The 56,343-nt window shown below is 58.9% G+C and carries 51 protein-coding genes, 1 other RNA gene, 1 pseudogene and 1 riboswitch (1 of these 54 only partly in view); of the genes and pseudogenes, 34 read left to right on the plus strand and 19 right to left on the minus strand.

Annotation, left to right across the window (positions count from 1 at the left end):
* Positions 1-302: 302 nt before the first annotated feature.
* The 3 genes from AC3ZVB_RS09625 to AC3ZVB_RS09635 all read right to left on the minus strand — a co-directional run bounded on the left by AC3ZVB_RS09625 (position 303) and on the right by AC3ZVB_RS09635 (position 3,149).
* Complete coding sequence (locus tag AC3ZVB_RS09625) at positions 303-887, minus strand: TMEM165/GDT1 family protein (protein WP_162437188.1); 585 nt, start codon at positions 885-887, stop codon at positions 303-305.
* An 89-nt stretch (positions 888-976) separates the two neighbouring features.
* Positions 977-1,101, minus strand: a riboswitch (yybP-ykoY riboswitch).
* A gap of 50 nt (positions 1,102-1,151) precedes the next feature.
* Positions 1,152-2,150 (minus strand): methyltransferase, encoded by a 999-nt coding sequence (locus AC3ZVB_RS09630; protein ID WP_162437189.1) that lies wholly within the window; start codon positions 2,148-2,150, stop codon positions 1,152-1,154.
* Between the two features lie 33 nt (positions 2,151-2,183).
* Positions 2,184-3,149 carry a 2-hydroxyacid dehydrogenase gene (locus tag AC3ZVB_RS09635; RefSeq protein ID WP_162437190.1) on the minus strand — a complete coding sequence of 322 codons (966 nt, stop codon included), beginning with the start codon at positions 3,147-3,149 and terminating at the stop codon, positions 2,184-2,186.
* Positions 3,150-3,431: 282 nt separating this feature from the next.
* On the opposite strand from AC3ZVB_RS09635, the gene AC3ZVB_RS09640 reads away from it, so the two are divergent.
* Entirely contained in the window at positions 3,432-4,061 is a 630-nt protein-coding gene (locus AC3ZVB_RS09640) for a LysE family translocator (protein WP_162437191.1), read from the plus strand.
* Positions 4,062-4,107: 46 nt separating this feature from the next.
* Here the strand turns inward: AC3ZVB_RS09640 and AC3ZVB_RS09645 are convergent, their stop codons facing one another.
* Both AC3ZVB_RS09645 and AC3ZVB_RS09650 read right to left on the minus strand, forming a co-directional pair.
* Entirely contained in the window at positions 4,108-4,746 is a 639-nt protein-coding gene (locus AC3ZVB_RS09645; RefSeq protein WP_490146383.1) for a CatB-related O-acetyltransferase, read from the minus strand.
* 46 nt (positions 4,747-4,792) lie between these two features.
* Complete coding sequence (locus AC3ZVB_RS09650) at positions 4,793-5,686, minus strand: glycosyltransferase family 2 protein (protein WP_194692720.1); 894 nt, start codon at positions 5,684-5,686, stop codon at positions 4,793-4,795.
* 333 nt (positions 5,687-6,019) lie between these two features.
* Here AC3ZVB_RS09650 and AC3ZVB_RS09655 point away from each other — a divergent pair, with 333 nt between their 5' ends.
* From AC3ZVB_RS09655 to AC3ZVB_RS09680, 6 genes and pseudogenes are all read left to right on the plus strand, one after another.
* Positions 6,020-7,702 (plus strand): fatty acid--CoA ligase, encoded by a 1,683-nt coding sequence (locus tag AC3ZVB_RS09655; protein WP_194692719.1) that lies wholly within the window; start codon positions 6,020-6,022, stop codon positions 7,700-7,702.
* 335 nt (positions 7,703-8,037) lie between these two features.
* Complete coding sequence (locus AC3ZVB_RS09660) at positions 8,038-9,927, plus strand: DUF1302 domain-containing protein (protein WP_162437195.1); 1,890 nt, start codon at positions 8,038-8,040, stop codon at positions 9,925-9,927.
* A gap of 28 nt (positions 9,928-9,955) precedes the next feature.
* Positions 9,956-11,319, plus strand: a pseudogene (locus AC3ZVB_RS09665) (DUF1329 domain-containing protein).
* A 399-nt stretch (positions 11,320-11,718) separates the two neighbouring features.
* The gene (locus AC3ZVB_RS09670; RefSeq protein ID WP_490146384.1) at positions 11,719-14,460 is read left to right on the plus strand and encodes a winged helix-turn-helix domain-containing protein; all 2,742 of its coding nucleotides are present in this window, start codon (positions 11,719-11,721) and stop codon (positions 14,458-14,460) included.
* An 80-nt stretch (positions 14,461-14,540) separates the two neighbouring features.
* A complete protein-coding gene (locus AC3ZVB_RS09675) occupies positions 14,541-15,182 on the plus strand; it encodes an MBL fold metallo-hydrolase (protein ID WP_490146385.1) in 642 nt (213 codons plus the stop codon).
* A gap of 118 nt (positions 15,183-15,300) precedes the next feature.
* Positions 15,301-16,029, plus strand: coding sequence for a YiaD family glycine zipper/OmpA-like lipoprotein (locus AC3ZVB_RS09680; protein WP_162437200.1), 729 nt, complete (start codon positions 15,301-15,303; stop codon positions 16,027-16,029).
* A gap of 124 nt (positions 16,030-16,153) precedes the next feature.
* Here AC3ZVB_RS09680 and ehuA read toward each other — a convergent pair whose 3' ends face one another.
* The 4 genes from ehuA to ehuB all read right to left on the minus strand — a co-directional run bounded on the left by ehuA (position 16,154) and on the right by ehuB (position 19,268).
* Positions 16,154-16,948, minus strand: coding sequence for an ectoine/hydroxyectoine ABC transporter ATP-binding protein EhuA (gene ehuA / locus AC3ZVB_RS09685; protein WP_162437268.1), 795 nt, complete (start codon positions 16,946-16,948; stop codon positions 16,154-16,156).
* An 80-nt stretch (positions 16,949-17,028) separates the two neighbouring features.
* Positions 17,029-17,685: an ectoine/hydroxyectoine ABC transporter permease subunit EhuD gene (gene ehuD, locus AC3ZVB_RS09690; RefSeq protein ID WP_162437201.1), complete on the minus strand. Its 657-nt coding sequence runs from the start codon at positions 17,683-17,685 to the stop codon at positions 17,029-17,031.
* Positions 17,682-18,341, minus strand: coding sequence for an ectoine/hydroxyectoine ABC transporter permease subunit EhuC (gene ehuC, locus AC3ZVB_RS09695; RefSeq protein WP_490146386.1), 660 nt, complete (start codon positions 18,339-18,341; stop codon positions 17,682-17,684). Before ehuC ends, ehuD begins: the two co-directional genes overlap by 4 nt.
* 69 nt (positions 18,342-18,410) lie before the next feature.
* Positions 18,411-19,268 carry an ectoine/hydroxyectoine ABC transporter substrate-binding protein EhuB gene (gene ehuB, locus AC3ZVB_RS09700; protein ID WP_162437203.1) on the minus strand — a complete coding sequence of 286 codons (858 nt, stop codon included), beginning with the start codon at positions 19,266-19,268 and terminating at the stop codon, positions 18,411-18,413.
* 281 nt (positions 19,269-19,549) lie between these two features.
* On the opposite strand from ehuB, the gene ehuR reads away from it, so the two are divergent.
* The 8 genes from ehuR to AC3ZVB_RS09740 all read left to right on the plus strand — a co-directional run bounded on the left by ehuR (position 19,550) and on the right by AC3ZVB_RS09740 (position 28,964).
* On the plus strand, positions 19,550-20,944 hold the full coding sequence (ehuR, locus tag AC3ZVB_RS09705; protein ID WP_194692716.1) for a MocR-like ectoine utilization transcription factor EhuR: 1,395 nt from the start codon (positions 19,550-19,552) through the stop codon (positions 20,942-20,944).
* A 107-nt stretch (positions 20,945-21,051) separates the two neighbouring features.
* Positions 21,052-22,023: a hydroxyectoine utilization dehydratase EutB gene (eutB, locus tag AC3ZVB_RS09710; protein ID WP_490146387.1), complete on the plus strand. Its 972-nt coding sequence runs from the start codon at positions 21,052-21,054 to the stop codon at positions 22,021-22,023.
* A gap of 36 nt (positions 22,024-22,059) precedes the next feature.
* Complete coding sequence (locus AC3ZVB_RS09715; protein ID WP_490146388.1) at positions 22,060-23,052, plus strand: cyclodeaminase; 993 nt, start codon at positions 22,060-22,062, stop codon at positions 23,050-23,052.
* A 42-nt stretch (positions 23,053-23,094) separates the two neighbouring features.
* Positions 23,095-24,285 (plus strand): ectoine hydrolase DoeA, encoded by a 1,191-nt coding sequence (gene doeA, locus AC3ZVB_RS09720; protein WP_490146389.1) that lies wholly within the window; start codon positions 23,095-23,097, stop codon positions 24,283-24,285.
* A 3-nt stretch (positions 24,286-24,288) separates the two neighbouring features.
* The gene (gene doeB, locus AC3ZVB_RS09725) at positions 24,289-25,290 is read left to right on the plus strand and encodes a N(2)-acetyl-L-2,4-diaminobutanoate deacetylase DoeB (RefSeq protein ID WP_490146390.1); all 1,002 of its coding nucleotides are present in this window, start codon (positions 24,289-24,291) and stop codon (positions 25,288-25,290) included.
* A 43-nt stretch (positions 25,291-25,333) separates the two neighbouring features.
* Positions 25,334-25,813: an Lrp/AsnC family transcriptional regulator gene (locus AC3ZVB_RS09730; RefSeq protein ID WP_490146391.1), complete on the plus strand. Its 480-nt coding sequence runs from the start codon at positions 25,334-25,336 to the stop codon at positions 25,811-25,813.
* A 269-nt stretch (positions 25,814-26,082) separates the two neighbouring features.
* A complete protein-coding gene (locus AC3ZVB_RS09735; RefSeq protein ID WP_490146392.1) occupies positions 26,083-27,555 on the plus strand; it encodes an NAD-dependent succinate-semialdehyde dehydrogenase in 1,473 nt (490 codons plus the stop codon).
* A 23-nt stretch (positions 27,556-27,578) separates the two neighbouring features.
* The gene (locus AC3ZVB_RS09740; protein ID WP_162437211.1) at positions 27,579-28,964 is read left to right on the plus strand and encodes an aspartate aminotransferase family protein; all 1,386 of its coding nucleotides are present in this window, start codon (positions 27,579-27,581) and stop codon (positions 28,962-28,964) included.
* A gap of 225 nt (positions 28,965-29,189) precedes the next feature.
* Here the strand turns inward: AC3ZVB_RS09740 and AC3ZVB_RS09745 are convergent, their stop codons facing one another.
* Positions 29,190-29,624, minus strand: a complete 435-nt coding sequence (locus AC3ZVB_RS09745) for a Z-ring associated ZapG family protein (RefSeq protein WP_162437212.1) — start codon at positions 29,622-29,624, stop codon at positions 29,190-29,192.
* Positions 29,625-29,768: 144 nt separating this feature from the next.
* Here AC3ZVB_RS09745 and AC3ZVB_RS09750 point away from each other — a divergent pair, with 144 nt between their 5' ends.
* From AC3ZVB_RS09750 to zapE, 3 genes are all read left to right on the plus strand, one after another.
* Positions 29,769-30,398 carry an alpha/beta hydrolase gene (locus AC3ZVB_RS09750; RefSeq protein ID WP_490146393.1) on the plus strand — a complete coding sequence of 210 codons (630 nt, stop codon included), beginning with the start codon at positions 29,769-29,771 and terminating at the stop codon, positions 30,396-30,398.
* 24 nt (positions 30,399-30,422) lie between these two features.
* The gene (locus AC3ZVB_RS09755; protein WP_490146394.1) at positions 30,423-31,778 is read left to right on the plus strand and encodes a tryptophan--tRNA ligase; all 1,356 of its coding nucleotides are present in this window, start codon (positions 30,423-30,425) and stop codon (positions 31,776-31,778) included.
* A gap of 91 nt (positions 31,779-31,869) precedes the next feature.
* Positions 31,870-32,964 (plus strand): cell division protein ZapE, encoded by a 1,095-nt coding sequence (zapE, locus tag AC3ZVB_RS09760; protein ID WP_162437214.1) that lies wholly within the window; start codon positions 31,870-31,872, stop codon positions 32,962-32,964.
* Between the two features lie 73 nt (positions 32,965-33,037).
* Here the strand turns inward: zapE and AC3ZVB_RS09765 are convergent, their stop codons facing one another.
* The 4 genes from AC3ZVB_RS09765 to AC3ZVB_RS09780 form a co-directional block, all read right to left on the minus strand.
* Positions 33,038-34,018, minus strand: a complete 981-nt coding sequence (locus AC3ZVB_RS09765) for an asparaginase (RefSeq protein WP_490146395.1) — start codon at positions 34,016-34,018, stop codon at positions 33,038-33,040.
* A gap of 65 nt (positions 34,019-34,083) precedes the next feature.
* A complete protein-coding gene (locus AC3ZVB_RS09770; RefSeq protein WP_490146446.1) occupies positions 34,084-35,217 on the minus strand; it encodes a hypothetical protein in 1,134 nt (377 codons plus the stop codon).
* 100 nt (positions 35,218-35,317) lie between these two features.
* Complete coding sequence (locus tag AC3ZVB_RS09775; RefSeq protein WP_162437217.1) at positions 35,318-36,205, minus strand: nitrilase family protein; 888 nt, start codon at positions 36,203-36,205, stop codon at positions 35,318-35,320.
* Positions 36,206-36,489: 284 nt separating this feature from the next.
* Positions 36,490-37,410, minus strand: a complete 921-nt coding sequence (locus tag AC3ZVB_RS09780; protein WP_194692764.1) for a GlxA family transcriptional regulator — start codon at positions 37,408-37,410, stop codon at positions 36,490-36,492.
* A gap of 219 nt (positions 37,411-37,629) precedes the next feature.
* Between AC3ZVB_RS09780 and AC3ZVB_RS09785 the strand changes: the two genes are divergently transcribed.
* On the plus strand, positions 37,630-38,766 hold the full coding sequence (locus tag AC3ZVB_RS09785; RefSeq protein WP_194692704.1) for an acyl-CoA dehydrogenase family protein: 1,137 nt from the start codon (positions 37,630-37,632) through the stop codon (positions 38,764-38,766).
* A 106-nt stretch (positions 38,767-38,872) separates the two neighbouring features.
* Here AC3ZVB_RS09785 and AC3ZVB_RS09790 read toward each other — a convergent pair whose 3' ends face one another.
* Complete coding sequence (locus tag AC3ZVB_RS09790; protein ID WP_194692703.1) at positions 38,873-39,913, minus strand: NADP(H)-dependent aldo-keto reductase; 1,041 nt, start codon at positions 39,911-39,913, stop codon at positions 38,873-38,875.
* 245 nt (positions 39,914-40,158) lie between these two features.
* Between AC3ZVB_RS09790 and rplM the strand changes: the two genes are divergently transcribed.
* From rplM to AC3ZVB_RS09825, 7 genes are all read left to right on the plus strand, one after another.
* Entirely contained in the window at positions 40,159-40,587 is a 429-nt protein-coding gene (rplM, locus tag AC3ZVB_RS09795) for a 50S ribosomal protein L13 (protein WP_007905295.1), read from the plus strand.
* Between the two features lie 14 nt (positions 40,588-40,601).
* The gene (gene rpsI / locus AC3ZVB_RS09800; RefSeq protein WP_490146396.1) at positions 40,602-40,994 is read left to right on the plus strand and encodes a 30S ribosomal protein S9; all 393 of its coding nucleotides are present in this window, start codon (positions 40,602-40,604) and stop codon (positions 40,992-40,994) included.
* Positions 40,995-41,262: 268 nt separating this feature from the next.
* Complete coding sequence (gene petA / locus AC3ZVB_RS09805; protein ID WP_007905300.1) at positions 41,263-41,856, plus strand: ubiquinol-cytochrome c reductase iron-sulfur subunit; 594 nt, start codon at positions 41,263-41,265, stop codon at positions 41,854-41,856.
* Positions 41,856-43,067 (plus strand): cytochrome b, encoded by a 1,212-nt coding sequence (locus tag AC3ZVB_RS09810; RefSeq protein WP_162437221.1) that lies wholly within the window; start codon positions 41,856-41,858, stop codon positions 43,065-43,067. Before petA ends, AC3ZVB_RS09810 begins: the two co-directional genes overlap by 1 nt.
* A complete protein-coding gene (locus AC3ZVB_RS09815; RefSeq protein ID WP_162437222.1) occupies positions 43,067-43,849 on the plus strand; it encodes a cytochrome c1 in 783 nt (260 codons plus the stop codon). Before AC3ZVB_RS09810 ends, AC3ZVB_RS09815 begins: the two co-directional genes overlap by 1 nt.
* A 150-nt stretch (positions 43,850-43,999) precedes the next feature.
* Positions 44,000-44,617, plus strand: a complete 618-nt coding sequence (locus tag AC3ZVB_RS09820; RefSeq protein ID WP_162437223.1) for a glutathione S-transferase N-terminal domain-containing protein — start codon at positions 44,000-44,002, stop codon at positions 44,615-44,617.
* 16 nt (positions 44,618-44,633) lie between these two features.
* Positions 44,634-45,047 (plus strand): ClpXP protease specificity-enhancing factor, encoded by a 414-nt coding sequence (locus AC3ZVB_RS09825; RefSeq protein WP_162437224.1) that lies wholly within the window; start codon positions 44,634-44,636, stop codon positions 45,045-45,047.
* A 72-nt stretch (positions 45,048-45,119) separates the two neighbouring features.
* Here the strand turns inward: AC3ZVB_RS09825 and AC3ZVB_RS09830 are convergent, their stop codons facing one another.
* The 4 genes from AC3ZVB_RS09830 to AC3ZVB_RS09845 form a co-directional block, all read right to left on the minus strand.
* Positions 45,120-45,698: a BON domain-containing protein gene (locus AC3ZVB_RS09830; RefSeq protein WP_162437225.1), complete on the minus strand. Its 579-nt coding sequence runs from the start codon at positions 45,696-45,698 to the stop codon at positions 45,120-45,122.
* Complete coding sequence (locus AC3ZVB_RS09835) at positions 45,695-46,288, minus strand: phosphoheptose isomerase (protein WP_162437226.1); 594 nt, start codon at positions 46,286-46,288, stop codon at positions 45,695-45,697. Before AC3ZVB_RS09835 ends, AC3ZVB_RS09830 begins: the two co-directional genes overlap by 4 nt.
* Before the next feature lie 104 nt (positions 46,289-46,392).
* On the minus strand, positions 46,393-46,755 hold the full coding sequence (locus AC3ZVB_RS09840; protein WP_162437227.1) for a YraN family protein: 363 nt from the start codon (positions 46,753-46,755) through the stop codon (positions 46,393-46,395).
* Positions 46,755-48,566: a penicillin-binding protein activator gene (locus tag AC3ZVB_RS09845; protein WP_162437228.1), complete on the minus strand. Its 1,812-nt coding sequence runs from the start codon at positions 48,564-48,566 to the stop codon at positions 46,755-46,757. The genes AC3ZVB_RS09840 and AC3ZVB_RS09845 overlap by 1 nt, the downstream gene beginning before the upstream one ends.
* A gap of 176 nt (positions 48,567-48,742) precedes the next feature.
* Between AC3ZVB_RS09845 and rsmI the strand changes: the two genes are divergently transcribed.
* The 8 genes from rsmI to AC3ZVB_RS09885 form a co-directional block, all read left to right on the plus strand.
* Complete coding sequence (gene rsmI / locus AC3ZVB_RS09850) at positions 48,743-49,648, plus strand: 16S rRNA (cytidine(1402)-2'-O)-methyltransferase (RefSeq protein WP_162437229.1); 906 nt, start codon at positions 48,743-48,745, stop codon at positions 49,646-49,648.
* Between the two features lie 75 nt (positions 49,649-49,723).
* Positions 49,724-50,077: RNase P RNA component class A (gene rnpB / locus AC3ZVB_RS09855), an RNA gene on the plus strand.
* 446 nt (positions 50,078-50,523) lie between these two features.
* Positions 50,524-50,979 carry a division/cell wall cluster transcriptional repressor MraZ gene (mraZ, locus tag AC3ZVB_RS09860; protein ID WP_008147486.1) on the plus strand — a complete coding sequence of 152 codons (456 nt, stop codon included), beginning with the start codon at positions 50,524-50,526 and terminating at the stop codon, positions 50,977-50,979.
* Positions 50,976-51,923, plus strand: coding sequence for a 16S rRNA (cytosine(1402)-N(4))-methyltransferase RsmH (gene rsmH / locus AC3ZVB_RS09865; RefSeq protein ID WP_490146397.1), 948 nt, complete (start codon positions 50,976-50,978; stop codon positions 51,921-51,923). The genes mraZ and rsmH overlap by 4 nt, the downstream gene beginning before the upstream one ends.
* Positions 51,920-52,213 carry a cell division protein FtsL gene (gene ftsL / locus AC3ZVB_RS09870; RefSeq protein WP_110964807.1) on the plus strand — a complete coding sequence of 98 codons (294 nt, stop codon included), beginning with the start codon at positions 51,920-51,922 and terminating at the stop codon, positions 52,211-52,213. Before rsmH ends, ftsL begins: the two co-directional genes overlap by 4 nt.
* A complete protein-coding gene (locus AC3ZVB_RS09875; protein WP_178114290.1) occupies positions 52,213-53,952 on the plus strand; it encodes a peptidoglycan D,D-transpeptidase FtsI family protein in 1,740 nt (579 codons plus the stop codon). Before ftsL ends, AC3ZVB_RS09875 begins: the two co-directional genes overlap by 1 nt.
* On the plus strand, positions 53,952-55,415 hold the full coding sequence (locus tag AC3ZVB_RS09880; protein WP_490146398.1) for a UDP-N-acetylmuramoyl-L-alanyl-D-glutamate--2,6-diaminopimelate ligase: 1,464 nt from the start codon (positions 53,952-53,954) through the stop codon (positions 55,413-55,415). Before AC3ZVB_RS09875 ends, AC3ZVB_RS09880 begins: the two co-directional genes overlap by 1 nt.
* Positions 55,408-56,343, plus strand: partial view of a UDP-N-acetylmuramoyl-tripeptide--D-alanyl-D-alanine ligase gene (locus tag AC3ZVB_RS09885; protein ID WP_162437233.1) — the 5' portion only. 432 nt of this gene lie beyond the right edge of the window; the window shows 936 of its 1,368 coding nt (coding positions 1-936); it begins with the start codon at positions 55,408-55,410; the stop codon falls past the right edge of the window. Before AC3ZVB_RS09880 ends, AC3ZVB_RS09885 begins: the two co-directional genes overlap by 8 nt.

The raw sequence follows: 56,343 nt of genomic DNA on the forward strand, positions 1-56,343 counted from the left end.
TTGTGGGGGCCGGCTTGCTGGCGAATCGTCCATAAGGGCCTCATCGCCAGCAGGCCGGCTCCCACAGGGAAATGCATTCCAATTGTGGGGGCCGGCTTGCTGGCGAATCGTCCATAAGGGCCTCATCGCCAGCAGGCTGGCTCCCACAGGGAAATGCATTCCAATTGTGAGGGCCAGCTTGCTGGCGAATCGTCCATAAGGGCCTCATCGCCAGCAGGCTGGTTCCCACAGGGAAATGCATTCCAATTGTGGGAGCCAGCCTGCTGGCGATGAACGATAACGCGGTCTACCCAACCACCGCGTCAGATCCAGCCACTGCTCTGCATCGCCTTGTACACCGCGACAATCGCCAGGATGAAAAACGCCGACGCCGCCAGGCGACGGATCAGGGTCAACGGCAGTTTGTCCGCCGCAAAGTTACCCGCCAGAACCACCGGTACGTTGGCAATCAACATGCCCAGGGTGGTGCCGATGATCACCAGCCACAATTCCGGGTATTGCGCCGCGAGCATCACGGTAGCGACTTGGGTCTTGTCGCCCATCTCGGCGAGGAAGAACGCGATCAGCGTGGTCAGGAACGGCCCGAATTTACGCGCGGTACTGGCTTCGTCGTCATCCATCTTGTCCGGCACCAGGGTCCACAACGCCGTCGCGGCGAAGCTCACGGCAAGGATCCAGTGCAGCATCGAATTCGAGAAGAAACCACCGACCCAGGCGCCCACCGCGCCGGCCGCCGCATGGTTGGCCAGGGTTGCGGCAACGATGCCGGCGATGATCGGCCAGGGTTTGCGAAAGCGGGCAGCGAGAATGAGCGCGAGCAGTTGCGTCTTGTCGCCGATTTCGGCCAAGGCAACGATTGCGGTCGGAACGAGTAGAGAATCCAGCATCAGGGGTTTTCCTAAGGGGCGGGTCGACACGGCTATGACACGTACAGCCTTCCCGCCCCGGGTAAGGTGTTCGTGTCATAGGTCTTGTCAAACCCTGCGATCCGTCTGATGCGGACGCTTGGGTCGCATACGCCATGGTCTGAGGACCAAGTATGTTGACGTATGCCGGACGAGCATGGCGCTCGTGGGAGACTACTCCCCTAGGACGGAGCGGATTCTGCCTAGGCAAATCCGATTGGGCAAGCCTCTTTTTGAAAAGAAATTTCAGCCACGCTTGGCGCGGTAGATCCTGAAACCCTGTCCCTCAGCCTTGATCGCACAGACACCCAGATGCTCTTCGATCAAGGGTTGATACTTCAGGAAGCTATTGGCAACCAAGCGCAGTTCACCGCCGTTTTTCAGGTGTTTGGCTGCTTTTCGCAGCAAGTTCTCGGTTGCGAAGTAATCGGTGTGCACGCCGACATGGAACGGTGGATTACTCAGAATGGCACTCAGACCCATGGGGGCCGCATCGATACCGTCGCCAGTAATCACATCGGCCTCAAGGCCATTGGCAGCCAGTGTCAGACGGCTGCTCGCGGCAGCGAAGGCGTCCACGTCGAGCAAGGTGACCTGGTTGTGCGGATACCGCCGCTTGACCGCAGCCCCCAATACCCCGGCGCCGCAACCGAAGTCCAGCAAGTGGCCGCTCGGCAATTTGTCCAGATGTTCAAGCAGCAGCGCGCTACCCCGATCAAGCCGACCGTGACTGAACACGCCCGGCAGGCTGATGACTTTCAGCGGGCCTTCGGCCAGCGGCAACTCGTAAGTCTGGGCCAGGCTTTCCAAAGATTTGGCTTGTGGGGCATCGGCAACAGTGACCAGCCAAAGCTGGCAATGACGCGCGCTGTCGAGCTTGCGCGGCTTGCCAAAGGGGTTGAGTTGCTTGGCGGCGCCTTCGATGCCGCTGCGCTTTTCACCCACCAGGTACAGTTCCCGGCCGGCCAGGCGCGAGGCCAGGGCGTTGAGAATGTAGTCAGTCAGGTCCTTGGACTTGGGCAGAAACACCACCGCGGAATCGAACTCACGCTCAGGCGCTGTCACGCCAAAGTGGCTGCGCTCGGCGAAACGGGCATCGAGTGCTGCTTGATCGCCGGCGTGCCAGCACCAGCCATGGGCGCCAGGCAGGCGAGCGAGCAAATCATCGGCGGGCAAACCGGCCAGTAGCACCGAACCCTGGAATAACTCGGCCTGACGAAGCAGTACTTCACTGCGCGGATCCATAATCTGCTCCCTGAAAAAAAGTGCCGCAGTCTATCAACTGACGACCCGCAGTGCTTTACCGCTGAAGTATCCCTGCGCGTTTTCCGTCAGTTGCCCGACGATCCGCTGGCGCGCTTCGCGGCTGCCCCAGGCATTGTGCGGGGTGACAATCAGTCGAGGAATGTCCTGAGCCAGCAACGGGTTGCCGGCGGTGGGTGGCTCGACGCTCAGCACATCGGTGGCCGCGCCTCCAAGGTGACCGCCGCGCAAGGCATCGGCCAGCGCCTGCTCATCGATCAAGCCGCCGCGTGCGGTGTTGACCACGAAAGCGCCAGGTTTCATCGACGCCAGTTCGGCGGCCCCGATGAAATGGCGGGTGTGTTCATTGAGCGGGCAATGCAGCGTCAAGGCATCGATCTGGGGCAGTAGTTCAGCCAGTGGCAGCCGATCCGGCCGGGCAGGGCGCCCCGGAATCTGTCCCAGCAGCACACGCATGCCGAAAGCTTGCGCCAGTCGCGCGACCGCGCCGCCCAGTTCGCCGTGGCCCAGCAAACCGAGGGTTTTCCCTTCCAGTTCGACGATCGGATAGTCCAGCAGGCAGAACTGTTTCGCCTGCTGCCAGCGTCCTTCACTGACCGCTTTCTGATAGTCGGCCAGGCGCGTTGCCAGGTTCAACAGCAGCATGATCGTGTGTTGCGCGACCGAGGGCGTGCCGTAACCCTGGCAATTGCACACCGTGACGCCATGGGCGCGGGCGGCGGCGAGGTCGACATTGTTGGTGCCTGTGGCGGTGATCAGGATCAGCTTCAGTTCGGGACTGGCGGCGATGGCGGCGGCATCGATCAGGATTTTGTTGCTGATCGCGACCGTGGCGCCCTTGAGGCGTTCGATCACCTGGTCCGGTGTGGTCTGGGCGAACAGTTGCAAATCGCTGAAGCAGGCGCGCAACGGGCTCAGATCGAGGTCACCCAGGTCCAGGGAGGGATGGTCGAGGAAAACGGCGCGGTGAGTGTTCGTCATCAACTGTACCTTTTGTGCGGTGAACTGAAGGCGTAATCTGCCGAGCCTACCAGATGAAACAATGAGTTACTTATTAAGTGGGCCGGTGCCAAACCCGTGGCGAGGGAGCTCGCTCGCGCTGGGCTGCGAAGCAGCCCCAACACAGGCAACCGTGTTTTTTTCAGGAATACCGCATCACCTGGTTTATGACTGCTTTGCAGCCGAGCGCGAGCAAGCTCGCTCGCCACAGTTGCGAAGCTACCCTTGAGATTTTTGTTAAGCCTGCCGCCTAAGGATTTTCACATGTACTGGACAGAGTTTTTGACCGTTGCCCTAATCCATTTGCTAGCCGTGGCCAGTCCCGGCCCCGACTTTGCCGTGGTGGTGCGCGAGAGCGTGACCCATGGTCGTCGTGCCGGCACCTGGACGGCGCTGGGGGTCGGTTCGGCGATCTTCCTGCACGTGGGGTACTCGTTGCTCGGCATCGGACTGATCGTGTCGCAGTCGATTGTGCTGTTCAACGCCTTGAAGTGGGCCGCCGCCGCTTACCTGCTGTACATCGGCTTCAAGGCACTGCGTGCGCAGCCCGCCAAACCGGTTGCGGACGATCTGCACAAGGAAGTCGGCGAGCGCACTGCGCGTGGAGCGTTTACGTCGGGGTTCGTAACCAACGGCCTGAACCCGAAAGCCACGCTGTTCTTTCTGTCCCTGTTCACCGTGGTGATCAACCCGCACACGCCATTGGCGGTGCAGGCCGGTTACGGGATCTATCTCGCGGTGGCGACGGCGGTCTGGTTTTGCCTGGTGGCGATGCTGTTCAGCCAGCAACGTGTGCGCGCCGGCTTCGCTCGCATGGGCCACTGGTTTGATCGCACGATGGGGGCGGTACTGATTGCCATCGGCGTAAAACTGGCCTTCACCGAAATGCATTAACGCGCGTTCAGCGGCCGCGGCATGATCAGCTGCGGCCGTATCTGCTTTAAGTGGCGTCGACTGCGGGCGCCTGACGCTGGCGGACGTAATCCAGAAAACCTTCCATATCACTGCTGCAGAGCAGGCGAGAGGCGGTTTTGACCTCTTCCATCGGCCAGTCCCACCAGGCGGACGCCAACAGTTCATTGCGCACATCTTCCTCGAACCGCCAGCGAATGTGGCGGCAAGGGTTGCCGCCGACAATGGCATAGGGTTCGACGTCACGCGTGACGACAGCACCCGCCGCGACCACCGCGCCGTGGCCGATCGTCACGCCGGACAGGATCATCACGTTGGCGCAGATCCAGCAATCGCTGCCAATCACCACATCGCCCTTGGTCGGGCTGCAACCTGGAATGTCCCGGGCTTCATCGATCATCAGGGGGAACGGGTAGGTGCTGACCCAGTCGGTACGGTGTCCGCCGCCCAGCAAAATTTGCACACCCTCGGCGATCGATGTGTACGAGCCGACTTTCAGAATCGTATCGTCACCGAACTCCATCACATTCGGAATACCGTAAGTGCCTACGCCGATTTCATACTTGGGATAGCGCAGGCGTATTTTTTCCGGAGCCCTTTGCAGTTTTTCCAGGCGCTTGAGATGTTTTCTGGTTTTTCGTTCTTTGAGTTTTTCGAGAAATTTCATGGGCAATGCCTGGAAAGCGGAAGAAGTTTGGACGCGTGAATATCTGTCAGTGATGCAGCATCAAGCGTTTCAAACGTCTGAAGCTGGTTCGATTCAAATGTCGCCACGGAATGGAACGCAGCAGCTTCCAGGCTTCTTTCTTGTCTTCGATCACGGCGTATTTGAGGGCTTTGTTCACCAACTGCGTACGCCCGCTCTGATAGCCCGGATGGCTCAGGTACGGTGCGATGGCTTCAAGGTCCGCCTGCAGCAATACCTTGTACTTTCTCGACAGGTTGTTTGGGTGGCGGCGATAGCGGGTCACGCACACCGGCAGTTCATGGATCTCGTAACCCAGGCGTGCAATGCGCAAGGTCATCTGGAAGTCCTGTACGCGCAGGTTGGGCGCATAGAAGCCGGCATTGCGCATAGCACTCATGCGGTAGAGCGCAGTCGGGGCGCCGATCACCACGGCGCGACTGAGAATCTGATCGAAGGTGTAAACACGGATCTGATCGCGCTGCTGCTGCTTGAGGGTTTTGCCTTCGCTGTCCATATAGATAATCAGCGCGCCGACGCAACCGACATTCGGGTGCTTGTCGAGGTACTCGGCGCGGACTTTCAAGGACTGCGGCAGCATGATGTCGTCCAGATCTGGCGTCGACACATATTCACCCTTGGCGTAGCGCAAACCATGGTTGAGTGCCGCACTCACACCCTGGTTAGCCTGGGTGTACAGCTGAAAGTCATAGGTGTTCTGCAATTGCTTGAGCATTGCGATGCTGTTGTCGCTGGACCCGTCGTCCACGATGATGACTTCGAAGTTCGGGTATTCCTGGCCGAAGATGCTCTTTATGGCTTCTTCCAGGTATTTTTCCGCGTTGTAACAAGGCGCCACGATGGAAATCAGGGGCGCTTGTATCTTGGAATGGTCCAGAGGGGCGATCACTTCAGTGCTCATTGTTCTATGCAATACCGATGGCAATTGGCAAGGCAGGCGTTATGGCAAGTGCCTGACTGTGAAGAGGGGGCGGTGTTTCGGTCAATAGTTATAAGTCTACCGGTATGCTCGTTACATCGATAATGGTACGTAGGTCTCACGAACGATGCTGCATCCATTACAAGGTTTTACACGGCAAACAGCGAAAATTCCCGGAAACCCGTCTCGATAGTGGCGCAAAGCTAGCATTTTACACGGGCGCCGAATCATTCCTTCGGCTGATTTGGCACTCGTGCAACGGCATTAGAGTGCTTGCTTTCAGCCACGACCGTGCAGTCAGGAAAAGGGATTCTTATGTTGCAGACTCGCGTTATCCCCCCAGCCGAAGGCGCTTACCAATACCCGCTGCTGATCAAACGGCTGCTGATGTCGGGTGCTCGCTACGAGAAGACCCGCGAGATCGTATACCGTGATCAGTTGCGTTACAGCTACCCAACCCTGATCGAAAGAGTTGCGCGGCTCGCCAATGTGCTGACGGAGGCCGGTGTTAAAGCGGGCGATACCGTGGCGGTGATGGACTGGGACAGCCATCGCTATCTGGAGTGCATGTTCGCCATCCCGATGATCGGTGCGGTGATCCACACCATTAACGTGCGCCTGTCACCGGAACAGATTCTATACACCATGAATCACGCCGAGGACCGATTCGTATTGGTCAACAGCGAGTTCGTAGGGCTTTACAACGCGATTGCCGGTCACCTGACCACCGTCGATAAAACCCTGCTGCTGACCGATTTGCCGGAGAAAACCGCTGACCTGCCGAACCTTGTCGGTGAGTACGAGCAGCTATTGGCAGACGCGAGCCCGCAGTACGACTTCCAGGACTTTGACGAAAACTCGGTCGCCACCACGTTCTATACCACCGGTACCACCGGCAACCCCAAAGGCGTGTACTTCACCCACCGGCAACTGGTGCTGCACACCATGGGCGTGTCGACGATCATGGGCGCCATCGACAGCGTGCGTCTCTTGGGCACCAACGATGTGTACATGCCGATTACCCCGATGTTCCACGTTCACGCCTGGGGCTTGCCGTATGTCGCGACCATGCTCGGGCTGAAGCAGGTTTATCCCGGTCGCTATGACCCTGAGTACCTGGTGGAGCTGTGGCGCAAGGAAAAGGTTACCTTTTCCCACTGTGTGCCGACCATTCTGCAAATGGTCCTCAATGCCAAGGCCGCGCAGAACACCGACTTCGGGGGCTGGAAAATCGTCATTGGTGGCAGCGCGCTGAACCGTGCCTTGTACGAAGCGGCCAAAGCCAAGGGCATCCAGCTGACCGCCGCCTATGGCATGTCGGAAACCGGTCCGCTGGTGTCGTGCGCTCACCTCAACGACGAGCTGATGGCGGGCTCGGAAGACGAACGCACCACTTATCGCATCAAGGCCGGTGTCCCAGGGCCCTTGGTGGAAGCGGCGATTGTCGACACTGACGGTAACTTCCTGCCCGCTGATGGCGAGACCCAAGGCGAACTGGTGCTGCGCGCGCCGTGGCTCACCGAGGGCTATTTCAACGAACCGCAAAAGGGCAAAGAGCTGTGGGCCGGTGGCTGGCTGCATACCGGTGACGTCGCGACCCTGGACAGCATGGGCGTGATCGACATTCGCGATCGCATCAAGGACGTGATCAAGACCGGTGGCGAATGGATTTCCTCCCTGGACCTCGAAGACCTGATCAGCCGCCACGTAGCGGTACGCGAAGTAGCAGTGGTCGGCATCGCCGATCCGCAGTGGGGCGAACGTCCTTTTGCGTTGCTGGTGATCCGCGAGGGCCACATTATCGGGGCCAAGGAACTCAAGGAACACCTCAAGCCGTTCGTGGAACTGGGGCACCTGAGCAAGTGGGCCATCCCGAGCCAGATCGCCCTTGTTACTGAAATTCCCAAGACCAGCGTCGGCAAACTCGACAAGAAAAAAATTCGCATCGACATCACCGAGTGGCAAGCCAACAACAGCACCTTCCTCTCGACGCTTTAAGCATTTCTGGCGTGCCCGAAAAGGCACGCCAGCCCCACCAAGCAAGCGCTTGGCTTGTGAAATCTGAATTTTCAGCCATTCTTCCCGTGCCGACAGTTGTCGGACTGGCGAAAGGACTGTTCCAGAGTGGCTGGCAGCTGCAAATCACACTTTAGAGGGATCAAGCTCTACTACCTGCTGGCTATAGTCCGCTCAAGGATTTTTAAGAACGGAGCACACGCACAAACGGGGCGATGCACCTTGGGAATGACTTCGGGACACCTTGGTTTCCGGTCATCCACAGCGTTTTTAAAAGTACTCACTGCCATAACAATAATGCACATGGAGTAGCGTCGATGACATCAGTAAACCAGTTCTGGCGCCGGGCGAAATTGCCGCTGGCGGTCAGTCTTGCTTCTACGCTCGCCGGGCCCGCATTCGGCGTCAGTTTCAACATTGGTGAAATCGAAGGTCAGTTCGACTCTTCTCTCTCCCTGGGTATGAGCGTCTCCACCCAGTCGCCGAACAAGAACCTCATTGGTGTCAACAACGGCGGTCACGGCCTGTCCCAGACCTCCGACGACGGTCACTTGAACTTCAAGAGCGGCCAGGCCTTCTCGAAGATCTTCAAAGGCATCCATGACCTTGAGCTGAAATACGGCGATACCGGTGTTTTCGTACGGGGCAAATACTGGTACGACTTCGCGCTGCAGAACGAAGACCTGGAGTTCAAGAACGTCAGCAACGACAACCGCAAGGAAGGCGCCAAGTCTTCCGGTGGCCAGATTCTCGACGCCTTCATCTACCACAACTACGCCATTGCCGATCAGCCGGGTTCCGTCCGCCTGGGCAAGCAGGTTGTGAGCTGGGGTGAAAGTACGTTCATCGGTGGCGGTATCAACTCGATCAACCCGATCGACGTTTCCGCATTCCGTCGTCCCGGTGCCGAGATCAAGGAAGGCCTGATCCCGGTCAACATGTTCTACGTCTCGCAGAGCCTCACCGAAAACCTTTCGGGCGAAGCGTTCTACCAGCTGGAATGGGACCAGACCGTCGTCGACAACTGCGGCACGTTCTTCTCTCAGCCAGACATCGTTGCTGATGGTTGCGACAACAACTTGCGCGTGCTGAACAAGCGTTCGCAGATTCCAGCCATCGCCCTGGGTCCATTGGCCGGCGCGGGTGTCGATGTCAACGATGAAGGGGTTCTGGTTCGTCGCGGTCCGGATCGCGATGCTCGGGACAGCGGCCAGTGGGGCGCGTCCTTGAAGTACATGTTCGACCCGCTGGACACCGAGTTCGGTGCCTACTTCATGAACTACCACAGCCGTGCGCCGATCTTCAGCGCCACGGGTGCGCCGCAGTCGGTCTACAACACGGCAGCGGGTCTGCCTGGGCCATTCGCCGCACTCGCACCACTGCTGGTGGCCGGCAACTCGCAATACTTCATCGAATACCCGGAAGACATTCGCCTCTACGGCCTGAGCTTCTCCACCACCCTGCCTACCGGTACGGCGTGGAGCGGTGAGATCAGCTACCGTCCGAACGCACCGGTGCAGCTCAACTCCACCGACATCCTGTTCGCCGGTGTTCGTCCTCTGGGCGGTGCGCTGACCAACGCTTCGCTGCTCTCGGCATCACCGGGTTCGGACCTGCACGGTTATCGCCGCAAGGAAGTGACCCAGTTCCAGACCACCCTGACGCACTTCTTCGATCAGGTCATGGGCGCCAGCCGTCTGACCGTGGTCGGTGAAGTCGGCGTGACCCACGTCGGTGGCCTGGAAAGCACCTCCGATGTGCGTTACGGCCGTGATCCGGTCTACGGTCCAGGTGAGCTGCCAGCCACTGGCGGCGTCGATACCTGCGCCAACATCCTCAACGCCAGCACCATCAACGGTGCAGGTCCTGGTTCACCACAGAACAACCGCAGCCGCAATTGCGACAACGAAGGCTTCACCACGGCAACCTCATGGGGCTACCGCGGTCGCGCCATCTGGGAATACAACGACGTGTTTGCCGGTGTGAACCTCAAACCGAACGTGGCCTGGTCCCACGACGTAAGCGGTTACTCCCCTGGCCCTGGCGGCAACTTCGAGGAAGGTCGCAAAGCGGTCAGCCTGGGCGTCGATGCCGAGTACCAGAACACCTACACCGCGAGCCTGGCCTACACCAACTTCTTCGACGGCAAGTACACCACTGTGGACGACCGCGACTTTGTTGCACTCAGCGTCGGCGTGAACTTCTAAGCACTGTATTTTCAGGACGAACACACATATGAAAATAACAAAGAGTCTGTTCCAAGCCGGTGTTCTGGGACTTTCGCTGTTGGCGACCAGTGTGATGGCCGCCGTCCCTGCCGCCGAAGCGGACAAGCTGGGCAAGAGCCTGACGCCAATGGGCGCTGAAATGGCGGGCAATGCCGACGGGTCGATCCCGGCCTGGAAGCCACTGCCGAAAAACGCGGGGACCGTGGACAGCAAAGGCTTCCTGTCCAACCCGTTCGCCAGTGAGAAACCGCTGTTCACCATCACGGCGAAGAACGTCGACCAGTACAAGGACAAGCTTGCTCCGGGCCAATACGCGATGTTCAAGCGTTATCCGGAAACCTTCATCATGCCGGTCTACACCTCCCATCGCGGCTCGACCGTGCCGGATGAAGTGTTCGCGTCCATCAAGAAAAACGCCACCAACACCAAGCTGGTATCCGGCGGCAACGGTCTTGAAAACTTCGAAACCGCCGTGCCATTCCCGATTCCGAAGACCGGCGTCGAAGTCATCTGGAACCACATCACCCGGTATCGCGGCGGTAGCGTGACTCGCCTCGTTACCCAGGCGACGCCTCAGCCGAACGGCTCTTTCAGCCTGGTGTACTTCCAGGATCAGTTCGTGTTCCGCGACAAGATGAAGGATTACGATCCAGCGAACCCGGGCAACATCCTGTTCTACTTCAAGCAGAAAGTGACCGCGCCGGCGCGTCTGGCCGGTGGCGTGCTGCTGGTGCACGAAACCCTCGACCAGGTTAAAGAACCGCGCTCGGCGTGGGTCTACAACGCCGGTCAGCGTCGTGTGCGTCGTGCGCCGCAAGTGTCCTATGACGGGCCGGGTACTGCTGCCGATGGCCTGCGTACCTCCGACAACCTCGACATGTTCAACGGTGCGCCGGATCGTTACGACTGGAAACTTGAAGGCAAGAAGGAGATGTACATCGCCTCCGACAGCTACAAGATCGACTCGCCGACGCTCAAGTACGCCGACATCATCAAGGCTGGCCACATCAATCAGGACCTGACGCGTTACGAGTTGCGCCGGGTCTGGCATGTGGTCGCGACCCTGAAGGAAGGTCAGCGTCATATCTACGCCAAACGTGATTTCTACATCGACGAAGACACCTGGCAAGCAGCGGTCATCGATCACTACGACGGTCGCGGTCAGCTGTGGCGTGTGGCCGAGGCGCATGCCGAGACTACTACGACAAGCAAGTGCCGTGGTACGCCCTGGAAGTGCTGTATGACCTGCAATCGGGCCGTTATCTGGCACTGGGCATGAAGAACGAAGAAAAATCGGCATATGACTTCGGTTTCACCGCCACCACCAGCGACTTCACGCCAGCCGCATTGCGTCAGGACGGTGTTCGCTAAGGACTGAGCAGAGGCTGCACCCTCTAGAAACGCCCCGACTGGTTCGGGGCGTTTTTTTTTGTGTGTTCATTAAGGTAATGCTGCCGATGCCGATGCCGATGCCAATGCCAATGCCAATGCCGATGCCAATGCCAATGCCAATGCCGATGCCAATGCCGGTGTAGCAGCTGCCGAGCCTGCGAGGCTGCGTTCGACTGCGCAGCAGTCGCCGAATCTCAAATCGAACGCAGCCTCGCAGGCTCGGCAGCTGCTACAGGGGCAACGTGACTCCCCCAAAGTCGAAACGCTTTGTAGCCTTTTTGTAGTCATTTGTTGCAATAACCTTCATTCCCTCTGCGTTTACCGCTAGTCTGCGGACATCTGCAATGCCGCCATCAGCAATTCAAACAAGAGCCGGCCATGACTGATCTGTCCCCTATCCCGGGCCCTGCAAGCGTTGCCGTCGCGGCACTGGACGGACGTTTTTTCCGCCCCCCGTTGCCCGATGGCCATGTGCTTCGACCTCGTCTTTGCGAGCGCCTGAGTGCAGGTCTCGGTGGCAGGCTGTTGCTGGTCAGTGCGCCGGCAGGGTTTGGCAAGAGTTCGCTGGCGGTGGAATTCTGCCAGGGGCTACCGGCTCACTGGCAAAGCCTCTGGCTCGGATTGAGCCAGCGTGACAGTGATCCTGGCCGCTTTCTGGAACGACTGCTCGAAGGCCTTCAAGACTATTTCCCGAAACTCGGTAGCCAGTCACTGGGGCTGCTGAAAATGCGTCAGCGGCATCAACCGTTTGCCTTCGAAGAATGGCTGGACGGTTTGCTCGATGAGTTGGCCGTGCACTTGTTACCGACGGCGCCGTTGCTTCTCGTGCTGGACGATTACCATTTGGCCCAAGGGCCGGTGCTTGATCGTTGTCTGCAATTTTTCCTCAATCATCTTCCTGATGGCCTGCTCGTGATGGTCACCAGTCGGCAGCGTCCGGACTGGCATCTGGCGCGCCTCCGGTTGTCGCGGCAACTGCTCGAACTGCACGAACAGGACTTGCGCCTGACCCACGATGAAGCGCTGACGCTCCTCGATCGGCACAGCACGTCCTTGCGTGGCGAAGCGCTGGAGAACCTGATCCAGCGCAGTGAAGGCTGGGTTGCCGGGCTGCGATTCTGGCTGCTGGCCGCTTCGGAAGCGGGTACCGAGGGTGAATTACCCCAGTCCCTGCACGGCGGGGAAGGGTTGATCCGCGACTACTTGCTCGAAGAAGTCATCGATTGCCTGCCCGCCGAAGTGCAGTCATTCCTGTACGACACCGCACCACAAGAACGTTTTTGCAGCGAGCTGTGCGACGCCGTTCGCGAAGCCCATGACAGCGCCGAAATATTGCGTTTTCTGCTGGCCCATCAAGTGTTCCTGGTGCCGCTGGACGAGCACGGCCATTGGTACCGCTACCACCATTTGTTTTCCGATCTCTTGCGTACTCGCCCGACCGCACAGGTGATCGTGCCCGCCGCAAGCCTGCATCTGCGCGCCTGTCGCTGGTTCAACGCACAGGGCTTGCTGGATGAGGCCGTGGAGCAGGCGTTGCGCGCCGGGCATCTGGACGTCGCGGCGAACCTGGTGCAGAACCTTTCTGAAGAACAACTCCTGGCCGAACAGAACGTCGGCATGCTGCTGCGCTGGAAAATGGACTTGCCCGACAGCCTGCTGATCAGCACCCCTCGACTGATCGTGCTGTACAGCTGGGCGCTGGGGCTGGCCTGCCAACTGGACGCCGCCGAGGAGCTGGCCAGTCACCTGAGTCGCTTCCTGCCGGCCCCCTCGGCCACGGCGCAGAAATCCATGTTGGCGCAATGGCTGGCCTTGAGCGGAATCATCGCCCGTGGGCGCGGCAACCGCGAATTGACCCTGCTGTATTGCACCGAAGCGCTGGAGAGCCTTCCATCCAAGCGTTACGGCCAGCGATTGATGTGCCTGTCGACCCTGTCCAATCTGGCCATTGCCGATGGCGACCTGTGGCGCGCGCGCGGGCTGAACCGTGACTCTCTGGAGCTGGCGCAACGGGTCGGCAATCCATTGTTCGAGGCGCTGGCCCATTACGACCGCGCCCGGGTGTTGCAGGCGCGAGGTGAGATTCTTCGTGCGCTGGATGAGGTCCGGCAGGGTTTACGACGTTTGCAGGGCTTATCACCGCAACGGCTTTACGCCGTGCGCGCACGATTAACGTTGTACGAAGGGTTTCTGCTCGCCATGCGTCTGCAGCCACAGGCCGCCCGACTACGCTTGCTGGCCGGGTTGAATGAAGCCCGGGCCTGTCGCGATATCAGCGTGTTGATCGGCCATTGCGTGATTGCCAGGCTTGAAGGCAACAGCGGCGAGTTTGCCAAAGCTTTCGCTGAACTCGCCGAGGCCGAGCGGCTGATGCACATCTGGGACGTGCCGCCGATTTACTACCTGGCGATGATTACCCTGGTCAAATGCGAACTGTGGCTGGCCCAGGGACGCACGGACCTGGCTGAGGCCTGGCTGGCGCGCCTCGGCCAGACCTACAACGGCGAGCAACCCGCAGCACCCCCTGAGTTTCACCCGCAACTGCCGCTGCATATTGAATTGCAGCAGGCCCTGCTGGAAGTCATCCAGGGTCAACCGATGCTGGCCGAGGGGCGATTGAACGCCTTGCTCGAAAATGGTCAGCAGACGGGCCGGCAGATGCTCAGCGTGATGGCGCTGGTTCAGAAGACCGAGATTCTGCTGGCATCCAGCCGAGAGTCTCAGGCCCGGGATTCTTTCGCCCAGTCGCTTGAAGCGGCGAGTGGCGGTGTCCTGCAACCCTTCGAGCGTTTGTTGAGCAAACACCCCGACTGGTTGCGCGAGCAATTGCATCAACACGCAAAAAACGCCGTCACCCTCAGCTTGTCTGAACACTTGCCAGCGGTGGCTGCGCGCATCGTTATCGAGCCTTCGCACTCGTCGTGCGAACAACTCAGTACACGTGAACTCGCCGTACTCAAACTGATTGCCCAAGGCTGTTCCAACCAGGAAATCAGCGACCAGCTGTTCATCTCCCTGCACACAGTCAAAACCCACGCCAGCCATATCAACAGCAAACTCGGCGTTGAGCGCAGGACCCAGGCGGTGGCGCGGGCGAAGGAATTGGGAGTATTGAGCTAGCGCATTTCTGAGACGGCGCTAGCGAATGGCTTGATGCAAATGTGCCAAAATTGCCTATTCATGTTTGTCGAGCACGCCCGATGTCACAGATACCGACCCTGATCCGCGAAACTTTTCCTGTCGGCCCTTTGCAGTGCAACTGCACGATCATCGGCGATCCGATCACCAGAAAGGCCATCGTGGTCGATCCGGGTGGCAACCACGAACTGATCCTGGCACGCCTCGATGCCCTTGGACTGAAGGTGGTCAGCATCATTCACACCCATGCGCACCTCGATCACTTCCTGGCCTCTGGTCAGATGAAGGAGAAAACCGGCGCAACCCTGCACCTGCACAAGGAAGATCAATTTCTTTGGGACAATCTGGAGATGCAATGCCAGATGTTCGGTGTTCCCTACACCCCCGTGCCTTCGCCGGATCGCTGGTTGGCCGATGACGAAGAGCTGGCGTGTGGTTGTGGTGTCGCGCTGCACACGCCCGGCCATACGCCGGGCTCCATGAGCTTTTGGTTTTCAGAGGCCAAGCTGCTGATCGCCGGCGACACGTTGTTCCGTCGTGGGGTAGGGCGCACGGATCTGTGGGGTGGTGATCAGGCGACCATCGTGCGTTCGATCAAACAGCGTTTGTACACCCTCGACGAAGACGCAACCGTCGTTACCGGTCACGGCCCGGACACACGTTTGGGTGATGAAATGCGCGAGAACCCGTTTGTACGGGCATGACGTCCAGGCAACGGAATTTTTATCGCGGGAAATGATCAAACGCCCGCACAGGTCCAGCCCGCACAGTACGAATGCTTAAGTCCGTTGCACCACAGAATTCAAAAAATAGGAGCTCTTCATGTTCACCACGCGTCGTTTGATTATTGTCGCTACTGCCATGGCCATGCTGTCTGGTTGCGCGTCGCCTAACCCGTATGACAACCAGGGTCAGGCTGATGGCGGTTCCACGGGCATGAGCAAAACAGCCAAGTACGGCGGCCTCGGCGCTCTGGCCGGCGCGCTCGCGGGTGCTGCCATTGACCACAACAACCGTGGCAAGGGTGCGCTGATCGGCGCTGCGGTGGTCGGTGCTTCTGCTGCCGGTTACGGTTATTACGCTGATCAGCAAGAGAAGAAACTGCGTGCCAGCATGGCCAACACTGGCGTCGAAGTGCAGCGCCAGGGCGATCAGATCAAGTTGATCATGCCGGGCAACATCACGTTCGCAACCGATTCGGCGAACATCGCTTCGAGCTTCTATCAGCCGTTGAACAACCTGGCGAGCTCATTGAAAGAATTCAGCCAGAACCAGATCGAAATCGTCGGCTACACCGACAGCACCGGCAGCCGTCAGCACAACATGGACCTGTCCCAGCGTCGCGCCCAAAGCGTTGCAACCTACCTGACGTCGCAAGGTGTCAGCGGTGCCAACCTGTCAGCTCGCGGTGCCGGTCCGGATAACCCGATTGCCAGCAACGGCGACGTCAATGGGCGGGCACAGAACCGTCGCGTCGAGGTCAACCTGAAGGCGATTCCGGGTCAGCAATACGGTGGCCAGCAGCAGGGCAACGTTCAGCAATACCCTTAAACACCGCGTAACCCCTGTGGGAGTGAGCCTGCTCGCGATAGCGGTGTATCAGACGAATCCATGTCGCCTGATACACCGCTATCGCGAGCAGGCTCACTCCCACATTAGATTCCCCTCAACATTCCTAATTCGCCTCTTTCACCGCGCTGAGAAACGCGCAGGTACGCTCCTGCTGCGGGTGTTCGAAGACCTGCGTGGGCGTCCCTTGTTCATGAATCTGGCCCTTGTAGAAGAAGCACACCCGATCCGCGAATTCCCGGGCGAACCCCATCTGGTGCGTGACCATCAACATGGTCAGGTTGTGCTCGGTGCCGAGCTTGCGGATCACATTGAGCACTTCTCCGCATAATTCAGGGTCCAGCGCCGATGTCACCTCATCGAACAGCATGACTTTGGGCCGCATCGCCAACGCCCGGGCAATCGCCACGCGCTGTTGCTGGCCGCCGGACAGCTGCGAAGGGTAGTGCCCGAGTTTGCTGCCCAACCCCACCAGTTCCAACAAGTCCGCCGCGCGCTCCCGTGCCTCGGCGGGTTTCATGCCGAGCACCTGGACAGGCGCTTCAATGACGTTTTGCAACGCCGTCATGTGCGGGAACAGGTTGAAACTCTGGAACACCATGCCGATCTTGCCGCGCACCCGGCGTATATGCCGGTCATTGGCCGGCACCAACACACCGTTGCGATTGGGCATATGCGTCAATAGGTCATCGTCGATGCGGATCACTCCGTCGTCGATACCTTCCAGCGTCATCAAGACCCGCAACAGCGTAGATTTTCCCGAGCCACTCGGGCCGATGATCGCGACTTTTTCGCCCGGCGTGACGTCGAGGTTCAGGTGGTCGAGCACCGTGAAGTTACCGTAGCTCTTGGTGACGTCCTGGAAGCTGACGATCGGCTTGACCGATGAGGTTGCCTGCATGGCCGGGGTCTCCTGCGGGTGCAGCGAAGTCGCGTTGCCGTGCCGTGAAAAGTCGCTGGGTGTCGAAAGTGGAGAGGTCATTAGCGTAGCTCCAGGCGCACTTCAAGGCGCCGTACCAGATAAGCCAAAGCGATGCTCAGGGCGAGGAAAAACAGACCGACCATGGTGATCGGCTCCAGATAGCGGAAGTTCTCGGAGCCGATGTTCTTGGCTTGCTGCATTATTTCCACCACGGTAATCGCCGACAGCACCGGCGTGTCCTTGAGCATCGCCACCAGGTAGTTGCCCAACGGCGGCAGGATCGGCCGCAGGGCCTGGGGCAAAATGATGTTGCGATAAGCGCTGTACGGAGCGATGTTCAGCGCCGTTACCGCCTCCCACTGCGCCCGGGGTACGGCGTCGAGACCGCCGCGATATACCTCGGCGATGTAGCAGGCGTAATGCAGGCCGATACCCAGAATCCCGACTTGCATGGCGGTCATGCTGACGCCGTAGTTGGGTAGCACGTAGTAGAGGAAATACACCTGGATCAGCAGCGGCGTGCTGCGGATGAACTCGATCAACCCTGTGGTCGGCCACGACAACCAAACCCTGCGGCTGCGTCGGCCGATGGCCAGGAACAGACCCAGCACGATGGCGATCAGAAAGCCTATCAGGGTGATGCCTACGGTGTTGAGCGACGCGCGCAGCAAGTCCGGGAGGATTTGCCAGGCGTAGGTCCAGTCGAACAATGTCATGACAGACCTCCCCGCATCCGTCCGCGAGCCAGTCGGCGCTCAAGCGCACGCATGCCCAGGTTGATGGCTTGCGCCATGACGAAATACATCACCAGCGCCAGGCTGAAGATTTCCAGCGTCTGGAAGGTGGCCTGATCCAGTTGCCGAGCCCGGAAGCTCAGGTCGGACAACGTGATCAGCGAGACCAGTGACGTGTTTTTCAGCAGCTCGATCAGCAGGTTGGTACCCGGCGGGATAGCCGCCAGCAGCGCCTGGGGCAGGATGATTCGCCGGAAGCGCTTGTAACCACTGAAGTTGAGCGCCGTCGAGGCTTCATATTGGCCCTTGGGCACCGAGCTGATCGCCCCGCGCATCACTTCGGCCCCATAGGCGCCGATGTGCAGTCCGAGGCCGACGATGGCCACGCTGTAGGAGCTCAATTCGATGTTGAACGGCGGCAGCGGCAGTACAAAAAACAGCCAGAACAGCTGCACGAGCAATGACGTGCCGCGAAACACTTCAATGTAGGCAACGGAAAACCAGCTCAGCGGCCGCCATGGCGACATGCGCCCGAGGGCCGCGAGGATGGCCGCGACAATCGCCAGTATCGAACCGAAGAAGGTCACCTGGAGCGTGACCCAGGCGCCTTGAATCAATAGCGGAAGTAATTCACCCATGGTTTAAACCTGGCCATCCGGATTAAGCAGGGAAAAAGGCATCGCGCCGTGGCGCCATGCCTGTTTCGACTATTGAGCGCAGAGCTCGGCAGCCGTTTTGCTTGTCACGTTGGACTTGTCGAACCCGAAAGGGGCAACCGCCTTCAGGTGCTCTTCGGAGCCCAGCCACTTTTTCAGCTCAGCGTTGACCGCATCACGCAGGTCTTTATCTTCCGGGCGGAAGGCGAGGGCGCCGTAGCCGATATGCGAGGGGTCATCCTTGAATTCGGTGACCGCTTCGACTTTCTCGCCCCCCTTGCTGGCCAGACCTTTCATGGTCAACTGAGTGCCCACGGCGGCATCGGCACGCCCGGCGCGCACGGCCTGCAGCTGAGCGGTCGTGTCGGGCACCTGAAGAATCTGCGAGTCTTTCACACCGGAATCCCGGGCATACGCCAGGTTCACCGTGCCGGCCATGATCGCCAGTTTCACGTCAGGGTTTTTGGCGATGTCTTCATAGCTGTGCAGGTTTTTTGGATTGCCTTTAGCCGTCAGCAGAGCGTCCGGCAGCTGATATTGCGGGTCGGTGAACAGCACCTGCTTACATCGTGCGGGCGTGATGTACATGCCTGCCGCAATCACATCGAACCGACCGGCGCGCAGGCCCGGGATCAATGAACCCCACTCGGTCAAAACGCCATCGACTTTTTTGATGCCCATTTTGGCAAAGATTATTTTGGCGATTTCCGGCGACTCACCGGTGACGCTGCCGTCAGTCTCGGTAAAAGCGAACGGGGTTTCGTTGGCATAGCCGACGCGAATGCTGCTGTTCTGTTTGACGGTTTCCAGCGTGCTGGCGGCGTGAGCGCTGGCGGCCAGGCCGAACATCGCGCAAGCCACGAACAGGCGACGCAAAGCGTGAGGGGTACCAAAGGGGAAATTGCTCATCGATAAAATCTCCTGTTTCTTGTGGACCCGTCGTCGACGGCTCTGTGGTAGGAGGCAGTGTTACAAGAGCAAAGCGTACAAGGGCCGATTCCATTGATTGGGACACTGCACCGGTACAGATCGATTGATTTTATTGTGGGGGCTTGAGGACAGCCCGTGCATCGACCTTGAACCGAGCATACAAAAGCCCTGCGCATCATTGCATTGCACTAGGACAATTGCTTTGCATGGATTCTCGCGGGATGCTGTCCCGACGAGCACAGACGCGGGTTTGAACGCTGATGGACAAGTGGAAAGCAGCATTGGAAATGGCCCGCAGTGGCGAGTCCAAATACAAGATCCTGGTGCAGGCGATCGCCGACGACATCGAACAGGGTGTCCTGGCCAACGATCAGCGCCTGCCCCCTCAGCGGCACGTGGCCGATGCCATGGGGATCAGCGTGCAGACAGTCACCAATGCCTATAAAGAACTCGAGCGCCAGGGCCTGGTCCGTTGCGAGGTCGGGCGCGGTAGTTTTGTGTCGCGGCGCATGAGTGATCGGGTGGCCACGTATATTCTCGACAGCCCTGAACGGGCACTGGTGGATTTTTCCATCACGCGGATCATGCACACCCGCGAGCATGATTTGTTCTGGCGCGAGACCTGCCGCGAGCTCAGCACCGAAGAAGATCAGCCGTGGATTCACGCGTTCCGCCCGATCGCCGGTTTCGAATCGCACCGCGAAGCGGCCATGCACTGGATCGGGCGCCAGGGACTGAAAGTCGAGCGCGATGACATCCTGATCACCAACGGCGCGGCACACGGGATTTTTCTCGCTCTGGCCTCGCTGGCCGGCCCTGATGATGTGGTGCTCTGCGAAGGGGTCACCGACCACGGTGTGATCGGCAACTCTCAAGTGCTGGGCTTCACCCTCAAGGGGTTGGAGATGGACCGCTATGGGATCGACCCGGAACATTTCGAAGACATGTGCAGCAACGAACGGATCACCGCGCTGGTGTGCACGCCGAACCTGAACAACCCGACCACCAGCCTGATGCCGGACAGTCGCCGGCGTGAAATCGCCGAGATCGCCCGGCGTTTCGGCGTGCACGTCATCGAAGACGATGTGTACGGCCCTTTGCTGGATGAACAGCGGGCGCCGCCGATCAGTCATTACCTGCCGGAGCTGTCGTTCTACTGCACCAGCATGACCAAGTCGGTGCTGACCGGTTTGCGCATCGGCTACCTCGTGGTGCCCAAGCGCCTGGCGTTGCGCACCGAGAGCATTCTGCGGGTGAACAGCTGGATGGCCACACCGATGGTTTCCGAGATCGCCGCTCGCTGGATTCGTGACGGTCGCGCCGACACGCTGGTGCGCTTGCAACGTAAATTATTGGCCGGGCGCCAGGCGATGATCACTGAATACCTGGAGGACTACGTGCTCGCCCAACACCCCCATGCGTTGAATGCCTGGATCGGCATCCCGCCACATTGGGAGCTCGACAGCCTGGTGCGGGCGCTGCGTCACAAGCACATTGCAGTCACGTCCCCTGACCCGTTCACTGTGCGCGGCACACCTCGTCCACGTGCCGTGCGCGTATGTGTGGGTGCCGAATGCAGCGACGAAGAAATGCGCAATGCGTTGATCGGCATGCGCGAGATTTTTGGTCAGTACCCGCAAATTCACGATTTCTAGACGGAAAAAAGATCGTAAAAAGTTTGTCGGCTAAATTGACCTAGTACATTCATTGCGACAATCCAGCCCTCTTAGACTGCGCCCAACACCTCTGTCGGGATGCGGTCATGTCAGCGCTGCAACTAAACGATATTTACCTCGCTCGCCAGCGAATCGAATCGCTGGTACGGCGTACGCCCATGGAGTATTCCCCGAGCCTTTCGCAGCAGCTGGGCGTAGCGGTGTACCTCAAGCTCGAGTCCCTGCAGATCACCGGCAGTTTCAAATTACGCGGCGCGAGCAATGCCGTGGCGCAACTCAGCGCCGAGCAAAAAGCCTGCGGTGTCGTGGCGGCGTCGACCGGCAATCATGGTCGCGCACTGGCGTATGCCGCTTCCCGGCAAGGCGTGAAGGCGACCATTTGTTTGTCGCATCTCGTGCCGGCGAACAAGGTCCAGGCCATTCGTGATCTCGGGGCGCAGGTGTGCATCGTTGGCCAGTCCCAGAACGATGCCCAGCGCGAAGCCGAACGGATGGCCGGCGCAGAGGGCGCGACGTTGCTGCCGCCTTTTGATCATCCGTCCATCATCGCGGGGCAGGGCACCCTCGGGCTGGAAATCCTCGAACAGCAACCGGACGTGGCGCAGATCCTGGTGCCTTTATCCGGTGGCGGTCTGTTTGCCGGCGTGGCACTGGCCCTTAAAAGCGCCAACCCGCGGATCGTGACCCACGGCATCAGCATGCAGCGCGGCGCGGCCATGCACGCCAGTCTCGCGGCCGGACTCCCGGTGGAAGTTGAAGAGCTGCCGACCCTGGCCGACTCGCTCGGCGGCGGCATCGGTCTGGACAACCGTTACACGTTCGACATGACCCGCGAACGTTGCGATCACCTGCACCTGCTCAGCGAAGCCTCTATCGCCAACGCCATCCGCCATGCCTATCGCGAAGAACGTCTGGTGCTGGAAGGCGCTGCGGCAGTCGGTATCGCCGCGCTGCTCGATGGCCTGATCGAACCGCGTGGACCAATCGTGGTGGTGGTCAGCGGGCGCAACGTCGACATCGATCAGCACCTGCGTGTCCTCGCCGGTGCCGATGCCTGAACCCAAACAATAACAACTGACGGGAGTACTGCGTCGATGACTGACATCACCTTATTGAGCGAAGCGGACTTGCGCGCCTGTGTAGCGCTGGATCTGCCGAGCATCGACGCCATCGAGCAGGCCTTCGTGCTGCTGGCTACGGCAGCGGTGGCGATGCCGCCGATTCTGCGTCTGGACATCCCCGAGCACAACGGTGAAGTGGATGTGAAGACCGCGTACCTGCCCGGTCTGGAACGTTTTGCGATCAAGGTCAGCCCGGGTTTTTTCGACAACCCGAAACTCGGTCTGCCAAGCCTCAACGGCATGATGATGTTGTTGTCGGCACGCACCGGTGTGCTGGAAGCCTTGTTGCTGGACAACGGTTACCTGACCGCCGTGCGCACAGCAGCGGCCGGTGCGGTGGCAGCTCGGGCGTTGTCACGGGACGACAGCCGCAGCGTGGCGCTGATCGGTGCCGGCGAGCAGGCGGCGTTACAACTTCAAGCGTTACGTCTGGTGCGGCCGATCGAACACGTGCGGGTCTGGGCCCGGGACAGCGCCAAGGCCGTCGCCTTCGGTATTGAACTGGCGCGCGACAGCGATCTGATGGTCACCACTTGCGCGAGCATCGACGAGGCGATGGCCGACGTGGATATCGCGATCACCTGTACGCCAAGTCGTGAACCCTTGATCGAGCCCCACCACTTGCGCCCCGGCCTGCACATCACTGCGATGGGCTCGGACGCCGAACACAAAAACGAAATTGCCCCGCAGGTGTTGGCCAGGGTCGATCGCTACGTCGCCGACCGGCTGAGCCAGACACGCCTCCTCGGCGAGTTGCATCACGCTTTGGCGGCTGGTGCCCTTACCGACGAATCAGGTCTGGTGGAACTGGGGCAAGTGCTGTCCGGCCAGCGCCCCGGTCGAACCGAGGCGTCGCAAATCACCTTGTGCGACCTCACCGGCACCGGCGCCCAGGACACGGCCATGGCCAATCTGGCGTTTGAGCGTGCGCGCTCGGCCGGGAAAGGTTTTCAGTTCGCCAGCTAATCGGTTTTTTCATCCGTGCGTCATTTATCAGAGGGCATGTGCATGTCTCAGATAGTCGTCAATCTCCCGTTCGAACGGGAGGAATACGCCCAGCGTCTGGCCAAGGTTCGCGTGGCCATGCAGGCCCAGGGCATCGAGCTGTTGCTGGTCACTGATCCGTCGAACATGGCCTGGCTGACCGGCTATGACGGTTGGTCGTTTTATGTTCATCAATGCGTGCTGTTGGCGCTCGATGGCGAACCGGTGTGGTTTGGTCGTGGGCAAGACGCCAATGGCGCAAAACGCACGGTGTTCATGCAGCACGAGGACATTGTCGGTTACCCGGATATCTATGTGCAGTCCCGGGAGCGCCATCCCATGGATTACCTGTCCCGGGAGGTCATCAGTGCCCGCGGCTGGGATGCGCTGACCATCGGCGTCGAAATGGACAACTATTACTTCAGTGCCGCCGCTTATCTCTCACTGAAGAAAAACTTGCCACAGGCCCACCTGATTGACGCAGTGGGGCTGGTGAATTGGCAGCGAGCGATCAAATCGCCCCAGGAAATCACCTACATGCGCATTGCCGCGCGCATTGTCGAGAACATGCACGGCCGCATTCTCGAGCGGATAGAACCGGGCATGCGCAAAAACGAACTGGTGGCGGAAATCTACAGCAGCGGCATCCTGGGCGCCGACGGCCATGGCGGTGATTACCCGGCCATCGTGCCGTTGTTGCCGACGGGCGCCGATGCCAGTGCGCCGCACCTGACCTGGGACGATTCGCCCTTCGAAAAAGGTGCCGGTACGTTCTTCGAGATCGCCGGTTGCTACAAACGCTATCACTGCCCGCTGTCGCGCACGATCTACCTGGGCAAGCCACCGCAGCACTTCCTCGACGGTGAAAAAGCCGTGGTCGAAGGCATTGCCGCCGGACTCGAAGCCGCCAAGCCCGGCAATACCACCGGTGATATTGCCGTGGCGTTTTTCAAGGTGCTGGAGAAATTCGGCATCCACAAGGACAGCCGTTGCGGCTACCCGATCGGGATCAGCTATCCGCCTGACTGGGGCGAACGCACGATGAGCCTGCGGCCCGGCGACAATAGCGTGTTGCAACCGGGCATGACCTTCCACTTCATGCCGGGCCTGTGGATGGACGATTGGGGGCTGGAAATTACCGAAAGCATTCTGATCACCGAGACCGGCGTCGAAACCCTGTGCAACGTGCCTCGCCAACTGTTCGTGAAGGATTGAGCCATGAGCGAATTGCCTGATAACCCGATCAGCGCCACGGTGGATTTTGCCGGTGAAGGGGTGCAGCACGGTTTTCTCAAACTGCCGTACTCCCGGGACGATTCAGCCTGGGGCGCCGTCATGATTCCCGTCACCGTAATTCAGCGCGGTAAGGGGCCGACCGCGTTGCTCAGTGGCGGCAACCACGGTGACGAATACGAGGGCCCGGTCGCACTGAGCAAGCTCGCGCAAGGCCTGACGGCGGCCGAGGTGACGGGCAGGGTGATCATCGTCCCGTTCATGAACACGCCTGCGTTTCATGCCGGGCGACGGACGTCGCCGATCGACAAGGGCAACTTGAATCGCAGTTTTCCCGGTAAACCGGATGGCTCGGTGACCGAGAAAATCGCTGATTACTTCAACCGCACTTTGTTGCCGCTGGCGGATATCGTGCTGGACATTCATTCGGGTGGCCGCACCCTGGATTTCCTGCCGTTCGCCGCGTGTCATGTGCTGCCGGACAAGCACCAGCAAACTCAATGCGAAGCCGGCATGCATGCATTCAATGCGCCGTACAGCATGCGAATGCTGGAGCTGGATGCGGGGTCGATGTACGACACCGCCGCCGAGAGGCAGGGCAAGGTATTTGTCACGACCGAGTTGGGCGGCGGTGGTTCTTCCAGCGCCCGCAGTGTGGCCATTGCCGAGCGCGGGGTGCGCAATCTGCTGGTGCATGTGGGGATACTTCAAGGTGAAGTACAGGCCCGGGAATCGATCATGCTCGACATGCCCGACGCCGATTGTTTCATAGCCAGCGAGCATGACGGTCTGCTGGAAATGTGCCGCGACCTGGGTGACAACGTGAGCCAAGGTGAACTGATTGCCCGTGTTTACGACGCCACCCGCACAGGTGTGGCGCCGGTGGAATACCGTGCGGCCCGCAGTGGCTTGTTGGCGGCGCGGCATTTTCCGGGGTTGGTGAGGTGCGGCGATACCATTGCCGTCATCGCCGAAGTGCTGAACTGACACACTCCCACAGGCCCCTCATCGCACTGGAGATCTCCGCCCCATGCACAAACTTGATCGCTACGACCTGAAAATCCTGCGGATCCTCGCTGAGGACGGGCGTATCACCAAGTCGAGCCTGGCCGACGCGATCAATCTGTCGGTGACCCCGGCGTGGGAGCGGGTGCGCAAACTCGAAGCGTTGGGCTTGATCAAGGGCTACAGGGCGCAGATCGACTGGAATGCGGTGTTCAAAAGTCAGCAGGTCCTGGTGGAAATCACCCTGGCCCGCCATACCGCCCAGGATATGCGGCGTTTCGAGCAGCGAATGAACGAGGCCGTCGAAGTGGCGTTCTGTTACGCCACCGGCGGCGGTGTCGATTACATGGCGATGATCCAGTCGCCGGATATCGACCATTACCAGCGTTTTATCGACCAGTTACTACTTGATGACCTGGGTATCGAACGCTACTTCACCTACATCGTCACCAAAACCATCAAGACCGCTGGCGCCTTGCCGGCCGAGCTGGCGCAAGAACCCTGAAGCACCCGCGGCTCTACTGTAGGAGCGAGCCTGCTCGCGATAGCGGTGTGTCAGTCATTGTAGATTCGTTTGTCACACCGCTATCGCGAGCAGGCTCACTCCCACAATGAGTACCCGGTGATTCAGTCGATGCAGTTTTTCACCGCAAAAAGCCTCTGTTTGCCCGCGTTCAATCAGAAAAAACCACCTGCCACACCCCGTCAAACGCCAAATCATTCATGCCACCCAGTCCTACCATGGGCTCACGCACACGGTTTGGAGTAACCGCCATGACATTCAAACATCCGCTGCTGTTCAAGGCCCTCTGCTACATCGATGGCCATTGGGTCCACAGTGACAGCGGCCACAGCATTGCCGTGAACAATCCTGCCGATGGGCAGTTGATCGGACATGTGCCGATGCTGGATCAGCCGCAAATCGTCGCCGCCGTTGACGCGGCACACCGGGCCTTTGCTTCCTGGCGCGAACAGAGCCTCGATGCCCGAGGCGCCATTCTGCGGCGTTGGGCGGCTCTGATGATCGAGCATCAGGATGACCTCGCTCGCATCCTCAGCCTGGAACAGGGCAAACCTCTGGCCGAATCCCGCGGCGAGATCGCTTATGCCGCCAGTTTCATTCCGTGGTTCGCCGAAGAAGCGCGGCGGTTGTATGGGCAGAACATCCCCAGCCATATTCCCGGTGCACACTTGGGCACGATCAAGGAACCGGTGGGCGTCTGTGCGCTGCTGACCCCGTGGAATTTCCCCTCGGCGATGATCACCCGCAAAGCCGCCGCCGCACTGGCAGCGGGCTGCACCGTGGTGATCAAACCCGCCCATGAAACCCCCTATTCGGCATTCGCACTGGCGCAGTTGGCCGAGGAGGCGGGCTTCCCGGCAGGCGTTTTCAACGTGGTGCTGGGCGAGCCGCAAATGGCGATGCAAACCCTGGTTGAAGACAGCCGTGTGCGCTCGGTGAGTTTCACCGGCTCGACCCGTGTCGGTAAGTTGGTCCTGCAAGCGGCGGCTCAGGATGTGAAAAAAGTTTCGCTGGAACTGGGCGGCAACGCGCCATTCATTGTGTGCGCCGATGCCGATCTGGAGTTGGCGGTGAAAGTCGCGGTGCAGGCCAAGTTCCAGACCTCCGGACAGGATTGCTGCGCCGCCAACCGGATCATGGTCGAGCGCTCGGTCTATCCCGCGTTCCTCAGTCGCTTCGCCGCCGCTGTGCGCGAGTTGAAGGTTGGGCCGGCGATGGTCGGCGCTCAAGAGCAAAGCGTCGATATCGGCCCTTTGATGCATCAGGCCGCGTTCGATGTCACCGCCGAGCGCGTTGCGGACGCCCTGCAACTCGGTGCCCGGCGTCTGGTCGGTGGCGAGGCGCATGCACTCGGTGGCCTTTTCTATCAACCGACGGTGCTGGCCGATGTCACGCCGCAGATGCGGATCTACTGCGAAGAAAATTTTGCGCCGATTGCCGGGGTCATGCCCTTCGACACCCTCGAACAGGCGATCGAAATGGCCAACGACACCGAATACGGACTGGCCGCCTACATTTGCTCCAACCGTCTGGACCTGATTTACCCGCTGATTCGCCGCCTCGATCACGCCATGGTCGCGGTCAACGGCGTCAAGTTTACCGGCCATCCGATCCCGTTCGGTGGCATGAAAGCTTCGGGATTGGGCCGCGAAGGTGGCTCCAAGGGCTTCGAAGCCTTTGTCGAAACCAAATATTTTTGCCTGCACCATCAAGGTCAGTTCTAAAGCCAATTCTCAGGAGACATGCCATGAACCAGGAAATCGATAAGCTGTTCGAACAAGATCGCGCGCACTTCATGCACCCGTCCACCCACGCCCATGATCACGCCAGCGGGGCGCTCAAGGGGCGCATCATCAAGAGTGCGTCGGGTATCCGTATTCGCGACCATGAGGGCCGCGAATTCATTGATGCCTTTGCCGGCCTGTACTGCGTGAATATCGGGTACGGCCGCACCGAAGTCGCTGACGCGATCTATAAGCAGGCCAAGGAGCTTGCTTACTATCACACCTATGTCGGGCATTCGACCGAGGCGATTATCGAGCTGTCGAGCCGCATCATGGACTGGGCGCCCGAAGGCATGAAGAAGGTCTATTACGGCCTGTCCGGTTCCGACGCCAACGAAACCCAGATCAAGCTGGTGCGTTACTACAACAACGTACTGGGACGCCCGCAGAAGAAGAAAATCATCTCCCGTGATCGTGGCTACCACGGCTCGGGCATCATGACCGGCAGCCTGACGGGTCTGCCGACCTTTCATCAACATTTCGACCTGCCGTCCGAAGGCATCAAACACACGGTTTGCCCGCACTGGTACCGCAAGGCGCCCACCGGCATGGATGAAGTCGCGTTCGTGCGTTACTGCGCCGACGAGCTGGAAAAAATGATCCTGGCTGAAGGGCCTGACACGGTGGCCGCCTTTATCGGTGAACCGCTGATGGGCACTGGCGGCATCATCGTCCCACCGGCCGGTTACTGGTCGGCGATTCAAGCGGTGCTCAATAAATACGACGTCCTTCTGATTGCCGACGAAGTGGTGTGTGCTTTTGGTCGCCTGGGTTCAAAGATGGGCAGTCAGCGTTACGGAATGCGTCCGGACCTGATCACCACTGCCAAGGGGCTGACTAGCGCTTATGCGCCATTGTCGGCGGTGATCGTTGGCGAAAAAGTGTGGGATGTGATTGAAAAGGCGTCCGAGTCCCAAGGTGCCATGGGGCATGGCTGGACGTATTCCGGTCACCCGATCTGTGCGGCAGCGGCGCTGGCCAACCTCGATATTCTCGAACGGGAAAACCTGACAGAGAACGCCGAAAAAGTCGGCAGCTACCTGAACCGTCGTCTGCGTGAAGTCCTGGAAGGTCATCCGCTGGTGGGTGAGGTGCGGGGTGATGGCATGCTGGCCGCCGTCGAGTTCATGGCCGATCGTGAGCAACGCACGCCGTTCGACGCCGCGTTGAAGGTTGGGCCAAAGGTGTCAGCGGCGTGTCTGGAGCGCGGAATGATCGCCCGGGCGATGCCTCACGGCGACATCCTGGGCTTTGCGCCACCGTTGATTCTGACGGAGGAGGAGGCTGATCTGATTGTCGACATCACCAAAGGTGCGGTTGATCAGGTGGCCAGTGAGGTGTTGGGCTAAATGAGTTCTGCCTGAACGTCTTGTATCGACGGTTCGGGCCCCATCGCTGGCAAGCCCGCTCCCACAGGGTTTATGTCGGTCACACAATAGTGGTCATCCACAAAAAACTGTGGGAGCGGGCTTGCCCGCGATGAGGCCCTGTCAGTCACCCTGAAACCATCAACCACAAAAAAGCCCCCGGACAATCACTCATCCGGGGGCTTTTTCATGTCGCGCGAAACCTGATTACTTCTTCAGGCCGTAATGCTCATCGAGCATACCCGGTGCGTTCGGGGCTTTGGGGGCGTAGTCGCGAGGCGGCTCCTGATTGCGCGGTGGCGTCAGGCGTTCCCGTGGGGCCTGGCCTGCATCAGCATGCAGGGCGGCCAGCAAGCGTTGGCGAGTCTGCTCGTCCAGGGCCAGGCGATTGGCGCCCTCGGCGAGATGATCCTGCACTTCCTGATAGCTCTGAGTGAGCTTCTTGACCAGGGTTGCAGTGCTATTGAAGTGGGTCACCACCTCGTTCTGATAACTGTCGAAACGTTCCTGAATGTCATCCAGCTGACGTTGCGTGCTACTAGGAGCGGCATTCGGCACCAGGCGAGCGATCAGGAATCCAACGGCGACACCCACAACCAGGGCAAGAGTCGGCAACAACCAAACTAAGAGCGAGTGTTCCACGAGTCCTTCCTCTATAAACGGCTTTGCTTTACGTTAACGGCTCGAACCTGCGCTGTATACCGCGATTCACTCGCAATAGATTGGCACAGACAATTTGCTAGACGAGTCGACCCGATTCGAGGTCACGGAGTTCCTTCCTTGCTTATGCGCGAAACCCCTGTAGTGATTGATGGCCCCGTCGGCCAACTGGAAGCACTTTACCTGAACAGCGACGCGCCTCGGGGCCTGGCGTTGATCTGCCATCCCAACCCGGTGCAGGGCGGCACCATGCTCAACAAAGTGGTCTCGACCCTGCAGCGCACCGCGCGCGACGCCGGTTTGATCACCTTGCGCTTCAACTACCGTGGCGTTGGGGCCAGCAAAGGCGCCCATGACATGGGCACTGGCGAAGTCGATGATGCACAGGCTGTCGCCGAATGGTTGCGCGCCAGACACCCCGATCTTCCCTTGACCCTGTTCGGATTCTCCTTCGGGGGTTTTGTTGCGGCAAGTCTCGGCGGACGCCTGGAAGCCAAGGGTGAGCCGCTCAAGCATGTGTTCATGATCGCGCCAGCGGTCATGCGCCTGGGCGATCAGGATCAACTGCCACAACAGGGTGAACTGACCCTGATCCAGCCGGAAACCGACGAAGTGATCGATCCGCAGTTGGTCTATGACTGGTCCGGGAACCTTGAACGTCCCCATGAGCTGCTGAAAGTGGCAGAATGCGGACACTTTTTTCATGGCAAGCTGACTGATCTCAAGGATCTGATCCTGCCGCGTCTTTCGAATTGATTGCAGTCTGACAAGCGATTACCCATGACGACTCGTACCCGTATCCTCACCGGCATTACCACCACCGGCACGCCGCACCTGGGCAACTATGCCGGCGCTATCCGTCCGGCAATCCTTGCCAGCCGTGACAGCAATGCCGATTCGTTCTACTTTCTGGCCGACTATCACGCCCTGATCAAATGCGATGACCCGCTGCGCATCCAGCGCTCGCGTCTGGAAATCGCCGCGACCTGGCTGGCCGGTGGCCTCGATGTGGACCGCGTGACGTTTTATCGCCAGTCTGATATCCCGGAAATCCCCGAGCTGACCTGGCTGCTGACCTGCGTTGCCGCCAAGGGCCTGCTCAATCGCGCCCACGCCTACAAGGCGTCGGTGGACAAGAATGTCGAGACCGGTGAAGACCCGGACGCCGGTATCACCATGGGCTTGTACAGCTACCCGGTGCTAATGGCTGCGGACATCCTGATGTTCAACGCCCATAAGGTGCCGGTCGGTCGTGACCAGATCCAGCACGTGGAAATGGCGCGGGACATCGGCCAGCGCTTCAACCACTTGTTTGGCCAGGGCAAAGAGTTCTTCACCATGCCTGAGGCGCTGATCGAAGAAAGCGTCGCCACGCTGCCAGGCCTCGACGGTCGCAAGATGTCGAAAAGCTACGACAACACCATTCCGTTGTTCAGCAGCGCCAAGGAAATGAAGGACGCGATCTCGCGGATCGTCACCGACTCCCGCGCGCCAGGCGAAGCAAAAGATCCGGACAACTCTCACCTGTTCACCCTGTTCCAGGCGTTTGCCACACCGGCACAGTCTGATGAGTTCCGCAGTGAGCTGTTGCAGGGCCTGGGCTGGGGCGAGGCGAAGAATCGTCTGTTTCAGCTGCTCGACAGCGAACTGGGCGAGTCCCGCGAGCGCTATCACCAACTGATCGAGCGCCCGGCCGACCTGGAAGACATCCTGCAGATCGGTGCCAAAAAGGCCCGCTCCGTGGCGACGCCATTCCTCCAGGAACTGCGCGAAGCGGTGGGCTTGCGTTCATTCGTCGCCCAGACGCAGGTGGCTGCCAGCACCAAGAAGAAAGCCGCGAAAGCCGCGCGTTTCGTCAGTTTCCGTGAGGAGGACGGCAGCTTCCGCTTCCGTCTCCTGGCGGCCGATGGCGAACAACTGCTCTTGTCGCGCAACTTTGCCGACGGCAAAACCGCGGGCCAGGTGACCAAGCAGCTGCAAGCGGGCCAGCCTCTGGACGTGCGCAGCGAAGACCTGAGCTTCAGTGTCTGGCTGGAAGGCGAGTGCGTTGCCGACGGTGCAGCGTTCGCGGACAGCGCCGCCCGTGACGTCGCCATCGACGCCCTGCGCGTTGCGCTGACGCCGGTTCAGGAATAAAACAACGGCTCGGTCCGACTAAGGGCCGATTGCCATTCCCACGGGCCATCGCTACAGTGACGGCCCGTTTTTGTTGCCTTGCTAACGAATTATGACGCCCCTAGAACGATATCAAGCTGATCTGAAACGCCCGGAATTCTTCCATGATGCCGCGCAGGAAAATGCTGTGCGTCATTTACAGCGCCTGTATGACGATCTGGTCGCGGCGCAGCAGAACAAACCAGGCCTGTTCGGCAAACTGTTTGGCAAAAAAGACCAGGCCCCGGTAAAGGGCGTGTACTTCTGGGGCGGCGTCGGTCGCGGCAAGACCTACCTGGTCGACACCTTCTTCGAAGCGCTGCCTTTCAAGGAAAAGACCCGGACTCACTTCCACCGCTTCATGAAGCGCGTGCACGAAGAAATGAAGACCCTCGGCGGCGAGAAAAACCCGCTGACCATCATCGCCAAGCGTTTTTCCGACGAATCGCGTGTGATCTGCTTCGATGAATTCTTCGTCTCCGACATCACCGACGCGATGATCCTCGGCACGCTGATGGAAGAACTGTTCAAGAACGGCGTAACGCTGGTCGCGACCTCGAACATCGTGCCGGACGGCCTGTACAAGGACGGCCTGCAACGTGCGCGTTTCCTGCCGGCCATCGCGCTGATCAAACAGAACACCGAAATCGTCAACGTCGACAGTGGCGTCGATTATCGTCTGCGTCACCTCGAGCAAGCGGAACTGTTCCACTTCCCGCTGGACGAAGCGTCCCACGAAAGCCTGCGCAAAAGCTTCCGGGCCCTGACGCCGGAGTGCACCGCAGCGATCGAAAACGACGTGCTTATGATCGAAAACCGCGAAATTCGCGCGCTGCGTACGTGCGACGACGTGGCCTGGTTCGACTTCCGCGAACTGTGCGACGGTCCGCGCAGCCAGAACGACTACATCGAACTGGGCAAGATCTTCCACGCCGTGCTGCTCAGCGGTGTCGAGCAGATGAGCGTCACCACCGACGACATCGCCCGACGCTTCATCAACATGGTCGACGAGTTCTACGACCGTAACGTGAAGTTGATCATTTCTGCCGAAGTCGAACTCAAGGACCTCTACACCGGCGGTCGCCTGAACTTCGAGTTCCAACGGACCTTGAGTCGCCTGCTGGAAATGCAATCTCACGAATTCCTGTCTCGGGCACACAAGCCGTAGGCACATTCGGAGAACAAAAAGGGCCTGCATTTGCAGGCCCTTTTTCGTACACCGCAGATCGCCTTTGAAAGTATTAGTCCTGAGCTAGAAACACCCCCAAATCATCCTGCCGCCCGCCACCCACCAGCAACCACAGCAGGATTCGGGCTTTGCGCGGACAGAGAAATCCCGCCATCAATGCACCTCGACGTATCAGATCCATTTCGCTGCCGATGAAGCCATAAGAGCTTTGAGCGGTAGGGCCGGATCCGGTGCGGGTCGCAATGATCACGGGAATTTTCTTCGCGATTTTTTCGACTGCGTCAGCCCACTGATCTGACACGTGACCGGCTCCAAATCCGGCAATCACCAGCCCGTCGTAACCCAATTCGAGGATGTTCTCCAACAACAGGGAATCGGCGGACAGCGTGCTTTCCAGCAGGGCAATTTCCTGGGAGGTCTGCTGCGGCAAAGGTAATGGGTTCCTGCGAGGCGGTTCGCGTAGGTAGTGGACCGTTCCCTCGAGCAGCATTCCGGAGGGGCCAACCATTGGCGATGAAAACGCCTGTAACGCCAATGAATCGGTTTTACGTACGGTCGTCCCGTGGTGAATCTCTGCGCCCATCACCACCTGGACGCCTCTGCGCCGACTGTTTTTAGCCAGTGCAACCCGGCTGGCATCCAGCAGATTCGCGGGGCCGTCCGCGCCCACTTGTCCGGCCGAGCGCATGGCGCCAGTCAGTACCAGCGGCGCGTCGTGGTTCCACAGGTAATCAAAGAATGCGGCCGTCTCTTCCAGGGTGTCGGTGCCCTGAGTGATGACAACGCCAACAGCACCTTGCTCAACCTGATAGTTTGCCCATGAAAGTACGCTTAGCAGAAACTCAAAGTTCAACGACGCGCTGGGCATCAGCCCCAGCGTTTCTACCGTCACCCGAGCCATGTTTGCGAGTTCTGGCACCAAGGCCAGAAGGCTTTCACCACTGACTGTCGGTATAACGCCTTCACCCGCATGCCTGGCTTGCATGCTCACGGTGCCGCCTAAAGCCGCAATGGCCAGTTTGGGCAGGTCCATGTTGTACCTCGCTTGGTGGTGACAAAAAAACGGGCTGCACTCACCAGTACAGCCCGATGTTCGCTTCAGTTGGATATCAGGAACCCGATAAACGGGATGATCAGCAGCGTACTGATGGCCATGGAGAGGACATTGCCGATGTAGGGGTGCATATCCTTCGGCACTCTCTTGGCGATGGCGTGTGCCAGTGGCGGGGCGATCAGTGCGCCCAGCAGTGCGCTCGTGACGATGACCTGCCAACTACCGCCATAGGTAAGGACCGCGGCCGGCACGACTGACACCAGTGGAACGTAGGTGGGGTACCAACCAAGATGCATCCAGTGTCGACGCCAGATCACCACGCCTATGGCTGAAGTCAGCGCCTGGGCGCCGATGAGTTGAGGCAGCAAGCCCGAGCCGTAAACCGGACTCATGGGGTTAAGTGTGTAGGCCAGAAGGGCTCCCAGCAAAAGGCCGATGCTCGCCAGTTCATTGCCGAAGAACGGCGCTTCTGAAAAGTCTGCCAATACACGGCGCAGGCTCCAGATAATTCCGTAATCGGGCTTATTTGCCTTGGCAGGTTCCTCCGGGGGCGTGGCGGTTTCATTTACCGCTGGCGTAGAAGTGTCCTTCACGAGGATCGGCACGTAACGGCAGAGCAGGAAAGCCAGGACGCTGGCAACCGCCATGCCCGTGACATTGCCGATCACGGCTGGCAATCCCAGAGGATTGCAGACGTAGTTCACTATCAGTAAACACAGGGGGGTTACCAGTGCGGCACCCATGATTGCGCCATTGATCGTGACCTTCCAGCCCCCTCCAAACATCAGCACCATCGCCGCTGGCAACGATACAAATGCAGCAAATGTGGGCTGCCAACTGGTCGCCGTAACCGTCCAGCCCCACAGAAGGTTGCTCAGCAGCAAGCCAAGCAGGGAGCTGGTCACCAGCCATGGCCAGAGCCCGCTGCCGTAAGAGATGGCAAACCCTTGCCAGCGCTTCCCCGTCCGATTGGCCCAATACGCCAGATAGGCACCCGCCAATAGCCCAATGGACGCGAACTCGTGTTTGTAGAAAGCAACTTCGCTGATGTCCCCCAAAACCCAGCGTAACCAGGCACTGGGGTCGGGGAGGGAGAAGACCATGTGCGTGTAGTCTGGCCAATGGGCTGACCAGGAAGAGCGGTAGGTGAATGAAAGCCAGGCAATCAGTAGCCCCATGCCGATCAACAGCACGAGAATTGACGTATCAAGCTTTCTGCGGGCGAGCGAATCCGCCCGAGGAGAATCGGTTTGAGAGTCCATGATGAGGTTCCCCTGATTAGCGCGGCAGGGCGGGGTGCTGGGTGTAACCGAGCATCTGATCGAACAGATCGGTACGCCGATCGCGATGCAGATCGTTCAGGTTGTTCCAGATGGGGGCGCTGCGAGCACTGGTCAGGTCTATGTCGGCGAACAGTATTTCCTGTTTGTCTGCCGAGGCCACGGCGCCCATCGGCCAGCCATTGGTGCCGGCAATCAATGAGCAACCGAGATAACGTGCGCCTCGCTCTTCGCCGATACGGCTCGCCGCCGCAATGAACACATTGTTGACGTGCGCTGCCGTCATCGTCAGGTAGGAAGCCATGCACTTGCCTGCATCATCGAACAGCGGCGGCGGTGTCCAGACCCAGTTGTTCAGGCTGCAAATGATATCCGCGCCTTGCTGGGCAAGGATGCGGGGCACTTCCGGGAACCAGATGTCCCAGCAGATCAACAAGCCGATGCGACCGATCGGCGTATCGAACACCGGAAAGCCCGTGTCACCCGGCGTGAACCAAAGTTTCTCCAGGTTCCATAAATGAGCTTTCCGATACTTCCCGATAAAACCTTCCGGGCCCAAGAGGACGGCGGTGTTGAAGAGCCGCATACCGTCTCGCTCGGTCAATCCCGCCACCAGGTAAACGTTGTGTTCCCTGGCGAAATTTGTCCAGCTCAGAACACTTGGCCCGTCGGGAACTGCTTCGGCATGTTCGAAAGCGTCCTGTCGGTTGGTGAAAAAATAGCCTGTATTGGACAGCTCGGGCAGCACGATGAGATTTGCACCCCCTTGAACGGCTTCTAAAGCCAATTCGAGGCTGCAACACAGATTGCCTTCCCGGTTGTTCATTCCGACTTGTGGATCGAATTGCACGACTGCTACACGAACAGGACTTGTTGATTCGCTCATTTCGAATGACCTCGTTTTTATTGTTCTTCAACCGTTTCGGTGTGCCGTGATTAGGCGTTGAAGATGCAAAAACGAGGAAGTCAGCCACTTCCCTTTCGGCTGTAGTCCATATCCCAAGATGGCGAAGGTGAGCCAATGCCGTGTGTGCATTGGCTTCCGAGCGGAGGTGGGATTTGTAGGTGCACGGCTTGCCGGCGATTTCAGCGACGCGGTCCATCAGTCAACGCGACTTAACATTCATCGCCAGCAAGCTGTCGTTCAGATTTGCGCGGTTTTGCAGCGCATTACGCAGCCTGCTGGAACTGCTGCCGATACTGGTTTGGCGACAATTCAGTGTGCTGGCGAAACAACCGCGCGAAGAAGCTCGCATCGTCGTAACCCACTTCGTAACTGATGGTCTTGATGCTTTTGCGACTGGCGGAGAGCAATCCCTTGGCGGTTTCAATGCGTAGGCGTTGCAAGTAGTGCAGCGGCTTGTCGCCAGTGGCGGTCTGGAAGCGGCGCATGAAATTGCGGATGCTCATGCCGTGTTCGCGAGCGACGTCTTCAAAGCGGAATTTGTCGGCGAAATGTTCTTCGAGCCAGTGCTGGATCTGCAGGATGATCACGTCCTGATGCAGCTTTTGACCGCCGAACCCGATTCGTCCGGGGGAATAGCTGCGTTGCACTTCATAGAGGATGTCGCGGGCCACGGCTTGCGACACGTTGGCGCCGCAGAATCGTTCTATGAGGTAGATGTAAAGGTCGCAGGCCGAGGTGGTGCCGCCTGCGCAGTACAGGTTGTCCGCGTCGGTGAGGTGTTTGTCCTGATTGAGCTGCACTTTCGGGAAGCGCTCGGCAAAGGCATTGAAGAAACGCCAGTAAGTGGTCGCTTCCTTGCCGTCGAGCAGACCGGCTTCGGCGAGCCAAAACACGCCAGTGGCCTCACCACATAGAACAGCCCCACGGGCATGTTGCTGGCGCAGCCAGGGCAGCACTTGAGGATAACGTTGGCAGAGCGTTTCGAAATCGTCCCAGAAAGCTGGAAGGATGATGATGTCAGCGTTTTCCAGGCCGCCATCCACCGGCATGATCACATCACTGAAGCTGTTTACCGGCTTGCCATCGGGGCTGACCAGGCGGGTTTCGAACGCCGGGACCAGGCCGTGGCCGAGTTGTTTGCCGTAACGCAGGCTGGCGAGGTGAAAAAAATCCTTGGCTTGCATGAGGGTGGAAGCGAAAACCCGGTCGATCGCCAGGATGCAGACGCGCCGTAAAGGCGTGGAGGCTCGGTTAGACATAATTCAACTTTATTCTTATAGGGGAAAGTGGTCACGAGACGGCTGGATCGTCTTATTTTTTGTCTGATGTGTCCAGTGTCCTGTATCGGAAGCGGGGCTTAGTCTCTTGAGCTACATCCTTCTAATAAAAACGACAGGTGCCGCATGATCCCCAGAACCTTGTTCAGCTCCGAGCACGAACTCTTTCGCGACAGTGTGCGAACGTTCCTCGAAAAAGAAGCGGTGCCGTTTCACGGGCAATGGGAAAAACAGGGGTACATCGACCGCAAACTCTGGAACAAGGCAGGGGAGGCGGGGATGTTGTGTTCGCATCTGCCGGAAGAGTACGGAGGCCTGGGAGCGGATTTTTTGTACAGCACCGTGGTGATCGAAGAAGTCGGTCGGCTCGGGCTTACCGGGATAGGTTTTTCTCTTCATTCGGACATTGTTGCGCCTTATATCCTGCATTACGGCAGTGAAGCGCTGAAACACAAATACCTGCCGAAACTGGTGTCGGGTGAGATGGTCACCGCCATCGCGATGACCGAGCCAGGCGCCGGCTCCGATCTGCAAGGGGTCAAGACCACCGCTGTGCTGGACGGTGATGAGTATGTGATCAACGGTTCGAAGACGTTCATCACCAACGGGTTTCTGGCCGACCTGGTGATTGTCGTGGCCAAGACCGATCCGAAAGCCGGGGCGAAAGGTACGAGTCTGTTTCTGGTCGAGGCCAACACGCCGGGTTTCGATAAGGGCAAGCGTCTGGAAAAGGTCGGCATGAAGGCTCAGGACACCTCGGAACTGTTCTTCCAGGACGTCCGGGTGCCCAAGGAGAATCTGCTGGGTCAGGCGGGGATGGGCTTTGCCTATCTGATGCAGGAGCTGCCTCAGGAGCGGCTCACCGTTGCCATCGGCGGCCTTGCGTCGGCTGAAGCCGCGCTGCAATGGACACTTGAATACACCCGCGAACGCAAGGCGTTCGGCAAGGCGGTTGCGGATTTCCAGAACACCCGCTTCAAGTTGGCGGAAATGGCGACCGAAATCCAGATTGGCCGGGTCTTCGTCGATCGCTGCCTGGAACTGCACCTGCAAGGCAAGCTGGACGTGCCGACAGCGGCGATGGCGAAGTACTGGGGTACGGACCTGCAGTGCAAGGTGCTCGACGAATGCGTGCAATTGCATGGTGGCTACGGGTACATGTGGGAATACCCGGTGGCCCGGGCGTGGGCGGATGCGAGGGTGCAGCGGATTTATGCGGGGACCAACGAAATCATGAAGGAGATTATTGCGCGTTCGCTGTAATTGGCGGTGACTGGACTGACGCCTTCGCGGCGAGCAAGCCCGCTCCCACAGGTGTTGCGCAAACCTGTGGGAGCGTGGCTTGCCCGCGATGGGGCTTAAGAATCAATCAAGGTGCAGGGTTCGGGTGATCCCTATGGATCGCCTCGATGCCCTCCAGCACTTCATCGGAAAGCTTCAAGTAGAAGCTCGCGATGTTGCTCTCTAGCTGTTCCATCGTCGTCGCGCCAATGATGTTGCTGGTCACGAATGGCTGCTGGGTCACGAACGCCAGCGCCATCTGCGCCGGGTCCAGACCGTGCTCGCGCGCGAGTGCCACATAACGGCTGCACGCAGCTTCCGACTGCGGATTGAAGTAGCGTGTGAAGCGGCTGTACAGGCTCAGACGACCTTTCGGCGGACGCGCGCCACCTTCGTACTTGCCTGATAGAAAGCCGAACGCCAATGGCGAATAGGCGAGCAGGCCGCATTGTTCGCGGATGGCTATTTCTGCCAGGCCCACTTCGAAACTACGATTGAGCAGGTTATAGGGGTTCTGGATCGACACGGCACGCGGCCAGCCACGGGCTTCGGCAAGGGCGAGGAAGCGCATGGTGCCCCATGGCGTTTCATTGGACAGGCCGATGTGGCGGATCTTGCCGGCCTTGACCTGTTCGTCCAGTGCTTCGAGGGTGTCTTCCAGTGGCGTCAGGTTGGCTTCGCTCTTGTGTTTGTAGCCGAGCTGTCCGAAGAAATTGGTACTGCGCTCCGGCCAGTGCAACTGATACAGGTCGATGTAGTCGGTTTGCAGGCGCTGGAGGCTGGCGTCGACGGCTTCGGTGATGTGCTGACGGTTGTGTCGCAGGTTTCCATCACGGATGTAATCGATGGTGTTGCCGGGGCCGGCGATCTTGCTGGCCAGGATCCAGTCCGCACGATCACCGCGACTTTTGAAGTAATTGCCGATGTAGCGCTCGGTAGCGGCGTAGGTTTCTGCCTTGGGCGGCACCGGATACATCTCGGCGGTGTCGATGAAATTGATTCCCGCGCCCTTGGCCCGTTCGATCTGCGCGAAGGCCTCAGCTTCACTGTTTTGCTCGCCCCAGGTCATGGTCCCGAGGCAGATGGCACTCACGTTCAGATTGGTTCGGCCTAGCTGGCGATAGTCCATCGGGTGCTCCTTTGGAAAAACAATCATAAAAGCAGGTTGAATTATTTTTCGCAATCTGCATAATTGCGCACCTCTTTCTGCAGTGGAAGTGATGCGCCGCCGCCGAAGAATCTTGCCGTTGAACGGACGCGCCGACCCGAGCCCCCGAAAGCGTCTGTATCCGGCTGCCTTTGACTTGTCAAAGTACGCACTATTCAGTAAGATCCGCCGTCTAATTTACAGGGCGGCCCCTGAGGCTATAAAGAATGAAAACTTTTACTGCTAAACCGGAAACAGTACAGCGCGACTGGTTTGTCGTCGACGCTGCAGGTCAGACCCTGGGTCGTCTGGCCACCGAAATCGCGAGCCGTCTGCGTGGCAAGCATAAAGCTGAGTACACTCCTCACGTTGACACCGGCGATTACATCGTCGTTATCAATGCCGAGCAGATTCGTGTAACCGGTGCTAAAACCACCGACAAAATCTACTACTCCCACTCCGGTTTCCCGGGCGGCATCAAGTCGATCAACTTCGAAAAGCTGATCGCTAAAGCCCCTGAGCGCGTGATCGAGACCGCGGTCAAAGGCATGCTGCCTAAGAACCCGCTGGGTCGCGACATGTATCGTAAGCTGAAAGTCTATGCGGGCGCTGTACACCCTCATACTGCTCAGCAGCCCCAAGAACTGAAGTTTTAACGGAATAGTTCATTATGTCGGCGACTCAAAATTACGTCACTGGCCGTCGCAAGACCGCAACCGCACGCGTTTTCCTGCGTCCGGGTACTGGTAACATCTCCATCAACAACCGTTCGCTGGATAATTTCTTCGGCCGCGAAACTGCCCGTATGGTAGTTCGTCAGCCGCTGGAATTGACTGAGACTGTCGAGAAGTTCGACATCTACGTCACCGTGATCGGCGGTGGTGTAAGTGGTCAAGCTGGCGCAATCCGCCACGGTATCACTCGCGCACTGATGCAGTACGACGAAACCCTGCGTGGCGCTCTGCGCAAAGCTGGCTTCGTTACTCGCGATGCTCGTGAAGTTGAACGTAAGAAAGTTGGTCTGCGTAAAGCGCGTAAGCGTCCGCAGTACTCGAAGCGTTAATTCGCTTCTACGTTCAAAAAAGAACGCCCAGTTTCCTCACGGAGCTGGGCGTTTTTTTATGGGCGCGAATTCTTGAATAATTGCGCTGTGACAACTTGCCACACGCGCAGAGCCCCTATACTGCAAGGCTTGGCAGTGGAGCACTTGGGTAATTACCTTGTCAGAATTGGGGCTTTTCATTACCATTCGGCAAAATTTTTATAAGTACATAGATTTACTTAGTAGATGCCTGATTTAACAGGCCACAAAGCTGATGGGAGAGGACTGAATGAGCAATGACGGCGTGAATGCAGGCCGGCGTCGCTTCTTGGTAGCAGCCACATCCGTGGTGGGTGCTGCAGGAGCGGTGGGGGCTGCGGTCCCGTTCGTGGGGTCATGGTTTCCCAGTGCCAAGGCGAAAGCCGCAGGTGCACCGGTGAAAGTGAATGTCAGCAAAATCGAGCCAGGCCAGCAGATGATTGCTGAGTGGCGCGGTCAGCCGGTATTCATCGTCCGCCGTACCGAGGAAATCCTGGGGAATCTGAAAAAGATCGAGGGCCAGCTGTCTGACCCTACCTCCAAGAACTCGACACAACCGACTTATGTCGACCCGGAAACGCGTTCGATCAAGCCAGAGGTTCTGCTGCTGATCGGTATTTGCACGCACCTGGGTTGCTCGCCGACTTTCCGTCCGGAAGTGGCACCTGCGGATCTGGGCAAGGATTGGGTAGGTGGTTATTTCTGCCCTTGCCACGGTTCCCACTACGATCTGGCTGGCCGCGTCTACAAGTCGCAACCTGCGCCTTTGAACCTGCCAGTTCCCCCGCATTCCTATGAGACCGATGACATCATTGTCATTGGCGTCGATACGGAGAAAGCGTGATGAGCAAGTTCATGGATTGGGTTGATGCACGCTTCCCCGCGACCAAAATGTGGGAAGACCATCTCAGCAAGTATTACGCCCCGAAGAACTTTAACTTCTTCTATTTCTTTGGTTCCCTCGCGCTGCTCGTTCTGGTCAACCAGATCGTCACCGGTGTCTGGCTGACCATGAGCTACACCCCGTCGGCGGAAGAAGCGTTTGCCTCCGTCGAATACATCATGCGCGACGTCGAGTACGGCTCGATCCTGCGTCTGCTGCACTCCACCGGCGCTTCGGCGTTTTTCATCGTGGTCTATCTGCACATGTTCCGTGGCTTGCTCTACGGCTCGTATCAGAAGCCGCGTGAGCTGGTGTGGGTCTTCGGCATGCTGATCTACCTGGCGTTGATGGCAGAGGCCTTCATGGGCTACCTGCTGCCTTGGGGCCAGATGTCGTACTGGGGTGCCCAGGTAATCATCTCGCTGTTCGGTGCGATTCCGGTCATCGGTGACGACCTGACTCAGTGGATCCGTGGTGACTACCTGATTTCCGGTATCACCCTGAACCGCTTCTTTGCCCTACACGTTGTTGCCCTGCCGATCGTGATTCTCGGTCTGGTGGTGTTGCACGTGCTGGCGCTGCACGAAGTCGGCTCGAACAACCCGGACGGCGTGGACATCAAGAAGTACAAGGACGAAAACGGCGTACCGCTGGATGGCATTGCTTTCCACCCGTACTACACCGTGAAAGATATCGTCGGCGTTGTGGTGTTCCTGTTCATCTTCTGCTCGATCGTGTTCTTCTTCCCGGAAATGGGCGGCTACTTCCTCGAGAAGCCGAACTTTGAACAGGCGAACGCGTTCAAGACACCTGAGCACATTGCACCCGTCTGGTACTTCACGCCGTTCTACGCAATTTTGCGGGCGATTCCCGACAAGCTCCTGGGTGTCATTGCCATGGGTGCGGCGATCGCAGTGCTGTTCGTCCTGCCGTGGCTCGACCGGAGTCCGGTCAAGTCGATGCGTTACAAGGGCTGGATGAGCAAGATCTGGTTGTGGGTGTTCTGCATCTCGTTCGTGATCCTGGGCGTGTTGGGCGTACTCGCTCCAACGCCAGGTCGTACGCTGCTGTCGCAGGTATGCACCTTCCTGTACTTCGCCTACTTCATTCTGATGCCGTTCTACACCAGGCTCGAGAAGACAAAACCGGTTCCGGAAAGGGTGACTGGCTGATGAAAAAGCTATTTGCTGTACTGATTCTTGCTGCTCTGCCTGTGCTGTCTTTTGCGGCTGAACACGGTGGTCCTGAGTTGGAAAAAGTCGATATCGACGTTTCCGACAAGGCTGCAATGCAAGATGGCGCACGTACGTTCGCCAACTACTGCATGGGTTGCCACAGCGCCAAGTTCCAGCGTTACGAGCGTGTTGCCGACGACCTCGGCATTCCGCATGACTTGATGCTCTCGAACCTGGTGCTCACTGGCGCCAAGATCGGCGACCACATGAACATCGGTATGCAGCCGGCTGACGCGAAGACCTGGTTTGGTGCGGCACCGCCTGACTTGACCCTGGTTGCTCGCGTTCGTGGTACAGACTGGCTCTATGGCTACCTGAAGTCTTTCTACGAAGACCCAGCGCGTCCATGGGGCGTGAACAACAAGGTATTTCCTAACGTAGGGATGCCAAACGTTCTGGTCGGTCTGCAAGGTCGTCAGGTCGTGGGCTGCAAACAGGTCCAGATCGTCGAAGACGGCAAGAAGCAATATGATCCGCTGACCGGTACGCCGCTGACTCATGAAGCGTGCGATCAGCTGACCATCGTGCCGAAAAGCGGAACGCTGACTGAAGAGCAGTTCGATGAGAAGGTGAAGAATCTGGTAACCTTCCTCGCTTACTCGGCTAACCCGGTTAAGCTGCAACATCAGCGCATCGGTACGTATGTATTGCTGTACCTGGCGTTCTTCTTCGTATTCGCTTACCTGCTCAAGCGCGAATACTGGAAAGACGTGCACTGATAACGCTTTAAGCAATTGCTGTTAATCGCGCGCGCCCAAGGGCGTCTCTAAAGGTGTAACGGATCTGGTTATCCAGGCGTTACGGGGAGACGCCCTCTGGGCGCGCTCGTTTTTCCGCTTTCGAAATTTCAACAAGCGAGGAGGACCGCCATGGGCGTGACCAATCGGTTGGCCTGTTACTCCGACCCCGCCGACCACTATTCCCACCGGGTACGTATCGTACTTGCAGAGAAGGGTGTCAGCGCAGAGATCATTTATGTGGAAGCTGGTCGCCAGCCGCCTAAACTGATTGAAGTGAACCCTTACGGAAGTCTGCCCACCCTGGTCGATCGTGACCTGGCGCTGTGGGAGTCGACCGTGGTGATGGAATATCTGGATGAGCGTTACCCGCATCCGCCGTTACTGCCGGTTTATCCAGTGGCGCGAGCGAACAGCCGTCTGCTGATACATCGTATTCAGCGTGACTGGTGTGGCCTGGTGGATCTGATCCTGGATTCGCGGACCAAGGAAGCGGCCCGTGTCGTTGCTCGTAAAGAGCTGCGAGAAAGCCTGAGCGGCGTGTCGCCATTGTTCGCTGACAAGCCGTTTTTCCTCAGTGAGGAACAAAGCCTGGTGGATTGCTGCCTACTACCAATACTCTGGCGTTTGCCGATTTTGGGTATTGAACTGCCGCGGCCAGCCAAGCCGCTGCTTGATTATATGGAGCGCTCGTTTGCGCGTGAGGCTTTCCAGGCGAGTCTGTCTGGTGTCGAACGCGATATGCGCTAAGGCTTAAGGAGCCGCTATGAACTCCAGTCGACCTTATCTGGTCCGCGCGCTCTATGAGTGGATTGTGGATAACGATTGCACCCCGCACATGCTGGTCAATTCCGAGTATCCGTCGGTACAGGTGCCTCAGGGATTTGCCAGTGACGGACAAATTGTCCTGAACGTATCGCCGGCAGCTGTGCGTCATTTGCACATGGATAACGAAGCGGTCAGCTTCGAAGGGCGCTTCGGTGGCGTTCCGCACACCCTGTACGTGCCTATCGCATCGATCCTGGGCATTTACGCCCGGGAGAACGGTCAGGGCATGGTGTTTGATCTGGAATCGCCCATGGAAGACGAGGAAGAGATCGAGCTGGATGATGATATTCCGCCACCCGACACCGAGCCGCCGCGTCCAAGCGGTCGACCCAGTTTGAAAGTGGTGAAGTAATAAAAAAGGCGATCCGAAAGGATCGCCTTTTTTATTACGTCGCCACTTCAAACCTGTAGGTCCGATAACGCATCAATCGATATATTCAAATAGCTTCACAATCTTCTGCACGCCAGAAACGCCCTGCACCAGATTGGTCGCCTGCGCCGCTTCCTGCTTGGTCAGCAGGCCCAGCAGATAGACGATGCCGTTTTCGGTAATGACCTTGATGCGCGAGCCCGGGATGTTCGGGTCGGTGAGCATCTGGGTCTTGATCTTGGAGGTCAGCCAGGCATCGTTCTGGCGGGCAAGGAAGCCGGAAGGCGGCAGCACTTGCAGTTCGTTATGGACTTTCTTCACGCGCTGGACGACAGAGGCTGCCTGCTCGGCCTTGGCTTTGAGGTCTTCGCGTGGGGTCTGGCCGGCAAGCAGTACAACGCCGTTGAAGCTGGTGACGACGATGTGCGAGTCGTTATCCAGTGCAGGGTCGGCCTTGGCGATATTCACACCGACCTTGGTCTCGATCAGGGAATCGTCAATTTTACTGCCGAAAGTGCGGGTGCCGCGGTCGTCTTCAATCGGCGCTTCCCGGCTGGCGTTTACCACCGAGGTGCAGCCGCTGATGCCGAGGCATAGGGTCAAGGCCAGAAGGCCTAGGCGATTAGGGGTCATTCTTCACTCCCGAACAGTTGGCTGTCGATCAAGTCGCATAGGCAATGGATCGCCAGCAGGTGGACTTCTTGAATACGTGCAGTGACGTTGGCCGGTACCCGGATCTCAACGTCCTCGGGCAAAAGCAGTGACGCCATGCCGCCGCCATCGCGCCCCGTCATTGCTACGACAATCATTTCGCGATCATGTGCGGCCTGGATCGCTTGAATAATGTTCGCCGAGTTGCCGCTGGTTGAAATCGCCAGCAACACATCGCCCGGTTGGCCGAGCGCGCGGATCTGCTTCGAGAAGATTTCGTTGTAGCTGTAGTCATTGGCGATCGAGGTGATCGTCGACGTGTCGGTGGTCAGCGCAATGGCGGGCAGGCTTGGACGTTCACGCTCGAAACGGTTGAGCAGTTCCGACGAAAAATGCTGGGCGTCGCCGGCAGAGCCGCCGTTGCCGCAGGACAGCATTTTCCCTTCGTTCAGCAGGGCGTTTACCATGACCTGGCTGGCTTGCTCGATGTGCGGTGCAAGTACGTCCATCGCCATTTGCTTGGTGTCGATACTGGCCTGAAAAAGCTGGCGAATTCGGGATTGCATGTCCATCTGTGTGACCTTAATTAGCGCGGCTACTTGGCACAGGAATGTGCAGCCCGCAAAGCAAAGAGCAAAAGTGTTGGGTGAAAGCGTCCGGTTCAGCGCATGAGCAATCAGCTGTCGAAGGCATTTTGCAACCAGTTGAGCTGATCGAGGTTGCTGTCGATGGCAACCACGTCGAAACGGCAAGGGGAATTGGCCCAGCGCGATTCGCGCTGAAGAAAATACTGCGCGGCAAAAATCAGTTTCTGCCGTTTGCGCCCATCGATGCTATCGAGCGCGCCACCCCATTGAGTGTTTTTTCTGTAGCGGACTTCAACGAATACTACTGTATCGCCATCAAGCATGACCAGATCAAGCTCGCCGCGTTTACACAACCAGTTCTGCGCCACCAGGCGCAGACCGTGTTGCTGAAGATGCTCGAGCGCATGGCGCTCGGCATCTTGTCCGCTTTGCTGGCGTGACCTGTCGGGCATCAGCGTGGGGTGTCCGGCAGGCGTTGAACCTGGCCATTGACGAACTGTGCCCACGGCAACTGACGTTCAACCCGTTGATTCTGGGTCATGCCCAGGCTGCCGGATTCACCCTCGATACGGCTGTCCGGCAAAGCCTTCAGCTGGCCTAGGCGAGGCGCCAAACGGTAGGCATCCGCGCCCATTGCGTAGAGGCGACCCAGACTGCCAGCAGCTTGTGGCCATTGAGCGGTGACTTGTTTGCGCAGCGGATCGTTGACGTCCAGCAGCCATGGCGTTTCGCAGAACCGGACGCCATTCATGTCGTTGTACTGATTCACATCGCCGCTGGCGCTGAATACGTGGGACGTTGCGTAAACCGGTACGTCGCCTGCGTATTGGAAGTTCAGGGTCGGTTTGATCTGCTGGGCTTGCTGGGGGGTTGCGGCCAGGAAGATGAACTCGATGTCCTGGCGACGCGAAGGCTGGGCGGCAACCTGCGAGCCCACGGTGCTTTGCAGGCTCTTGGCGCGACCTTCGCTCTGGCGTAGCTGGAACATGTCGGCAATTTGCTGCGCCAGTTGCACCGGCTGATCAACGCGCTCGGTAGCAACAATGCTGCCGCCATTGGCTTGCCAATCCTGGCTGAACGCTTTCAGCACGCGGTCGCCCCATTCGCCTTTCGGCACCATGATGGCGGCGCGATGCAGGCCATCGGCGCGGGCGCGGCGAGAGACTTCACGGGCTTCATCTTCAGCGGCAAGACCGAACTGGAACAGTTGAGCCGGGCCTTGTGCGCCCTCGCTGTAGTTCAGTGCCAGCGTGGTAATCGGCAATTGCGGGCGTGTACTGAGCTGTTTGACCAGTGGCTTTTCCAGCGGGCCGATGACCAGTTGCACGCCATCTGCCTGAGCCTTGCGGTAGAACTCATCCAGAGACGTCAGGCGCGAGCTGTCATAGAACTCGATAGCCGGTGGCTTCTGCCCGGCTTGTTGCGCCTGGTAGTGAGCGGCCATGAAACCTTCGCGCAGTGCTTTGCCGACCGAAGCCAGTGGTCCGTCTTGTGGCAGCAGCAGGGCAATCTTGCTCAGCGGCTGGCTGGCCAGCTCCTTGAGCCTGGTCAGTGGCAGCGGCAATTGAATGGCCGCCGGATGCTTGGGGTTCTGCGCGCGCCAGTTGTCGATCGCGGCTTGCTGTTGCTCCAGGGTTCCCGCGGTTTTCACGGCCAGGGCCAGGCTCATCCAGCCGCCGAGGTCGTCGGTGGTGGTGGGCTGCAGTTGATCGGTTGGCAGTGAGGCGATCAGGGTCCAGATCGCTTCGTGGTTTTTGCTGGCCGCTTCACCTTCGAGCATCGGGGCGATAAAGATTCGCTCCTTCGCAGCAGCCAGGGTTTGGCCGTCGGCTTCAAGTGCGCGGGCGTGAACGGTGCCGGTGCGGACTTGCTGCTCGACAGGCAGTTCGCTCAGTCGTTGCAGGCTTGGATGGCTCAACGCGGTCAAGGCGGCTTTCGGCTGATTGCGCGCCATGGCCAGTTCAGCTGCCAGTGTGCTCGCGAAAACCTGTTGTCCAGGCTTGAGTTGTTCGACAGGCACTTGCTGCAGGATTTGCGCGGATTGGCCGGCATTCCCTTGGCGGAAGGCCAGGTCTGCGGCGCTCAGGCGCAGCAACGCAGCTTTTTCCGGGTCTTTGCTTTGAGTCGCCTGTTCGAGCAGTTGCTCGATACTGGCATCCGGGGTCCGTGGAAGTTCGCCAAGGCTGGAGGAGGGCGAGCTGGCGCAAGCCGCCAGCAAGGCAGCAAGGCAGAGGGCAGTGAACAGCCGCAGGCAAGCGATCATGTAGTGTTCCTGATACTCGATCAAATTAGCGTGGAATTGTACCCAAGCACTGGCCGGGGCGCGATGTTACTGGTGTGAATCGATCAATTTAGCTCGTGTAAATGTTGCTGCGCGGTCAAAAGGCATGAAAAACCCCAAGTTGCTTGCGCGTATCGGAAACGGATCTACGCGCTACAATGTCGCCTTTTAACGATCATGAGGTGTGCGCTTTGACTGCTCCAGGTGCTTTGAATTCCGCTGCTGGCTCGCTTTATGTGGTGGCGACGCCCATCGGCAACCTGGACGACATCAGTGCGCGCGCGCTGAAAATCCTGCGTGACGTTGCGTTGATCGCCGCTGAAGACACTCGCCATTCCCAGCGATTGATGCAGCACTTCGGCATTCCTACGCCGCTGGCGGCCTGTCATGAACACAACGAGCGGGATGAAGGTAGCCGCTTTATTACCCGTTTGCTTGCCGGTGACGACGTTGCGCTGATCTCCGATGCCGGGACGCCACTGATTTCCGATCCGGGCTATCACCTGGTGCGCCAGGCGCGTGCCGCGGGCATCAGCGTGGTACCGGTCCCGGGTGCCTGTGCATTGATTGCCGCGCTGTCGGCGGCGGGCTTGCCGTCGGACCGGTTCATCTTCGAGGGCTTTCTGCCAGCCAAGGCCGTCGGTCGGCGCGCTCGTCTGGAATTGGTAAAGGAAGAGCCGCGTACGCTGATTTTCTACGAAGCCCCGCATCGTATTCTGGAATGCCTGCAGGACATGGAGTTGGTGTTCGGTCCTGAGCGCCCGGCATTGCTGGCCCGCGAGCTGACGAAAACGTTCGAGACCCTCAAAGGGTTGCCGCTGGCCGAGCTGCGTGCGTTTGTCGAGTCAGACAGCAATCAGCAGCGCGGTGAGTGTGTGGTGCTGGTGGCGGGCTGGTCGGCGCCCGAAACAGAAGACGCGGTCAGCAGTGAGGCAATGCGTATTCTCAATTTGTTGCTGGAGGAAATGCCTCTCAAGCGAGCCGCGGCACTGGCGGCGCAAATTACCGGAGAGCGCAAGAATGTGCTCTATCAAGTTGCGCTGGATAAACAGAAGGGCGAGTAAAACCCGACGCGAAGGCATGGCTGAAGGCTTTTAGCGCTTGTTCTTCGGGCGCTCTGCCGTTAACCTTCGCGGCGGAGAGTCGATTGGACAGTCGCTGCCCTCTATGAAAATTAGGGGGGGGAGGAAAGTCCGGGCTCCATAGGGCGAAGTGCCAGGTAATGCCTGGGAGGCGTGAGCCTACGGAAAGTGCCACAGAAAATAACCGCCTAAGCGCTTCGGCGCCGGTAAGGGTGAAAAGGTGCGGTAAGAGCGCACCGCACGACTGGCAACAGTTCGTGGCTAGGTAAACCCCACTTGGAGCAAGACCAAATAGGGTCCCAAGGCGTGGCCCGCGCTGGGACCGGGTAGGTTGCTAAAGATGTCCAGTGATGGCCATCGTAGACGAATGACTGTTCAAGACAGAACCCGGCTTACAGATCGACTCTCCACCTTTTTCCCCTTCCTGTTTGAGGCTTTGAACAGGGCGCAGGCAGTAGTGTTACTCCTTCCTTGCGATTGAACGCTGGAAGGCCTGAGTGATACTGATTCGCCTGCATTGATGGCATTCCAATAAACTCCTCGCAGCGCCGATTTACCTCCTTCCAGAATCATCAGCTGAAGCACTTTCGTAATACCAAAAAAATCTTACTCTTAACAAACTACTTTAACTTTCGAGCGCAGCCGTCAGTGCTGAATCAAGTTATTGAGCAAGATTACGCGTCAGATTCTCGTTACCCCTCCTTTTAGGCTCCTAAATCACAGTTCTGTAAGGCTTTTCCTTTACTGCGCGCCTTGACGGTGCGGTAGGCGCATTCCTATAGTGTGCGCAAGTGGCGGAAAGTGGCATGAAGTGGGTTTTTTGAGCTAAAAACGCTAATATTTGGAGAAACGCTGACGTGTTTCGCGGAGCTAACGCTATCAGTCTCGACGCAAAGGGCCGTCTCGCTATGCCGAGCCGGTATCGCGACGAGCTGGTTTCGAGAAGTTCCGGTCAGTTAATCGTCACAATCGATGCCGTTGATCCGTGTTTGTGTGTTTACCCCCTCGATGAGTGGGAAATTATTGAAACCAAACTGCGCGCACTGCCTTCGCTTCGCGAAGAGAACCGCCGCCTGCAACGTTTACTGATTGGTAATGCCGTCGACCTCGAACTCGATGGCAGTGGTCGTTTTCTGGTTCCACCGCGTCTGCGTGAATATGCCAAGTTGGATAAGCGCGCGATGTTGGTAGGCCAACTGAACAAGTTCCAATTGTGGGACGAGGATGCCTGGGATGCGGTTTCTGCCGCTGACCTGGCTGCTATTCAACAACCGGGCGCGATGCCTGATGAACTGCGTGATCTAATTCTGTGACTATTGATAGCGGCTTTAACCACATCACCGTACTGCTCGACGAAGCCGTGGAGGCTCTCGCCGTACGTCCTGATGGTTGCTATCTGGACGGCACGTTCGGTCGCGGCGGACACAGTCGGTTGATCCTCAGCCAGCTCGGTCCCGAAGGTCGGTTGCTCGGGTTCGACAAAGATCCTCAAGCGATTGCCACCGGGCAAACGCTAGCGGCCGAAGACGGCCGCTTTGTCGTTGTGCAGCGCAGCTTTGCCGAGCTGGGTTCGGAAGTGGCAGATCGCGGTCTGGCTGGCAAAGTCAGCGGTATCCTGCTCGACCTTGGAGTGTCCTCGCCGCAGCTTGACGACCCGGAACGCGGCTTCAGCTTCCTCAACGATGGCCCGCTGGACATGCGCATGGACCCGTCCCGCGGGATCAGTGCTGCCGAATTCGTCAACACTGCGCCGGCCGAAGAAATCGCCCGGGTATTCAAGGAATATGGCGAAGAGCGTTTTTCCGGTCGCATGGCCCGAGCTGTCGCCGAGCGCCGTGATATCAAACCCTTCGAGCGTACAGCCGACCTGGCAGAAGTCCTGAAGGTCGCCAACCCGGCATGGGAAAAGGGCAAAAACCCGGCTACCCGTGCGTTCCAGGGCCTGCGTATTCACGTCAATAATGAACTGGGCGATCTGGAGGCCGGTCTTGAAGCGGCGCTGGATTGCCTGGAAGTCGGCGGCCGCCTGGTCGTGATCAGCTTCCACTCGCTGGAAGACCGCATCGTCAAACTGTTCATGCGCAAACTGGTGAAAGGCGAAGCCGACAACCTGCCACGCAACCTGCCGGTCCGGCATGTAGCCTTCGAACCAAAAATCAAAGTCCATGGCGAAGCGCAGTCCGCCTCCGAGGCCGAACTCAAAGCCAACCCACGTTCCCGTAGCGCCGTCATGCGCGTGGCGGAGAAGCTGCGGTGAGCAAGCTTTTCGCCAAGCCACTTCCAGGCGGAAGCTTTTTCATGCTGCTGCTGTTTCTCGGCGTGCTCGTGTCGGCCATCGGCGTGTCGTACAGCGCCCACTGGAACCGTCAGCTTTTGAACTCGCTGTACAACGAACTGAGCGTGCGCGACAAGGCGCAAGCGGAGTGGGGCCGTCTGATCCTCGAGCAGAGCACCTGGACCGCACACAGCCGTATCGAAGTCCTGGCCACTGAGCAACTGAAGATGCGCATTCCCGGCGCAGCTGAAGTGCAGATGGTGGCGCCATGATGAAACTTGAAGGTGCTCTCTTTCCATGGCGGTTTCGCCTGGTGGTGGGTTTGCTCAGCGTCATGGTGGCGGCGATTGCCTGGCGCATTATCGATTTGCAAGTGGTTGACCGTGCCTTCCTTAAAGGCCAGGGCGACGCGCGCAGCGTTCGTCATATTCCGATTCCCGCTCACCGTGGTTTGATCACTGACCGTAACGGCGAGCCGTTGGCCGTCAGTACGCCGGTCACGACCCTGTGGGCCAACGCCAAGGAAATGCAGCAGGCCAAAGAAAAATGGCCGGCACTCGCAGCCGCGCTGGGCCAGGATCCCAAAGCCTTGACCGAACGTCTCGAGGCCCAGGCCAACAAAGAATTCATCTATCTGGTGCGCGGGCTGACCCCCGAGCAAGGCCAGTCCGTGCTCGATCTTAAAGTACCGGGCGTCTATGGCATTGAAGAGTTCCGGCGTTTCTACCCTGCCGGTGAAGTGACCGCGCACATGGTCGGCTTTACCGACATCGATGACCACGGTCGCGAAGGTGTCGAGCTGGCCTACGACGAATGGCTCGCCGGTGTCCCTGGCAAACGCCAGGTCATCAAGGACCGGCGCGGTCGGCTCATCAAGGATGTCCAGGTCACCAAAAACGCCAAGGCCGGTAAGCCCTTGGCGTTGTCCATTGACCTGCGCCTGCAATACCTCGCCAACCGCGAACTGCGTAACGCGATCATCGAGAACGGCGCCAAGGCCGGCAGCCTCGTGATCATGGACGTGAAGAGCGGCGAGATCCTGGCCATGGTCAATCAGCCGACCTACAACCCGAACAACCGTCGCAACCTGCAACCGGCGATGATGCGCAACCGCGCAATGATCGACGTGTTCGAGCCAGGTTCGACCATGAAAGCCATCTCCATGAGCGCTGCGATCGAAAGCGGTCGCTGGAAACCGAGCGATACCGTCGAGGTTTACCCGGGCACCTTGCAGATTGGTAAGTACACCATCAAGGACGTTTCCAGGAGCGAAGGTCCGGTACTCGACCTGACAGGCATCCTGATCAACTCCAGTAACGTCGGCATGAGCAAGGTCGCGTTTGATATCGGCGGCGAAACAATCTTCCGTCTCGCCCAAAAAGTCGGGCTCGGCCAGGACACCGGCCTCGGTTTCCCGGGTGAGCGCGTCGGCAACCTGCCGAACTATCGCGAATGGCGCAAAGCCGAGACCGCCACGCTGTCTTACGGCTACGGCATTTCCGTGACGGCGATCCAGTTGGTCCACGCCTTCTCGGCCCTGGCCAATAACGGTCGTCTCGCGCCGCTGACCCTGATCAAGACTGACAAGGCGCCACAAACCACTCAGGTATTGCCGGAAGCCGTCGCGAAAACCATGCAGGGCATGCTGACCCAGGTAATCGAAGCCCCGCGCGGCGTGTTCCGTGCGCAGGTGCCGGCTTATCACGTGGCTGGCAAATCGGGTACCGCGCGCAAAACGTCGGTCGGTACCAAAGGCTACGCCGAGAATTCCTACCGTTCGCTGTTCGCCGGCTTCGGCCCGATGAGCGATCCGCGTTACGCCATCGTGGTGGTGATCGATGAACCGACCAAAGCCGGTTATTTCGGTGGTCTGGTTTCGGCACCGGTCTTCAGCAAAGTGATGTCCGGGACCTTGCGCCTGATGAACATCACGCCTGACAACCTGCCACCGACTCAACAGGCCAATGCCACACCGGTCGTTCCGCTGAAAGCCAATGGAGGGCGCGGCTGATGTCTCTTAGTCTGAACAAGATTTTTGCCCACGCCGGTCGCGATCTGCTGATCCGGGAACTGACCCTCGACAGCCGCAACGTGCGGGCAGGCGATCTGTTCCTCGCCGTTCCTGGCGGCAAGTTCGACGGTCGCGCGCACATCGCCGACGCACTGCAGCGCGGTGCGGCGGCCGTGGCCTATGAAGTTGAAGGCGCGACGGTGCTGCCGATCACCGATGTGCCGCTGATTCCGGTCAAAGGCCTGGCGGCGCAGCTGTCGGACATCGCTGGACGTTTTTACGGTGACCCGAGTCGCCACCTGAACCTGGTTGGCGTGACCGGTACAAATGGCAAAACCAGCGTGACGCAATTGGTTGCGCAAGCGTTGGACCTGCTCGGTCAGCACTGCGGGATTGTCGGCACACTGGGTACCGGTTTCTACGGCGCGCTCGAAAGCGGCCTGCACACCACGCCGAACCCGATTGCCGTCCAGGCGACCCTTGCCGACCTGAAAAAGGCCGGCGCCAAAGCCGTCGCCATGGAAGTCTCGTCCCACGGTCTCGATCAGGGGCGAGTCACTGCGCTGGCGTTTGATGTGGCGGTGATGACCAATCTTTCCCGGGACCATCTTGATTACCACGGCACCATGCAGGCCTACGGCGAAGCCAAGGCCAAGCTGTTTGCCTGGAACGATCTTAAATGCCGGGTGGTTAACCTCGACGACGAATTCGGCCGCCAGCTGGCTGCGGAAAAACGCGAGTCGCGGCTGATTACCTACAGTCTTGAAGACGCCAGCGCTTACCTGTATTGCCGCGAAGCGCAATTCGACGACGAAGGCGTACGTGCCACGTTGGTCACGCCCCAGGGCGAACACCATTTGCGCAGCACCTTGCTCGGCCGTTTCAACCTGAGCAACGTGCTGGCAGCGGTCGGCGCATTGCTTGGTCTGGATTACGCGCTGGACGAAATCCTCAAGGTCCTGCCAAAACTCGAAGGCCCGGCCGGCCGTATGCAACGCCTCGGCGGCGGCTCTCAGCCATTGGTGGTCGTGGATTACGCCCATACGCCCGACGCGCTGGAGAAAGTATTGACGGCCCTGCGTCCACACGCCAAAGGTCGGCTGCTGTGCCTGTTCGGTTGCGGCGGTGATCGTGATCGCGGCAAGCGTCCGCTGATGGCCGAGGTGGTCGAGCGTCTGGCCGATGGCGTGCTCGTCACCGATGACAATCCGCGTACCGAAGACCCGTCGGTGATTTTCGACGACATCCGCGCCGGTTTCAGCGCTGTAGATAACGTCGCATTCGTTGCCGGCCGTGGCCAGGCGATTGCTCAGCTTATCGCCGGAGCGTCGGCGGATGACGTGATTGTCCTGGCCGGTAAAGGGCACGAGGACTATCAGGAAATCAACGGCGAGCGCCACGCTTTCTCCGATCTGGTCGAGGCTGATCATGCCCTGACCGCGTGGGAGGTGGCCCATGCTTAAAGCCCTGACACTGAGCGAACTGACCGGCGCGCTGAACGCCCGTCTGGTGAATACTGATGCCACTTTCGACGGTGTCAGCATCGACAGTCGTGCGATCCAGCCAGGCCAACTGTTTATCGCCCTGACCGGCCCGCGTTTTGATGGTCATGACTACTTGAACGACGTCGCCGCAAAAGGCGCCGTTGCAGCCCTGGTCGAGCGCGAAGTTACTGACAGCACGCTTGCGCAATTGCTGGTGAAAGATACACGCCAGGCGCTTGGCCAACTGGGCGCGATGAACCGTGCCGGTTTCACGCATCAGGTTGCAGCAATCACCGGTTCCAGCGGTAAGACCACGGTCAAGGAAATGCTTGCGAGCATCCTGCGCACGCGGGGTCCGGTACTGGCGACCCGTGGCAACCTGAACAACGACCTCGGCGTTCCGTTGACCCTGCTCGAACTTGCGCCAGAACACACCGCAGCGGTCATTGAGCTGGGTGCCTCGCGACTCGGCGAAATCGCTTACACAGTGGCCATGACCAAACCTCATGTGGCCATTCTCAACAACGCCGGGACCGCCCACGTTGGTGAGTTCGGCGGGCCGGAAAAAATCGTTGAAGCCAAGGGCGAGATCATTGAAGGGCTGGATGCCGATGGCGTCGCCGTTCTTAATCTCGATGACAAGGCGTTCGGTATCTGGAAGACCCGTGCAGCCGGTCGCAAAGTGCTGACGTTCGCCTTGAGCAACCTCAGCGCTGACTTCTACGCCAGCGATCTGGACCGTGATGCTCGCGGTTGCCCGGCGTTCAATCTACACAGTCCTGAAGGTGTGGAGCGCGTTCAATTGAACCTGCTCGGCACTCATAACGTTGCCAATGCGATGGCCGCCGCAGCTGCCGCCCATGCGCTGGGTGTCTCGCTGTTCGGCATCGCCACCGGGCTTGGCGCA

The organism is Pseudomonas sp. MDV22-iso1, assembly GCF_058145095.1.

Excerpts from the sequence above, each read along its gene's own strand:
- AC3ZVB_RS09625 (WP_162437188.1), bottom strand. The coding sequence starts at position 887 with ATGCTGGATTCTCTACTCGTTCCGACCGCAATCGTTGCCTTGGCCGAA.
- AC3ZVB_RS09630 (WP_162437189.1), bottom strand. The coding sequence starts at position 2,150 with ATGGATCCGCGCAGTGAAGTACTGCTTCGTCAGGCCGAGTTATTCCAG.
- AC3ZVB_RS09635 (WP_162437190.1), bottom strand. The coding sequence starts at position 3,149 with ATGACGAACACTCACCGCGCCGTTTTCCTCGACCATCCCTCCCTGGAC.
- AC3ZVB_RS09640 (WP_162437191.1), top strand. The coding sequence starts at position 3,432 with ATGTACTGGACAGAGTTTTTGACCGTTGCCCTAATCCATTTGCTAGCC.
- AC3ZVB_RS09645 (WP_490146383.1), bottom strand. The coding sequence starts at position 4,746 with ATGAAATTTCTCGAAAAACTCAAAGAACGAAAAACCAGAAAACATCTC.
- AC3ZVB_RS09650 (WP_194692720.1), bottom strand. The coding sequence starts at position 5,686 with ATGAGCACTGAAGTGATCGCCCCTCTGGACCATTCCAAGATACAAGCG.
- AC3ZVB_RS09655 (WP_194692719.1), top strand. The coding sequence starts at position 6,020 with ATGTTGCAGACTCGCGTTATCCCCCCAGCCGAAGGCGCTTACCAATAC.
- AC3ZVB_RS09660 (WP_162437195.1), top strand. The coding sequence starts at position 8,038 with ATGACATCAGTAAACCAGTTCTGGCGCCGGGCGAAATTGCCGCTGGCG.
- AC3ZVB_RS09670 (WP_490146384.1), top strand. The coding sequence starts at position 11,719 with ATGACTGATCTGTCCCCTATCCCGGGCCCTGCAAGCGTTGCCGTCGCG.
- AC3ZVB_RS09675 (WP_490146385.1), top strand. The coding sequence starts at position 14,541 with ATGTCACAGATACCGACCCTGATCCGCGAAACTTTTCCTGTCGGCCCT.
- AC3ZVB_RS09680 (WP_162437200.1), top strand. The coding sequence starts at position 15,301 with ATGTTCACCACGCGTCGTTTGATTATTGTCGCTACTGCCATGGCCATG.
- ehuA (WP_162437268.1), bottom strand. The coding sequence starts at position 16,948 with ATGCAGGCAACCTCATCGGTCAAGCCGATCGTCAGCTTCCAGGACGTC.
- ehuD (WP_162437201.1), bottom strand. The coding sequence starts at position 17,685 with ATGACATTGTTCGACTGGACCTACGCCTGGCAAATCCTCCCGGACTTG.
- ehuC (WP_490146386.1), bottom strand. The coding sequence starts at position 18,341 with ATGGGTGAATTACTTCCGCTATTGATTCAAGGCGCCTGGGTCACGCTC.
- ehuB (WP_162437203.1), bottom strand. The coding sequence starts at position 19,268 with ATGAGCAATTTCCCCTTTGGTACCCCTCACGCTTTGCGTCGCCTGTTC.
- ehuR (WP_194692716.1), top strand. The coding sequence starts at position 19,550 with ATGGACAAGTGGAAAGCAGCATTGGAAATGGCCCGCAGTGGCGAGTCC.
- eutB (WP_490146387.1), top strand. The coding sequence starts at position 21,052 with ATGTCAGCGCTGCAACTAAACGATATTTACCTCGCTCGCCAGCGAATC.
- AC3ZVB_RS09715 (WP_490146388.1), top strand. The coding sequence starts at position 22,060 with ATGACTGACATCACCTTATTGAGCGAAGCGGACTTGCGCGCCTGTGTA.
- doeA (WP_490146389.1), top strand. The coding sequence starts at position 23,095 with ATGTCTCAGATAGTCGTCAATCTCCCGTTCGAACGGGAGGAATACGCC.
- doeB (WP_490146390.1), top strand. The coding sequence starts at position 24,289 with ATGAGCGAATTGCCTGATAACCCGATCAGCGCCACGGTGGATTTTGCC.
- AC3ZVB_RS09730 (WP_490146391.1), top strand. The coding sequence starts at position 25,334 with ATGCACAAACTTGATCGCTACGACCTGAAAATCCTGCGGATCCTCGCT.
- AC3ZVB_RS09735 (WP_490146392.1), top strand. The coding sequence starts at position 26,083 with ATGACATTCAAACATCCGCTGCTGTTCAAGGCCCTCTGCTACATCGAT.
- AC3ZVB_RS09740 (WP_162437211.1), top strand. The coding sequence starts at position 27,579 with ATGAACCAGGAAATCGATAAGCTGTTCGAACAAGATCGCGCGCACTTC.
- AC3ZVB_RS09750 (WP_490146393.1), top strand. The coding sequence starts at position 29,769 with ATGCGCGAAACCCCTGTAGTGATTGATGGCCCCGTCGGCCAACTGGAA.
- AC3ZVB_RS09755 (WP_490146394.1), top strand. The coding sequence starts at position 30,423 with ATGACGACTCGTACCCGTATCCTCACCGGCATTACCACCACCGGCACG.
- zapE (WP_162437214.1), top strand. The coding sequence starts at position 31,870 with ATGACGCCCCTAGAACGATATCAAGCTGATCTGAAACGCCCGGAATTC.
- AC3ZVB_RS09765 (WP_490146395.1), bottom strand. The coding sequence starts at position 34,018 with ATGGACCTGCCCAAACTGGCCATTGCGGCTTTAGGCGGCACCGTGAGC.
- AC3ZVB_RS09770 (WP_490146446.1), bottom strand. The coding sequence starts at position 35,217 with ATGGGGCTACTGATTGCCTGGCTTTCATTCACCTACCGCTCTTCCTGG.
- AC3ZVB_RS09775 (WP_162437217.1), bottom strand. The coding sequence starts at position 36,205 with ATGAGCGAATCAACAAGTCCTGTTCGTGTAGCAGTCGTGCAATTCGAT.
- AC3ZVB_RS09780 (WP_194692764.1), bottom strand. The coding sequence starts at position 37,410 with ATGCAAGCCAAGGATTTTTTTCACCTCGCCAGCCTGCGTTACGGCAAA.
- AC3ZVB_RS09785 (WP_194692704.1), top strand. The coding sequence starts at position 37,630 with ATGATCCCCAGAACCTTGTTCAGCTCCGAGCACGAACTCTTTCGCGAC.
- AC3ZVB_RS09790 (WP_194692703.1), bottom strand. The coding sequence starts at position 39,913 with ATGGACTATCGCCAGCTAGGCCGAACCAATCTGAACGTGAGTGCCATC.
- rplM (WP_007905295.1), top strand. The coding sequence starts at position 40,159 with ATGAAAACTTTTACTGCTAAACCGGAAACAGTACAGCGCGACTGGTTT.
- rpsI (WP_490146396.1), top strand. The coding sequence starts at position 40,602 with ATGTCGGCGACTCAAAATTACGTCACTGGCCGTCGCAAGACCGCAACC.
- petA (WP_007905300.1), top strand. The coding sequence starts at position 41,263 with ATGAGCAATGACGGCGTGAATGCAGGCCGGCGTCGCTTCTTGGTAGCA.
- AC3ZVB_RS09810 (WP_162437221.1), top strand. The coding sequence starts at position 41,856 with ATGAGCAAGTTCATGGATTGGGTTGATGCACGCTTCCCCGCGACCAAA.
- AC3ZVB_RS09815 (WP_162437222.1), top strand. The coding sequence starts at position 43,067 with ATGAAAAAGCTATTTGCTGTACTGATTCTTGCTGCTCTGCCTGTGCTG.
- AC3ZVB_RS09820 (WP_162437223.1), top strand. The coding sequence starts at position 44,000 with ATGGGCGTGACCAATCGGTTGGCCTGTTACTCCGACCCCGCCGACCAC.
- AC3ZVB_RS09825 (WP_162437224.1), top strand. The coding sequence starts at position 44,634 with ATGAACTCCAGTCGACCTTATCTGGTCCGCGCGCTCTATGAGTGGATT.
- AC3ZVB_RS09830 (WP_162437225.1), bottom strand. The coding sequence starts at position 45,698 with ATGACCCCTAATCGCCTAGGCCTTCTGGCCTTGACCCTATGCCTCGGC.
- AC3ZVB_RS09835 (WP_162437226.1), bottom strand. The coding sequence starts at position 46,288 with ATGGACATGCAATCCCGAATTCGCCAGCTTTTTCAGGCCAGTATCGAC.
- AC3ZVB_RS09840 (WP_162437227.1), bottom strand. The coding sequence starts at position 46,755 with ATGCCCGACAGGTCACGCCAGCAAAGCGGACAAGATGCCGAGCGCCAT.
- AC3ZVB_RS09845 (WP_162437228.1), bottom strand. The coding sequence starts at position 48,566 with ATGATCGCTTGCCTGCGGCTGTTCACTGCCCTCTGCCTTGCTGCCTTG.
- rsmI (WP_162437229.1), top strand. The coding sequence starts at position 48,743 with ATGTCGCCTTTTAACGATCATGAGGTGTGCGCTTTGACTGCTCCAGGT.
- AC3ZVB_RS09875 (WP_178114290.1), top strand. The coding sequence starts at position 52,213 with ATGAAACTTGAAGGTGCTCTCTTTCCATGGCGGTTTCGCCTGGTGGTG.
- AC3ZVB_RS09880 (WP_490146398.1), top strand. The coding sequence starts at position 53,952 with ATGTCTCTTAGTCTGAACAAGATTTTTGCCCACGCCGGTCGCGATCTG.